Genomic DNA, 48542 nt, shown 5'->3' on the forward strand with positions numbered 1-48542 from the left:
AGCCCACCGCGACCCGACACCCCAACGGTCCGGCTGGTTGGGCCGACCCGAGCGACCTCAACCAGCCGGAAAACAACCTAAATCACCGGTATTGGCCCTAGCCGACCGCAGTAGCTGGACACCGGTGGCCGCCGGCTCGTGGTCGGACGCGCGGCCCTGGTGGTTCAGGTCGGTGAGCAGAGTCCGGCCGGGCCACTGTCGGGCAGCGTGCCGCCGCGAGGGCGTCCAGCTCGGCCGTCTGCGGTACTTCCGTGAGCGAACGTGTCCATGCCGGGAGTGCCGGGTCACCAATCGCCCTTCTCGGTCACACAATGTGACGGCCATGTCACGTGATCGAAAGGACCGACCTGTGGCACCCGCACACCGACGGAGACCGATCCCTCCCGGACACCCCCGCAGACGCTCCCTCAGGCGCCCGCTCGGCGCGGCCCTCGCGCTCTCGCTGGCCGCCGGACCGCTGCTGCTGTCCGTACAGGCCTGGGCCGGCGAGAGCGCCGCGCCGCCGCCGAACCCGACCACCACCGCGAGGTCCGGCGGCGCCACCGACCAGCCGCCCGACCGGACGGACCGTCCGGGACCGGAGACACCCCGGCTGGTCCGGCCGCTGCAGCGGGTGCCGGGGCTGAACATCATCGACGCGGACGCCTCCGCCGCCTCCACCCCGACCTTCGGCGAGCCGTCGATCGCGATCAACCCCGCCAACCCCCAGCAGATCGCCATCACCCGCTTCGGCCCCATGCCGGGATCGCGCTGGGACAACGCCGCCCAGCTGCTCTACTCCACCAACGGGGGCACCAGCTGGACCCCCGAGTCGGCCATCCCGGTGCCGCCGGGCGTCCCCGGCACCTCCGGCGGGCCGTGCGACCAGACGATCGACTACGGCCGCAACGGCACCCTCTACGGCACCTTCCTCAATTGCAACAACGGTGCCAACGTGGTCGTCACCGGCTCGACCACCGACCCCACCAAGGCCTCGTCGTGGGCGTGGAACAACCCCACGCCCACCACCACCCAGCTCACCACCGGCACGCACCCGTTCAACGACCAGCCCTGGCTGATCACCAACCCCGACACCGGCGCCCCGACCCAGGACAACGTCTACGTCGGCTACCAGGACTTCAGCGTCCCCGGCACCACGGCCAGTCCGCACGACCGGGTGAACGTCGCCCGCAACCACGCCAGCCCGGTCGACTTCCCCACCGCCAACGACGTGGGGGTCGGATCGGGGGCCCTGAACGACAGCATCAACGGCGGGCTCCGGCTGGCCGGCGACCCGCGCAACGGCGCCGTGTACGCCCTGTACCAGCAGGGCGGCAGCAACATGGTCAGCCAGCCCCAGCCCGTCACCATCAGGATCAACCGGTCCACCGACGGCGGCCGGACCTGGGACCTGGGCAACCCCCGGTCCCCGAGCACACCCCCGACCACGGCCACGGACGGCGTCACCGTCGCCTCGGTCAGCAGCGACCAGGGTGGCCAGGGCTTCAAGTTCGGCGGGGTCAACGCGCTGCTCGGCGGCATCCACCACGCCGCCGTCGACCCGACCAGCGGCGACGTGTTCGTCGCGTACGGCGTCGACGTGTCGGGCACCAACCAGATCCGGCTGCGCCGGCTCACCGACAACGGCGCGAACGACCTCACCATCGGCTCCGAGGTGAACGTCTCCACCTCGACGAACGCGGCGCTGCCGTCCGTCGCGGTGCTCAGCGACGGCACCGTCGGGGTCCTCTACCTGACCTCCGACGGCAACAACACCAACGGCTTCCCGATCTTCACCGCGCACCTCGCCCGGAGCTTCGACCACGGCGCCACCTTCACCGACTTCTCGCTGCGCACCTACACCACGCAGAAGGGCACCCCCGGCGCCCCCACCGAGCGGCTGTTCGGTGACTACGAGCAGCTCAAGGCGGTCGGCACCACCTTCTACGGCGCGTTCGTCGGCAACCTCAACGGCACCGGCCAGACCACCGCCCAGCCGACCGACACGATCTTCTTCAGCGTCCCGAAGACGGCGACCAGCTCGACGCTCACCTCCTCCGCGAACCCGTCCGTCTACGGGCAGCCGGTGACCTTCACCGCCACCGTCGTACCGACCCCGGACGGCGGAACGGTCACGTTCAAGGTGGACGGCACCCAGCTCGGCAGCCCGGTGCCCGTCGACACCACGACCGGGAAGGCCACCTCGGCCGCCATCTCCTCGCTGACCGTCGGTGACCACACCGTCGAGGCCACCTACAGCGGTGACCTCGACTTCCAGGGCAATACGGCCATGAGCCTGACCCAGACCGTGAACCAAGCCTCCGTCACCACCACGTTGGCCTCCTCGGACGGCGGCCAGGCGGCCTTCGGACAGCCCGTCACCTTCACCGACACCGTCTGCCCGGCACCCCCGAGCACCGACCCGGCCCTGCCGCCCTCCGGCACGGTGACGTTCCGGGACGGCTCCACCGTGCTGGGCACCGGCACCCTCGCCCCCGGTGGCGGCGCCCACTGCGGTCAGGCCCAGGTGACCTTCGGCAACCTGCTCCCCGGCAGCCACACGATCACCGCGCAGTACAGCGGCGACGGCAACTTCCTGGCGGGCGGGCCGGAGACCCTCACCGAGGTGGTGACCTGCGCCAATGTCATCACCGGTGACGTCCACGGCGGCGTGGACGCGACCGCGCCGAGCACCTGTGTCATCGGCGCCACCGTGCACGGGTCGGTCCGCGGCGCGGCCGGCGGGGCCCTGTTCATCGGCGACTCCACCGTCTTCGGCGGTGTGCACTCCGAGAACGGCACGCTCTTCGGCATGTGCGGCTCCAGCACCACCGGCACGGTGGAGGTCGGCCGCGCGAGCGGGTTCGTCCTCGTCGGCGACCCGGGTGACGACGGCTGCACCGGCAACCGGGTCAACGGCTCCGTCCACCTCGACGACAACCACGCAGGCGCCGAGCTGATCGCCAACCGGATCGGCGGCTCGGTCGAGGTCACCGGCACGACCGGCACCGGCCCGTTCCCCGAGGACTCCCGGGCCGAGATCGAGGGCAACACCATCGGCGGCTCGCTCCACTGCACCGGCAACAACCCGCCGCCGACCAACGGCGGCAACCCCAACACCGTCCACGGCGCGCGCACCGGGCAGTGCGCCAATCTGTGAACCGGTGAACCGGTAAGCGGATCCAGGTCGATCCGAGTCGATCCGAATCGATCCGAGGGGTCCGGCGCCGCGCGCCGGACCCCTCGGCAATCCCGCGGATCCCCAACGCGTGGATATGACCGTTGCACGGATAATGACCGGACCGTCGGCCGACCGGGCCGGCGGGCAGCGATCGATCGAGAGGCAGCGCACGGATGACCCTGGAGGCAGGACGACGCGTCAGGTTGACGGAGGACCTCGGGCTCGGTGAGGCCGTCGCCGGCGAGCCCGCTGCCGCCGTCGGCTTCCTGTCGCTGGGTGCCGGGGCGGAGGGCACCGTCGAGCGGGTGGACGGCGAACTCCCGGAGAGCGAAGGGGTCCGCGAGTACCAGCGGCTCAAGGCGCTGTTCGACGACTACGGGCACACCATGCCCGAGGCCAGCCGGGAGCGGCTGGTGGCGCAACTCGCCGCGCTGGAGCCGGAGTGGGCCGAGCACCGGGAGCGGGGGAGCCGGGTGACGGTCCGGGTCCGGCTGGACAACGGCTTCGTCCTCGACGGTGTGCACCAGGACGTGCTTGCCGCCCTGTGAGACGGCGTCCGCCCGGACCGGGCCGCCGCGCGCAGGTGCGTCAGCCCGTCCCCGGGTTGATCCGGGCCCGCTGGGCCAGCAGTTCGGTGAAGGCCACGGTGAGCGGGTCGGGGCGGGTGCGGGTGTAGGCGGCGAGGGCGCGGCGGACCGGCGGGTCGGGCCGCAGCAGCAGGCCGTCGAAGTGCGGCGGCACGATGTCGGCGGGCACCAGCGCCGGGCCGAGGCCGGCCGCGGCCAACAGCGGTGCGGCGGAGGTCTGTTCGGCGCGGACCGCCGCCCGGGGGTGGAAGCCCGCGCGGGCGCAGGCCTGGTCGAGCAGGTCGGCGAGGCCGTTGTCGGGGGCGTAGTGGACCCAGGCCCGGTCCGCGAGCTCGCCTAGGGCGATGGAGCGGGTGGGGCGGGCCGCGAGCGGGTCGTCGGAGGCCAGCACGACCGTGAACTCCTCGACGCCGAGCTCCCGGATCGGCCCCTCCCAGCCCTCCGGCACCGGGCCGATGGCGAGGTCGGCCCGGCCCGCGGCCATCGCCTCCTGGAGCCGCTCGGCGTGGGAGTACTCGCGCAGCCGGATCCGCACGCCGGGGTGCCGGCGGTGCCAGGCCCGCAGGACGGGCGGCAGGATGCCGAGGCTGATCGAGTAGACGGCGGCGACCTCCAGCTCCCCCTCCTCCAGGCCGCTGGCTCGCCGGGCCACCGCTTGCAGGCGCTCAGCCTCGGCCAGTGCCGCCCGGGCGTGCGGCAGTACGGCCCGGCCGGTCGGGGTGAGCCGGACCGCGCGCGGCAGCCGTTCGAGCAGCGGGCCGCCGAGCGCACCCTCCAGGGCCCGGATCTGGTGGGAGAGCGCGGGTTGGGTGACGTGCAGCTGCTCGGCCGCGCGGGTGAACGAGCCGGTGTCGACCACGGTGACCAGGTATTCGAGCTGTCGGAGCGTCGGCGTTGCCATGAGCGGATTTTATGGCAGCGGTAGAGAACAAGCCTTGGACTCATGGCGGGGCCCCGGGAGAGGGTCGTGGTGTGGCCGCCGCGCACAACGCAGCGGACGGCCGGATCCCCGATGCCCCCGAAGGAGCACCCCCATGTCCATCGGCACCCCGCCGCCGTCCGCCGTCACTCCGCCGCAGGGTACCTCGCTGCTGGGGCAGCGACTGATCGTGGTGGGCGCGGGTTCGCACACCGGCCGGGCCGTGGCCACCGCCGCCTCGGCGGCCGGCGCCACCGTCGTCCTGGCCGGCCCCGACCCGCGCAAGCTGGAGTGGACGGCCGGCGAACTGGCCGGACCGTCCGAGGTACTGCCCGTCGACCTCGCCGAGGAGCAGTCGATCGCCCGGTTCGCCGAGCGGGTCGGCACCTTCGACCACCTGGTCTCGACCGCCGCGATGCCGGCCAACGGCCCGCTGCGGGAGCTCGAACTCGCCGACGTCCAGCGGGCGTTCGCCGCCAAGGTGATCGGCCCGCTGCTGCTCGCCAAGCACCTGGCCGGGCAGGCCGCCGAGCGCGGCTCGTTCACCTTCTTCTCCGGGGTCGCCGCCTGGCGACCGGCGCCCGCCCGCACGGTGATGGCCACCACCAACGGCGCACTGGCCTTCCTGGTGCAGGCCCTGGCGGTGGAGATCGCCCCGGTGCGGGTCAACGCGGTCTCCCCCGGCATCGTCGACACCGGCTCCTGGGACGGCCTGGGCGCCGACAAGGACGCCTTCCTGCGCGGCGTCGCCGCCCGCAACCCGGCCCGCCGGGTCGGCACCCCGGAGGACCTGGTCAAGGCGGTGCTGTACGCGATCGACAACCCGTACGTCACCGGCACCGTGCTGCACGTGGACGGCGGCGGCCGACTCGCCTGACCGTCCGTCCCCCGATCGCCTACCCCACCCCGACCCGCCCCGAGGAGCAACTCCCCATGCCCTGGCCGTTCCTGAGCCGTGCCACCACCCGCACCGCCGCCGCCCTCGCCACCGTCGCCGCCCTGGCGGCCGGCACCGCCGCCGCCGCGCCCGCCCCCTCCCCCTCCCCCTCCCCCTCCCCCTCCCCCGACCGGGGCCACCACCGGCCCGCGCACAGCTGGCCGCAGAACCTGATCGACCGCTCGCCCGACCTGGTCCAGCCGAAGGCACTCACCGTGGACCGTTCGATCGGCACCCGGCGCGCGGCCCAGGAGGTGCGACTGGCCCAGCAGTTGTACACCTTCTGGAACACCGGGCAGCAGCGGTACCTGGACGCCGCGATCAGCCCGCAGTTCCGGGACAACACGCTCCCGTCCGGCCGCCCCCAGGGCCCGGCCGGCCCGCTGTTCGCCTCGAAGAACTTCCGCGCCGCCGTCCCCGACCTGACCTGCGAGCTGTCCGACGTGCTGGTCGCCGGTGACCGGATCACCGCCCGGCTGGTCTTCCGCGGCCACTTCACCGGCACCTTCGACGGCGTCCGGGGCCGGGGCCAGGCCGTCGAGTTCAACGCCATCGACATCCAGCACGTCGGCACCGACCGGATCGTCGAGGACTGGCACATCGAGGACAACCAGACGCTGCTGGCCCAACTGGGCGTCCACGGCTGAGGCCTGGTGACGCACTCGGCCCGGTTCCGGCAAGCCCTTGGCCGGAACCGGGCCGAGCTGGAACGATGGTCCGATGCGCATACTGATCATGGGCGGTACCCGGTTCGTCGGCCTCCACTTCGCCCGGGCCGCGCTGGCCGCCGGGCACGACGTCACCGTGCTGCACCGCGGCCGCTCCGGCGCCCACCTGCTCCCCGAGGCCACCCACCTGATCGCCGACCGCGACGCGGACCTCACCGCGCTGCGCGGCCTGAGCTGGGACGCCACCGTCGACGTCAGCGCCTACTTCCCGCGCCAGGTACGGCAGTTGGCCGCCGCCCTGGACCCCGGCGCGGCCGGGCGCTACCTCCTGGTCTCGTCCATGGCCGTCTACGACACCCCGGCCGCCCCCGGGTTCACCGAGGACTCCCCGCTGCTCCCGGCCGACGGCCCGGAGCCCGAGGAGATCACCCCGGCCACCTACGGCGTGCTCAAGGTCCAGTGCGAGCGGGCGGCCGTCGAGCGGTTCGGCCCGGACTCACTGCTGGTGCGGCCGACGTACGTGATCGGCCCCCAGGACTACACCCACCGCTTCGACCACTGGGTACAGCGGATCGCCCGTGGCGGCGAGGTGCTGGCCCCGGGCCGACCCGACGCCCCGCTCCAGGTCGTCGACGCCCGCGACCTCGCCGACTGGATGCTCGACCTGCTGACGAAGGGCGCCACCGGCGCCTACCACGCCGCGACTCCCCCGCCGTTCACGATGGGCGACCTGCTCGACGCCATCGCCTCCGCCGTCGCCCCGGCCGGGACCACGCTCACCTGGGTCGACGACGACTTCCTCCTGACCTCCGGCCTCCAGGACCGCGCGCTGCCACTGTGGAGCGCCGACCCGCTGCGCCGGGCCACCAACACCGCCGACCCGGCCGCCGCCCTCGCCACCGGCCTCCGGCTCCGCCCGGTGGCGGACACCGCCCGTGACATCGAACCGTTCGAACCACTGCCGCAGGCCCTGACCCCGACCACCGAGGCCGACCTCCTCACCGCCTGGCGCCGCCGCTGAACCGTACGGCCGTCCGGCACCGGCGCTGAACGTACAGCCGTCCGGCACCGGTGCCGGACCGACCGGACGGCCACCCGCGCCGCGCCGGCTGCCCGCGCCCGCGCGCCCGAGACTCAGTCGAGTTCGGCGTCGCTGAGCCCGAGCCGCAGGTGCTCGATGTGGTAGACGGCCTGGTCGAGCAGGGCCGCGACGTGGTTGTCGTAGAGCGCGTAGACCACCGAGCGGCCCTCGCGCCGCCCGACCACCAGGCCGAGATTGCGCAGCAGGCGGAGCTGGTGGGAGCAGGCGGACTGTTCCAGCCCGACCTCGGCGGCGAGTTCGGTGGCGGCACAGGGCCCTTCGCGCAGCCGGGAGAGGATCAGCAGCCGGGAGGGGGTGGCCAGGGCCTGCAGGGTGGTGGCCACCCGGGCGGCGCTGGCTGCGTCCAGGCGGGTGTGCGGGACGGCGGTTGCGGGGGCGGCTCCATGACCCATGCGGGCAATAGTACAACTCATACATGAAGACGCGTTCATATGTTCATGTATGGTGAGTGAGTCACCGGCTCCGCGCTGCCCCGAGCCACCAGCTCCGCCCTGCCCCGAAGGGTCCCGTCCGCATGCCCACCACCCTGATCGAGCGCCCTGCGCCGCCCGCCGCACCGCGCCCCGGCACCGCCCCGCGCCGCCGCACCCGGGTGTTCGCCCTCCCCGAGGCCCGCTGGGCCGCCGCCGCGACCGTGCTCTTCCTGATCGCGCTCCCGCTCCAGCTCACCGGCGCCCCGGCCTGGTCCTGGGGCCCGCTGTACGCCCTCGCCTACGCCACCGGCGGCTGGGAACCCGGCTGGGCCGGGCTGCGGGCCCTGCGCGAGAAGACCCTCGACGTCGACCTGCTGATGATCGTCGCCGCGCTCGGCGCCGCCGCCGTCGGCCAGGTCATGGACGGCGCGCTGCTGATCGTCATCTTCGCCACCTCCGGCGCCCTGGAGGCCCTGGCCACCGCCCGCACCGCCGACTCCGTGCGCGGACTGCTCGACCTCGCCCCGCCCACCGCCACCCGGCTGCTGCCCGGCGGCGCCGAGGAGAGCGTGCCGACCGAACGGCTCGCCGTCGGCGACACCGTCCTGGTGCGCCCCGGCGAGCGAATCGGCGCCGACGGCCGGGTCCTGGACGGCGCGAGCGAGGTCGACCAGGCCACCATCACCGGCGAGCCGCTGCCCGTACCCAAGCAGCGCGGTGACGAGGTGTTCGCCGGCACCCTCAACGGCACCGGCGCCCTGCGGATCCGGGTCGAACGGGACGCCGCCGACTCGGTGATCGCCCGGATCGTCCAGCTGGTCGAGGAGGCCTCGGAGACCAAGGCGCCGACCCAGCTGTTCATTGAGAAGGTCGAGCAGCGCTACTCGATCGGCATGGTGATCGCCACCCTGGCCGTCTTCGCCGTGCCGCTCGCCCTCGGCGCCGCCTTCACCGGCTCGCTGCTGCGGGCGATGACCTTCATGATCGTTGCCTCGCCGTGCGCCGTGGTCCTCGCCACCATGCCGCCGCTGCTCTCCGCGATCGCCAACGCCGGTCGCCACGGTGTCCTGGTGAAGTCCGCGGTCGTGATGGAACGCCTCGGCCAGGCCGACGCCGTCGCCCTGGACAAGACCGGCACCCTCACCGAGGGCACCCCTCGGGTCACCGACCTCCGCCCACTGGCCGGCTCCGGCCTGTCGGAGGACGAGCTGCTCGCACTGGCCGCGGCCGCCGAGCACCCCAGCGAGCACCCGCTCGCCCGCGCCGTCGTCGACGCCGCCCGCACCCGCGGCCTGGCCCTCGCCACGGCCGAGGACTTCACCTCCGCCCCGGGCATCGGCGTCACCGCCACCGTCGACGGCCGTGCCGTCGCGGTCGGCGCCCCCGCCCGGATGCCGACCGGCGCCGAGGGCGAAGTCCTGACCGAAGCCACCGCCCTGGCAGGCGAGTTGGAGGACGGCGGCCGCACCGCCGTGCTGGTCGAGCGGGACGGCGTGCCGGTCGGCCTGCTCGGCATCGCCGACCGGCTGCGCCCCGACGCCGCCGGCACCGTCCGCGCGCTCACCGCCCTGACCGGCACCGCGCCGATGCTGCTCACCGGGGACAACCCGCGCGCCGCGGCCCGGCTGGCCGCCGAGCTCGGCATCACCGACGTACGGGCCGGCCTGCTGCCGCAGGACAAGGTCGCCGCCGTCCGCGAACAGGAGCGGGCCGGACGCAAGGTCCTGGTGGTCGGCGACGGCGTCAACGACGCGCCCGCGCTGGCCGCCGCCCACACCGGCCTCGCGATGGGCCGGGCCGGCTCCGACCTCGCCCTGGAGACCGCCGACGCCGTCGTCGTGCGCGACGAACTCGCCACCGTCCCGGCCGTGTTGGCACTCTCCCGGCGGGCCCGCTCGCTCGTGGTGCAGAACCTGGTGATCGCCTCGGTGTTCATCTCCGTGCTGGCCGTCTGGGACCTGGTCGCCACCCTGCCGCTGCCGCTGGGCGTCCTCGGCCACGAGGGCTCGACCGTCCTGGTCGGCCTCAACGGCCTGCGGCTGCTCCGCGAGTCCGCCTGGACCAGGGCCCGGGCCGGGACCGGCCGCTGAACCACCCGCTGAGCGACCCAGGCCGCCGCCCCCGTCACCGAAGGGGGGCGGCGGCCTTCCGCACGCTCGGGGTCAGCTGTGCTTCGAGGTCACCGAGAAGGCGCTGCCGCCGCTCAGCCCGGAGGTGGTGGCCTTGGTGACGCCGCCGGAGGCCATCGTGATGGCGTCCGGGTTGAAGCCGCCCAGGCTCTGGCCGTTGACGGTGGCGCTGCTGAACGAGACCGAATGGAAGTTCGACAGCGGGAGCACCCCGGTGGAGCTGGAGGGGGCTTCGGCGATCACCTCGGCGGAGGCCAGCGCGGCACTCTTGAGGGACTTGTTGACGGTGCGGCTCCAGCCCGCCGTGGTGTCGGCGAGGGTGAGGGTGAAGGAGCCGCTGCCGTTGGTGGTGACGCTCGCGGTGAAGTGGTCGCCGGGGCGCACGGTGTTGCTGTAGTTGACCGGGTAGGCCGGGTACATCTCGTACCAGGAGGAGTACACCGGCGAGCCGCCGGAGCAGTCGGCCTCGGTGCCGGTCTGCTCGACGCTGTTGCTGCCGTCGCCGTCCAGTCCGACCCAGAAGCTGGACCAGGTGTCGGTGCCGGCGCAGGAGACGGCGGGCTGGACCCAGCTGGCCTTGACGCTGGTGAACCGGCCGCCGGTGGCGGCGTAGCCGGACCAGTTGCCGCTGGTGCTGTGCAGCGTGCCGCCGCCGTGACGGGCGGCGAGCGGAGCCTGGACGAGGGCGGGGGCGGTGGCGGCGACGGCCGGTGCGGCGGCGCCCAGGACGGTCAGCAGGGCGGTGGCCAGGGCGAGGGTGCGCCGACGGGCTTCGGGCATGGCTACTCCCTTGTGAGGGGGTGGAGTTGGCCGAGCGTCGACAAAGGTAGACCCGCCGGGTCGGCCCAGTAGGTCACGCGGACATAACGAACCGTCACGCCGTCCGAGGGTCAACACCACCCCGTCCGCACCACCGCGCGCCGGGGTACCGACTCCCCCACCCGCTCCCCCGCCCGGAGGCCTACCTCACGTGCCGTCCCCGACGGCCGGAGCGGGCGCGCCGGGCGCGCCGGCCGGGGCGGGCGACGGGGCGGGCACGTCGTACTCGGCGAGCATCGCGCGGGTGAAGCCGAAGAAGTAGGTGGCCAGGAAGCCGACGAGATAGCCGGTCAGCAGGCCGCCGCCGTAGACGGCCGCGCTCGCCGCCAGGCCGTGCGGGCCGGCCAGCAGCGGGAACAGGGCCCAGCCGGACGGGCCGACGGCGGTGGAGCCGACCGCGCTGCCGAGCTGGCCGGCCACGCCGACGAAGGCGCCACCGGCGGCGCCGCCCACGCAGGCCGTGACGAACGGGCGGCCGAGCGGCAGGGTCACCCCGTAGACCAGGGGTTCGCCGATGCCGAGCAGCCCGGCCGGGAGGGCGGAGCGGATGGTCGCCCGGATCGAGGCGTTGCGGCGCAGCCGGAGGTAGACGGCCGCGGCGCAGCCGACCTGCCCGGCGCCGGCCATGGCGAGGATCGGCAGCAGCACGGTGGAGCCCTGCTGCTGGATCAGGGTGGTGTGGATCGGGATCAGCGCCTGGTGCAGGCCGAGCATCACCAGCGGCAGGAAGAGGCCGCCGAGCACCAGTCCGGCGAGCAGTCCGCCGTGGGCGAGCAGCCAGGTGGCGGCGTGGCCGATGCCGGTGGAGACCTCCCCGGCGACGAACATCAGGCCGTACAGGGCGGCCAGTCCGCCGAACAGGACGGTGACGGTGGGGGTGACCAGGACGTCCAGCGCGGGGGGCACGACCCGCCGCGTCCAGCGCTCCAGTTGGACGGCCAGCAGGGCGGCGAGCAGTGCCCCGACCACGCCGCCCTGACCGGGGGTGAGGTGGTGGCCGAAGGCCTCCACCTTGGCGACCCCGGCGTAGACGATCACCCCGGCCACGGCCCCGCCCAGCACGGGCGTGCCGCCGAACTCCTTCGCCGTGTTGTAGCCGACGAAGACCGCGAGCAGCGACATGAACCCCGAGGAGACCGCCGTCAGCGCGGCGACCAGGGCCGGCGCCCAGCCGAGGTTGGCCAGCGCCCCGGACAGTGCGGCGACGATGCCGCAGCCGATCAGGGCGGGGATCAGCGGGACGAAGACGTTCGCGATCCGGCGCAGCGCCTGCTTGACCGGGGTCGCGTTGCGCACCCGGGCCTCCGCCCGGATCCGCTCCCCGCGCCCGGCGAGCTCCTCGGCGGTGGGGGCCGAGGCGGTGGGGGCGGAGGCAGTGGGGGCCGCTGCGGTGGGGGCGTCGGCGCGGGGGGCGTCGAGCAACAGCCGCAGCTGCGCCGTGACCCCCGCGACGGCCCCCGGGCCGAGCACGATCTGGTACGTGTCGTCGTCGACCGTGCCCAGGACGGCCGGCAGCGCCGCGAGCGCCGCGCGGTCGACCAGGGAGCGGTCCGCCAGCCCCAGCCGCAGCCGGGTCATGCAGTGGGCCACCGAGCGGATGTTGGCGGCACCGCCGACCAGCGGGAGGATCGCCTCGGCCACGGCGCGGTTCTTCTCGTCCGACATGCCAGAGGAGGTACCCGGATCGTCCCGGCGCCCAACCGGGGCCCGGCCGGTGGACCCCGTACGCCCCGCCCGCCCCGTACGCGCCCTACCGCCCGATCCGCCGTCGGGACTACCGTTAGTTGGCGGCAGCTATCGAATTCCCACTCCGATCCGACGCCCGGCCGCGCCCCCGGCCGGGCCGGCCCGGGCAGCAGGAGGCAGCGGTGGCGACACGACTCTCCGGCAGCGGCAGTAGCAGCGGCGACCGAACGGGCGGCGGCAGATCCGGCAGCGCTCGCACCGGACGAACCGCCCGTACCGGAGTCGAACCGGACCATCCCCGGTACAAGTGGGTGGCCCTCTCCAACACCACGCTCGGCACCCTGATCGCCACCATCAACGCCTCGATCGTGCTGATCTCCCTGCCCGCGATCTTCAACGGCATCGGTCTGGACCCGCTGCAGCCCGGCAACGTCAGCTACCTGCTGTGGATGCTGATGGGCTACATGCTGGTCACCGCCGTGCTGGTGGTGACCCTGGGCCGGCTGGGCGACATCCACGGCCGGGTGCGGATCTACAACGCCGGTTTCCTGATCTTCACCCTCACCTCGGTCGCACTCTCCCTCGACCCGCTGCACGGCGGGCCGGGCGCGCTGTGGCTGATCGGCTGGCGGGTGGTGCAGGCGGTCGGCGGCTCGATGCTGATGGCCAACTCGGCCGCGATCATCACCGACGCCTTCCCCGCCCACCGGCGCGGCACCGCGCTGGGCGTCAACATCGTCGCGGGCATCGCCGGGTCGTTCATCGGCCTGGTCCTGGGCGGGCTGCTGGCGGAGTGGAACTGGCGGTCGATCTTCTGGGTGAACGTGCCGATCGGGGTGCTCGGCACCGTCTGGGCGTACCGCTCGCTGCGCGACACCGGGGTGCGCCGGCCCGCCCGGATCGACTGGTGGGGCAACGTCACCTTCGCCGTCGGCCTGACCGCGCTGCTCGCCGGGATCACCTACGGCATTCAGCCGTACGGCGGCCACACCATGGGCTGGACCAACCCGTGGGTGCTCGCCGGGCTGTGCGGCGGGGTGGCGCTGCTCGCCGTCTTCTGCCTGGTCGAGGCCCGGACCGCCGAGCCGATGTTCCCGCTCTCGCTGTTCCGCGACCCGGTGTTCACCGGCGGGAACGCGGCCACCCTGCTGGGCTCGATCGCCCGTGGCGGGCTCCAGTTCATGCTGATCATCTGGCTCCAGGGCATCTGGCTGCCGTTGCACGGCTACGACTACGCCGACACCCCGCTGTGGGCGGGCATCTACCTCGTCCCGCTGACCGTCGGCTTCCTGGCTGCCGGGCCGATCGCGGGCTACCTGTCGGACCGCGCCGGGGCCCGGCTGTTCGCCGCGGGCGGGCTGGTGGTGATGGCGCTCTCCTTCGCCGGGCTGCTCCTGCTGCCCACCGACTTCGGGTACCCGTGGTTCGCCGTCCTGGTGTTCCTCAACGGGCTGGGCGGCGGCCTGTTCGCGGCCCCCAACACCTCGCTGATCATGTCGAGCGTGCCGGCCGAGGCCCGCGGCGCCGCCTCCGGGATGCGGGCCACCTTCCAGAACGCCGGCATGGTGCTGTCGATCGGGGTGTTCTTCTCCCTGATGGTGGCGGGCCTGGCCGGCTCGCTGCCGCACACCCTCACCGCCGGGCTGACCGCGCAGGGCGTGCCGGCCGCCGACGCCCAGGCGATCGGCGCGCTACCGCCGGTGGGCACGCTGTTCGCCGCGTTCCTCGGCTACAACCCGGTCCAGCAGTTGCTCGGTCCGCATGTGCTGGGCCAACTTCCGGCGGGCAACGCCCGGACGCTGACGGGCCGGGAGTTCTTCCCCCAGCTGATCTCGGGGCCGTTCCACGACGGGCTGGTCGTGGTGTTCTGGCTGGCGATCGCGATGTCCCTGGTCGCCGCGGCCGCCTCGCTGGTGCGCGAGCGGCAGCGGCCGCAGCAGCGGCCCGCCGCCGGGTCGGTCCGTCAGGAGGCGGGCCGGTGAGCACGGCGGGCGACGGACTCCCCGACGAGGCGGTGGTGCGGCTCCGGGTGGCCATCGGCCGGCTCAACCGCCAACTGGTCCGGGCCTCCGGCGACCAGGACCTCACGGCCGCCCAGCTCTCCGCCCTCGTCCGGGTCGAACAGCACGGCCCGCTGCGGCTCGGCGAACTCGCCGCGCTCGAAGGGGTGGCCGTCCCGTCGATGGTCCGTACGGTCGGCCCGCTGGTCGCCGAGGGCCTGATCGCCAAGACCCCCGACCCGCAGGACGGACGCTCCCAGCTCCTCGCCCCCACCCGGCTCGGGCGCGACACCCTCGCCCGGATCCGCCGAGAGCGCACTGCCCTGCTGGCCCGCCGCAGCGCCCGGCTGACGGCCGAGCAGTGCCGCGCGCTGGAGGCGGCCCTGCCGGTGCTGGAGCTCCTGCTCGACGAACCCGACGCGCCCTGACGCGTCCTGACGCGTCCTGACGCGCTCCACCCCGCTTTCGCCCCCACCGGGCCACCCGCCTTCGCCCCCCACCGATCGACGGTGAACCAACCACGCCCGGTGGGGTGTTGACGAACCGAAGCCGTCCCGGCCGCTGCCACGCCGACACGGCCGTACGGCGCGAGGCCCGGCCCGGCCTCGGCCGTTCCGTGTGCGAGGTGAACCGCCGCTCAGCGGCGGTGACGGCGCAACGGCGCCAGTGGCGGGATCCCGCCCGGTCAAGCCTCGGTCATGGGGTGGACTTCGGCCTTGTTCGCCGCCACCGGGCTTGGCTACCTTCCTACCGCTGACGCCGTGCAGGCTCAGCACCACTCCCTTGGCATGCCCCGATCAACCATCGTCCGGCGGCGCTCCCCGTCCCCCACGGGCCGACGTGCCGTGCCCCGCCGACCCTCCAGGGCTGCCGTCTGCTCGTGCGCGTCTCCCCCTCACACCCCGGGCCCGCTCGCCGGCCGGCCGCCTCACAACGGCCTGGTCGGCGCCCCCGGGGTCCGACCCCCCACCTGGGAGGGCTCCGTTGCGCAACTTCCTCCGTTCCCCACTGCGGCAGGGCCGGCTCCGGGCCGGCACCGCGACCTTCGCGGTCGGCGCCGTGGTCGCCGCCGGCCTCGCGCTGGCCGCCCCGGCCGACGCCTCCACCGCCTGGTCCGGCACCACCGGCACCTCCGGCAGCGGCGTCAAGCACGTGTGCGCCAAGCCGACCGGCCCGCACCAGATGGCCTGTGACGCGTTGGTGCGCACCGACGTCGTCCAGCCGCACGCCTTCGCCCTGAACGCGGTCTCGCCGAACGCGACGCCGTCCGGCCTCGGCCCCGGCGACCTGCAGAGCGCCTACGCACTGCCGGCCAACGGGGGCGCCGGGCAGACCGTCGCCATCATCGACGCGCAGGACGACCCCAACGCCGAGTCCGACCTGGCGACCTACCGCACGCAGTACGGGCTGCCTGCGTGCACCACCGCCAACGGCTGCTTCAAGAAGATCGACCAGAACGGCGGCACCAGCTACCCGACCTCCGACACCGGCTGGGCGGGCGAGATCTCCCTCGACCTCGACATGGTCTCCGCGGTCGCGCCGAACGCCCACATCCTGCTGGTCGAGGCCAACTCGGCGACCATGGCCGACCTCGGCGCCTCGGTCAACCAGGCCGTCGCCCAGGGCGCCAAGTTCGTCTCCAACAGCTACGGCGGCTCCGAGGACTCCAGCGACACCAGCTCGGACAACCAGTACTTCAACCACCCCGGCGTGGCCATCACCGCCTCCTCCGGCGACTCCGGCTACGGCGCCCAGTACCCGGCCGGCTCCCAGTACGTCACCTCCGTCGGCGGCACCTCGCTGACCCGCGCCTCCAACGCCCGCGGCTGGAGCGAGTCCGTCTGGGGCTCCACCTCCGGCGGCAACGGCGCCGGCTCCGGCTGCTCCGCCTACGACCCCAAGCCCAGCTGGCAGACCGACAGCGGCTGCGCCAAGCGCACCATCTCGGACGTCTCCGCCGTCGCCGACCCGGCCACCGGCGTCGCCGTCTACCAGACCTACGGCGGCAGCGGCTGGGCCGTGTACGGCGGCACCAGCGCCTCCGCGCCGATCATCGCCGCCGTCTACGCCGACGCGGGAACCCCGGGCGCGGGCGACGTCCCGGCCAAGTACCCCTACCAGCACGCCGGTTCGCTGAACGACGTGACCAGCGGCGCCAACGGCAGCTGCTCGCCGAGCTACCTGTGCACCGCCGGCGCCGGCTACGACGGCCCGACCGGGCTCGGCACCCCCAACGGCCTGGCCGCCTTCACGGCCGGCGGCAGCACCGGCGGCAACACCGTCACGGTCACCGGCCCCGGCAACCAGAGCGGCACCGTCGGCACCGCCGCCAGCCTGCAGATCCACGCCAGTGACTCGGCCTCCGGCCAGACCCTGAGCTACTCGGCCGCCGGCCTGCCGGCCGGACTGTCGATCAACTCCTCGTCCGGCCTGATCTCCGGCACCCCGACCACCGCGGGCAGCAACAACGTCACGGTCACCGCCAAGGACACCACCGGCGCCACCGGCTCCGCCTCCTTCACCTGGACCATCGCCGGCTCCGGCGGCGGCACCTGCACCGGCGGCGGCCAGCTGCTCGGCAACCCCGGCTTCGAGACCGGCGCCGCCTCCCCGTGGACCGCGTCCAGCGGCGTGATCGACAACTCCAGCAGCGAGCCGAGCCACTCCGGCTCCTGGAAGGCCTGGCTCGACGGCTACGGCACCACCCACACCGACACCCTGAGCCAGACCGTCACCATCCCGGCCGGCTGCAAGGCGACGCTCAGCTTCTGGCTGCACATCGACACCGCCGAGACCGGCAGCACGGCCTACGACAAGCTCGCCGTCCAGGCCAACTCCACCACCCTGCACACCTACTCCAACGTCGACGCCGGCACCGGCTACGTGCAGCGGACCTTCGACCTGTCGAGCTTCGCGGGCCAGAGCGTGACCCTCAAGTTCACCGGCACCGAGGACTCCTCCCTGCAGACCAGCTTCGTCATCGACGACGCCGCCGTCAACGCTTCCTGACCGACTGCCTGAGCGACTGCCTGACCGCTCCAACCCGTGTGGGCCGCAAGCTCGTTGCGGCCCACACGGCCTTGTCCGGGCCCGACCAGTTCAGGCCCGGCCTGTTCAGGCCCGACCTGTTCAGGCCCGCCCCTGGCTGCACCCCGGCCCGGCGGGCTCCGTGCTTCCACTCCGCCTCGGCGGCCCGGCCCCCGCCGTCCTGCCGGGCGGCCACCCGGCCGACGTCTACCGCGCGCCCTGCCCGTCCAGGGCCGCCCGGCCCGCCCGGCCCCCGTGTCACCCGGGTGCCGGGCCGTACTGGCGGTGCCGGCGGGCGGTGCGCACCGTGGTGGGAGGAGTGACGGCGACGACCCCCCAGGACGGTACCGATGGACCCGAACGACTCCCCTCCCCGCCTCGTGGTCGGCGTCGACGGTTCCCCGCCGTCGCACGCCGCGCTGCGCTGGGCGGTCCGGCAGGCCGGGCTGACCGGTGCGGTGGTGGACGCCGTGGGCGCCTGGGAGCCGCCGAGCCACATCGGCTGGTCGGCGCCGGTGGTCGACACCACCTTCGACCACGAGCTGGCCGAGCGGAAGTTCTCGGAGGAGCTGGACGCGGTGCTCGGCGCGGAGTGCCCGGTCACGGTGCGCCGGACCATGGTCCTGGGCGACGCCTCCGACGTCCTGCTCGACGCGGCGAAGGGCGCCGAACTGCTGGTGGTGGGCAGCCGCGGACGCGGGAGCTTCACCCGGGCGCTGCTCGGTTCGGTGAGCGCCCACTGCGCCCAGCACGCGACCTGCCCGGTGGTCATCGTCCGCGCACAGTGACCCCGGCGCGTCCTCCGGCACGTCCTCCGGCGCGCCCTACCGGGCGTCCAGGTCCCGGGCCCGGCGCATCCGGGCCGCCAGGGTGTCGGGGGCGATGATCGGGTCCGGGTACTCGGGGGCGAGCAGCCAGGGGCGGTGCACGGCCGGTCCGGGCAGGTGCGCCAACTCCGGTACCCAGCGCCGTACGTAGACCCCGTCGGGGTCGTAGCGGTCGGCCTGGCGCAGCGGGTTGAGCACCCGGTTGGGCCGGGTGTCGGTGCCGGTGCCGGCCACCCACTGCCAGTTGAGCTGGTTGTTCGCGACATCGCCGTCGACCAGCAGGGAGAGGAAGTGGGCGGCGCCGATCCGCCAGTCCAGGTAGAGGGACTTGGCGAGGAAGCTCGCCGTCAGCAGCCGGGCCCGGTTGTGCATCCAGCCCTCCTCGGCGAGCTGGCGCATCCCGGCGTCGACGATCGGGTAGCCGGTGCGGCCCTCCCGCCAGGCCTCGGTCTCGCGCTCGTCGCGGTGCCAGCGGTCGTCCCGGGTGCGGTAGTCGCGGTGCGCGGCGTCCGGGCGGGCGGCGAGCACCTGGTGGTGGAAGTCGCGCCAGGCCAGCTGCCGGACGAAGGCCTCCGCCCCGGGACCGCCCCGCTGGAGGGCGCGGGCGGTCAGCTCGGTGGCCGAGAGGCAGCCGAAGTGCAGGTACGGGGAGAGCCGGGAGGTGTCGTCGGCCGCCAGGTCGTCGTGGACGTCGGCGTAGGCGTCGACGTCCCAGCGCCGCCACCGTTCCCGGGCCGCGGTCTCGCCGCCGCGCGGGAGCGAGGGTGAGAACGGGCCGCTGACCACGAGGTTCTCGCTGCCGATGCCGTCCGGCGTGCGGATCACCCGGGGCGCGCCCAGCACGCTGCGGTGCGGGGCCTGCTGCCAGGCGCGGTGGTACGGGGTGAAGACGGCGTAGTGGTCGCGGCCGGCCGGGGCGATCCGCCCGGGCGGCACGACCGTGATCGAGGCGTCGTGGACGTGCAGTCGCTCGCCGAACAGGGCGAGCAGCGCGGCCTCGCGCCGCCGGGCGTAGCCGCTGGCCCCGGCGGCGACGTGCACCGTCCCGGCCCCGGTCTCGGCAGCGAGCCTGGCCGTCTGCTCGGCGGTCGGGCCCCGGCGGACGATCAGCCGGGAGCCGGCGCGGCGCAGCGAGGAGTCCAGGTCGGCGAGGCAGTCGGCCAGGAAGGCCATCCGGTTGGGGGCGGCGAAGCCGGCCGCCTCGACGGCCGGGTCGAGGACGAACAGCGGCACCACCTGCTCGGCTGCGGCTCGGGCGGCGTGCAGCACGGGGTTGTCGTGCAGGCGCAGGTCCTGGGTGAACAGGGCGATCGAGACGGTCATCGGCGGGACCTCGGGACGGGTGCGGTCGGGGTTCTGAGGGTGGGAGTTCTGGGCGTGGGGGTTCTGAGGGTGGGAGTTCTGGGCGTGGGGGTTCTAGGCGTGGGGTTGCGGCGCGGCGGCCGTCGGCCGGCCGGTCAGGCGGCATGCCGGGCCCGTTCGGTGATGTTGCGCGCCATGGCCGAGAACACCAGGGAGTGGAACGGCGCCACCGACCACCAGTAGGCGTGGCCGGCCAGTCCGTGCGGGTGGAACAGGGCGCGCTGGCGGTAGCGGGTGCCGCCGTCCCCGTCCGGGGAGACCCGCAGTTCGAGCCAGGCCAGGCCTGGCAGTCGCATCTCGGCCCGCAGTCGCAGCAGGCGGCCGGGTTCGATCTCCTCGACCCGCCAGAAGTCGAGGGCGTCGCCGACCCGCAGGTGGTCCGGGTCGCGTCGGCCGCGCCGCAGCCCGACCCCGCCGGCCAGCCGGTCGAGGGTGCCGCGCAGCGCCCAGGCGAACGGGAGGGAGTACCAGCCGTTCTCGCCGCCGACGCCCTCGACGACCCGCCACACGGCTGCCGGGTCGGCGTCCACCCGCCGTTCCCGCAGGTCCTGGTAGAGGCTGCCGCCGGCCCAGTCGGGGTCGGTGGGCAGCGGGTCGCTGGGGGCGCCGGGCAGCGAGGCGGAGGACCACCGGGTGGTGACCCGGGCCTCGCGGATGCGGCGCAGGGCGAGTTCGAGGGCACGGTCGAAGCCGGTCAGCCCCTGCGGCGGGTCGGGGATCCAACGGGCGATGTCGTGCTCGTGGCAGACGACTTCGTGCCGCAGCGACTCCACCAGCGGGCGGGCGAGCGGGCCGGGCACGGGGGTGACCAGGCCGACCCAGTGGCTGGACAGCGCCGGGGTGAGCACCGGCACCGGAAGGATCAGCCGGGGCGGCAGGCCGGCCGCGCGGGCGTAGCGCTGCATCATCAGCCGGTAGGTCAGCACGTCCGGTCCGCCAATGTCGAAGACCCGGTCGGCCTCGGGCGGCAGCGCGGCGGCGCCGACCAGGTAATGGAGCACGTCACGGACGGCGATGGGCTGGATCCGGGTGTCGACCCAGCGCGGGGTGACCATGGCGGGCAGGCGCTCGGTCAGGTAGCGGAGCATCTCGAAGGAGGCCGAGCCGGAGCCGATGATGACGGCGGCCCGCAGTTCGGCGGTGGGCACCCCGGCCTCCCGCAGCACCCGGCCGACCTCGGCGCGCGAGCGCAGGTGCGGGGACAGCTCGGCCTCCGGCACCCCGGCGGGCACCAGCCCGCTGAGGTAGACGATCCTGCCGACCCCGGCGCGGGCGGCCGAGCGGGCGAAGGCCCGGGCGGCGCGGCGGTCGGTGGACTCGAAGTCCGGCCCGGTGCCGAGCGAGTGGACCAGGTAGTAGGCGACCTCGATGCCGTCGAAGGCGCCGTCCAGCGTCTCCGGCCGGGTGACGTCACCCGCGGCCGTCTCCACCTCGGCACGCCACGGCTGGTCGCGCAGCCGGCCCGGGTCGCGGGCCAGGCAGCGGACGCGGTGCCCGGCGGCGAGCAGTTCGGGGACCAGGCGGCCGCCGATGTAGCCGGTGGCGCCGGTGACCAGGCAGTGCTTGCCGGTCGGGGTCGGCTCGTCCATGGTCTGCTCCTTCCGTACGGCGTGGTGTTCCTGAGGAATGGGTGCCGGACTCCGGTCAGCGGAGCAGCCCCGCCAGGTGGTCGAGGGCGGTGGCGAGGTCGCGCGGCCGCAGGGTGCCCGGCGGGCGGCGGGGGCCGGCCCAGCCCGGTCCGGCGACCAGCACCACCGGCTGGGTGCGCGCGCCATGCGGGCCCCAGGCCGTACGGACCACCCGTTCGACCAGGGCCCGGTCGGCGGTGCGGGTGACCTGCGACCAGAGCAGCACGGCGGGCGGTCCGGTCCGGCGCACCGCTTCGAGCAGCGCCTCGGGCGGCAGGGCGGGCCCGAACATCCGGAACGGCAGGCCGCGTTCGGCCAGCGCTGCGGCGAGCGCCTCCAGCGGGAGGGCGTGCAGTTCGGACGGCATCCCGGCGAGCAGCGCGGCCGGGCCGGGCAGCGGCTCGGTCCGGTCGGCGACCCGGCGCAGCGCGGCCGCCACGTGCCAGGACAGCAGGTGCTCCACCTCGACGTAGCGCTCGCCCTCGGCGACCCACTTGCGCCCGGCCGCCCGCAGCGCCGGGGTCATCACCTCCGTCCAGGCGACGACTGCGCCCAGCTCGTCGACGCTGCGGCGCAGGATGCGGGCCACCTCGGGGGCGTCCAGCCGAACGGCGGCCCGGGCCAGGCCCCGGCACTCGGGGCGCACGGTGCCCACCGGCAGGGTGTTGCCGCCGGAGGCCGTACCGGTGCGGACCGCCGGCTGCCCGGTCCCGGGTCCGGACTCGGAGCGGGAGGCGGCCCCGGCCGCCAGGGCCGTCCGGGCGGCCTCGGCGGGGTTGACGCCCCGGGCGGTGAGCCGGCACATCTCCTCCAGGACGGCCACGTCCTCCGGCTCCCAGCGGCGGTGCCGCCCGGGAGCACGGTGGGCCGGGCCGATGCCGTAGCGGCGTTCCCAGGACCGGATGGTGGTGGGCGAGACGCCGAGCCGGCGGGCGAGGGCTCCGGTGGTCAGTCCGGCCGGGGCTGGTGCGGTCGGGGCGGTCACGGCCGCGAGCCTACGACGGGGCGCCGGGGCCCGGTCGACCGACGCGCGCGTGGCCGGGGCGGGGGCCCGGCGGCGGCGCCGAGCTCCTCGCGCAGCCGGGCCCGCCCGTCGGCGGTCCGGTCGGGTAGGGCGGGTCCGGCGGGTCCGGCGGGTCCGGTGGGCCGCGCGGAGGACGGCCGGTCGGTGATTGCCTGCACGTTCCGACCGTCGCGCACTCACCCGCTGCACTGGTAGTCGCACCGTTTTCGCACCGTTTTCCAGCCGTGCCGGCAGGCCCGGCGAGGGTTCCGCCGAGCTCCGGAGCGACCCGTGGTCGGTCAGCCCTGTGCTACCTGGGCAGCGCCTGGTGGAGGTAGATCGTCAGTGGTGTTTATCCGTAGGCTGACGGCATGTCCAACGAGTGGTCCTTCCCCGACGACCTCATTCGGCTCCGACGGGAGTACAACGCTGCCAGGCGGGCGATGTGGGCAGACGCGATGGAGTCGGCCGAGCCTCGCCACGCACAACTGGAGCTCCAGGAGCGCATCTCGGCGCATCCCTTCTGGGAGTCCGTTCCCGACGAACAGCGGCACATCGCCCACCGGGCGCTCAAACAGGCCAGCCTCTACCCGAAGCCCTGAGCCGCCCGGCAACCGGAAGTCGCCGAGAAGTGCTGCACGAAGCGGAACCACGAGGGCACTGACAGCGAGCGAAGCCGTGACCCGGCTCGACCGCCGGCTCTCCCCGAGCAGCGAGCCGCCGCAGCACAGCTGTGGCGGCTCGCCCACCCCACGGCGGCCTGACGTAGGGTCCCAAGGTGCCAATTCTGATGATCGACGCAGGACCGACCACGGCGGACGCCCTGGTGACCCGTACCGGCGGAGTGCCCCTGGCCCCGCCGGGAATCGAGTGGCCCACCTGTGCCTCGTGCGACGGGCCGATGCAGTTCCTCGCCCAGGTCCTCCTGAACGATCCCGACAACGGCACCGGCGACGTCACCGGGCTGCTCGCGCTGTTCGCGTGCCAGAACGACCCAGGGATGTGCGACGACTGGGACCCCACCGCCGGCGGGAACCGCGCCCTGCTGTTCCCTGCCACGGGCCTGCGGCCGCTCCCCCGGCCCGAGCTCGCCGACGACGACAGCGACGACCAGGCGGTGCTCGTGCTCGACGCCGTCGGAGCGGTGGCCATCGCACACGAGGACGGCCCCGACTACGACGCGGCCCGCGAGGCCTGGACGGCCAGGAGCGGGCGCCCGCCGTCTGCCGTCCTCGGCCAGCTCGGCGGAAGCCCGGCCTGGATCCAGGGCGACGAGACGCCCTCCTGCCCCGGGTGCGACCACCCCATGGGGCTGGCCGTCCAGCTGGAGGAGGGGCCCGACCGCGCCACCGCCATGAACTTCGGTGGTGGCGGCTGCGCCTACGCCTTCACCTGCGGGCCCTGCGCCCGGGCGGTCCTGCTCTGGCAGTGCTGAGCCACCGGCCTTGACGGATCGGTGCCCCAGGTTCAGTTCGTCAACTGGGCTTGGAAGACCGCGCTGTTGAAGTACGCCCTGGCCTCCCGGATGAGGCCGGTGTCGTCCAGTTCGTAGATGTTGATGCCGGACCAGTTGACCGGCTTGCCGTCCAGTGCGACGGCGGCGCCGCGCCAGGAGACGGCGACGTGCTGGCCGACGGTGTGGGCCTCCAGGGGCGTGAGGCCGAGGAAGGGCCGGAAGTTGGGCAGCACGGACGCGATGAACTCGTGGATCGCGGCGCGTCCGGTGATCGGCGGGGTGCCGACGGGGTCGTGGAAGACGCCGTCCTCGGCGAAGGCCGCCGCCCAGGTGTCGGCGTCGCCGTCCTGGGAGGCGCGGAAGAACTGGAGGACGGCGGCGGGCATGGCGGGGAATGTCATGGCAGGTCCCTTCGGAGGCTGGAGCGGGAAGGTCGAGGGCGTGGAAGCGGCGGCGGCGCCCTGGCCAAGGCGCGACGGCCCGTTCACCCGGCCGCGGCCGGGGGCGCTGACGGCGTGTCCGTACGGCCGGGTCCGCGCAGTCGGGCGGCGAGCGCGACGGCCGCGGCGAGGGCGATGAGGGCGCACACCCCCGGCCAGCCGTAACGGGCGTGGACCCGGATGCCCAGCCACGATCCGGCGCTGCCACCGAGGAACGAGCAGGTCATGTAGGCGGTGTTCAATCGGCTGCGGGCCGCCGGGTTCATGGCGAAGATCCGGGCCTGGTTGGCGACCTGGCTGCACTGCACCGCCACGTCCAGCAGCAGGAGCCCGACGACGAGCCCGGCCAGGCCGGTCGCTCCGCCCGCCGCGCCCACGGTGAGCACGGCGGCCGCGGTGAGGGTGGCCGCGATGCACCAGCCGTTCACCCGGTCCGGGCCGTGCCGGTCGACCCAGCGGCCGGCGGCCGGGGCGCAGAACATGCTGGCCGCGCCGATCAGGGCCAGCACGCCGACCGCCTGGGCGCCCATCCGGTAGGGCGGCCCGGTGAGCAGCAGGGCGAGCGCCGTCCAGGCGGCGCTGAACCCGGCGAAGAGGGTGGCCTGGTAGACCGCGGAGCGGCGCAGGCCGGGCTCGGTGCGGAGCATCCGTACGGTGTCGGCGAGCAGGGCGGGGTACCGCTCGCGGGTGGCCGGCGCGGTGCTGGGCAGGGCGAGGGCGAGGACCAGCGCGAGCAGGCCGGTGAGTCCGGCGGCGACGAGGTAGGGAGCGCGCCAGCCGAGGTGGTCGCCGAGCACGCCGCCGAAGGTGCGGGCCAGCAGGATCCCGCCGATCAGGCCGCCCTGGAGGGTGCCGATCACGGCGCCGCGCCGCTCGGGTGCGACCAGGCCCGCCGCCAGGGGCAGCAGCAGTTGCGGGACGACCGTGGCCAGGCCGACCACGGCACCGGCGGCGACTAGCAGGCCGGCGGCCGGGGCGAGCCCGGCGGCCAGCAGGGCGCAGCCCGTCACGGCCAGCAGCACGCTGATCAAGGGGCGGCGGGGCAGCCGGTCGCCGAGCGGGACGAGCAGGAAGATCCCGGCGGCGTAGCCGAGTTGGGTGACGGTGGCCACGCCCGCCGCCGTGCCCGGCGCGATGCCGAACCCGTCGGCGACGAGCGGGGTGAGGGCCTGGGGGAAGTAGACGTTCGCCACGCTGACGCCGCAGGCCAGCGCCATCACCAGCGGCAGCCGCCGGCCCGGCTCGGCGGGCGGCGACGGAGCCGGCGCTGGCGGAGGCGGAACGGACGGCAACGGAACTGGCGCGGGCGAGGCGGGCACTGGTGAGGCGGGCGCGGGCGGATCGATCCTGGGCATCACCACTCCATTCGAACGAACTAGTTGGTTCGGACGCTCGAGGAGAGCGTCGCAGACCGTCGCGGGAACGTCAAACGAACCGGTTCGTTACCATCGCTCCATGGCCTACGACTCGACGGCAACCAAAGAGCGGATCCTCACGGCGGCGGCCGCCGAATTCGCCGCCCACGGCGTCGCCGGCGCCCGGGTGGACCGCATCGCCGCCCAGGCCCGGGCCAACAAGCGGGCGATCTACGACTACTTCGGCGACAAGGACAAGCTCTTCGCCGCCGTCCTCGAACGCCTGATGGCCGACCTCGCCGAGGCCGTCCCGCCCGGCGACGACGACCTGCCCGCCTACGCCGGGCGCCTCTTCGACTACCACCGCGCCCACCCCGAGGCACTGCGGCTGCTCATGTGGGAGGCCCTCGAACTCGGCGACGGGCCCGTCCCCGGCGAGGCGGCCCGCACCCGCCACTACCAGGACAAGCTCCAGGCCGCCCAGGGCACCGGCGACCCCCGTACCCGCCTGTTCTTCGCCCTCGGCCTGGTCGGCTGGAGCCTGGCCATGCCCCAGCTCCGCCGCATGATCTTCGGCCCCGACCACAGCCTGGACGAGCTCCGCACCGACATCGCCCAGGCCGTCCGGGCCCTCCCCACCACCGCCGCACCGGCCGACACGCCCTAACCCCGTCCCACCGTCGGCTCTACGCCCGCCGGGTGACCTTCGCGCCGGACGGCGGGGTGGCCGCCGAGGTCCGGACCGAGGACGGCGGGGCGCCGCAGCGGTGCGGGGCGCGGGGCGCTGGAGCGGTCTGCCCGCACCCCCTGAGGCGGTCGGAGTCGTGTGCTCCGACCGCACGGTGGAAGCCGATGCCGGCCACCGCGAGAAGCAGCCCGGCGGTGACGCCCAGCAGGATGCGGGCACGCACGGACAGCCCGGCGGCCGGCACGGACATGGCCACTCCCGGTCTCGACTTCACTGGAATGGTCTCAACCAATCACCGAACTCCGCAGCGATTCGGGCAAGTTGCCCGTCAGGTCCAGCTCGGAGAAGGACAGGAAGGGGCCCGCCCGGGCTTCCCCGGGCGGGCCCCTTCGGCCTCCGGCCCGCCGTCAGCCGACGGTGACGGTGAACGGACCGGCCAGCACCGAGTAGCCGTCGTTGGCCAGGAGGTACGCGTCGTACCGGCCCGCGCCGCCGAGCTTGCCGCTGGCGAAGGTGAGGGCGCCGCTCTGGTTCGGGGCGTAGGACCAGGTGAGCGAGGAGCGCGAGCCCGGGGTGACGCCCGCCGGGTAGAAGCCGATCCAGTTCTTGGCCCCGGCCTGGGCGGCGGTCGGCAGGGCGTAGCGCAGGGTGAGGTTGCCGCCGGCGGCGACCGCGTTGAGGTCGCCGGTCAGGGTCGGGCCGGTCGCGGTGGACGGCGCGAACGCGGCGTTCAGCGGCGTCGCGTAGGTGTCGTTGGCGGTCAGGCCGGGCAGCCCGAGGGCCGACTCGAAGGTCCGGCCGATGCCGTAGTGGTCGTAGTGCAGCGGGCTGCTGGTGCCGGCCGGGACGGTGCCCTGCGAGCCGACGACGACGGTGGCCACGTGGTCGTAGCCCTCGTTCTGGCTCTCGTCCCAGGTCAGCACGAGCAGCGAGCGCTGCTGGGTCCAGGCCGGGGAGGACAGCACCGGGGCGAGGGTCTGCTGCAGCCAGCCGTCCTGGGCCTTGAGGCTGGTGGCGCTGCCGTTGCCGGAGGCCTCGCCGTCGTAGTAGTCGTCGGCGGCGATCCAGGAGAAGTTCGGCGTGGTGGCCGCCGACTTGAGGTCGGTGGTCAGCTGCGAGGTGTCGAACAGGTGGGCCGCGCAGCGGGCCGGATTGCCGCTGATGTCGGTGTAGTTGATGAACGGCGCGTCGTCGGGCATGTAGTAGCTGTCGTAGGTCTTGGTGGTGTTGCAGGGCGTGCCCATGCCCTGCTCGTAGGCCTTCCAGGTCTTGCCGGCGTCCTCGATGGTGTCGCCGAGGTTGCGCTGCGGGGAGTTGATGTTGGGCCAGTAGGTGGCGCCCTTGGTGTAGGTGTCGCCGCCTGCGATCGCCAGGTAGTTCTCGTCGCTGGGGTGGTAGACGCCGTGCGAGTCGGTGAGGGTGGCGCCCTGGGACATCAGGCTGTGGATGAACGGGGTGTCCGCCGGGTCGTTCATGATCTGGGTGTAGTCGGTGTTCTCCATCATGACGGTGAACACGTGGTCGTAGCCCGGGACCTTGGAGACCGGCGGGGCGATCGGCGCGGGCGCGGCGACCGGGGTGTCGAGGGTGAGCGAGAGGTTGTCCAGGTAGCCGGTCTCGTTCGTGGTGGAGAGGAACTGAACCTCGACCTGGATCGAGCGGGTCCCGGCGGGGACGGCGCCGGTGGCGCTGCGGGCGAGGAACTTGGTACCCAGGCCGCGATCGGTCGCCGAGACGGTCGGCAGCTTGGCGGTGGCGCCGAGCGGGTTGCCGCCGGCGTCCTGGAAGTGCAGGCTGACCGCGGCGTAGCCGCCGTACGTGGTCCAACCGCCCAGCCAGCCCGCCAGGTTGTAGTGCACGCCGCCGCCGTCGATCGCGCCGGCCGCCGAGGAGACGTCGACGGTCTGGCTCATCGAGCCGTCCCCGAAGTTGCCCGGTGCGAAGAAGGCCTTGCCGGCGGTCTGCCCGTCGTTCGGCAGGCCGAAGGAGCCGACCGTGGAGCACATCACGTCGATGCCGCCGGCCTGGACGGTCCAGCCCGGGACGGTGGTGGCGGCGCTCCAGTCGTTGGTGCAGTAGCCGCCGGCCTCGGCGTCGCCGTTGACGATCAGGTTGCCGCTGCCGCTCGCGGCCCGGGCGTCGGCGGGGGCGCCGACGACCAGCGCGCCGACGAGCGGGAGGGTGGCGAGCAGTCCGCCGAAGGGGCTCCAGCGCAGTCGCATGGGGGTACCTCGTCCCGTTCCGTTGGTTGCGTGAGGGTGGGTGCCGGTGGCGGTGCACCACGGGCGGGACACAGAAGTACCGGTTCCGCGCCGCCCGGGGAAGGGCGCGCGGGCGAACACGGGCCGAACTTGGTCAGACAACTTCGCGCAGCGGGCCCCGCGCACGGGGCGTCAGGCAGGAACGGGCCTCAGGAACAGGCTTCACGAACGCGTGAAGGTCCCGAGGCCGTCCACGTCCAGCTGCTCGACCACCAGCTTGGCGGCCCGCCCGTCGCCGCCGACCGTGAAGGTCACCCCGGACAGGCCGACCGCGTTCTCCCCCTTGCTGGCGAAGCTGAACACGTCGCCGTCGAAGTGCGTCAGCGGGTACCGCAGCCCGGCGGGCCCCACCGTCATCACCAGCCCGCCGTCCTGCTCGCTGACGGCCAGCGGCCCGTAGTAGCCGCTGCCGTACGTCCCGACGTAGGCGGAGTTCGGCTTGGCCGGGGCGGCGCCGGCCGGGGGCTTGGTGTAGTCGGTCTTCGAGACGGGGCTCGCCGCGGCGGCGGGCACCACCTTGCCGAGGAAGGACAGCCAGTCGACCGTCTCGTGACCGTTCTGGGCCAGGTCGAAGAACTCCTCGGCGATCGCCTCCGGCACGCCGGTCGGCTGGCCGTTGGTCAGCACCACGATCCCCAGCTGTTCGGAGGGCAGCAGGGTCACCGTGGTCGCCGCGCCCAGCTCGAAGCCGCCGGAGTGGTTCAGCCGCAGCCGTCCGTCGGCGTCGGTGTTCACGTTCCAGCCGAGGCCGTAGAAGCCCGCGGGGGCGGCCGGCGCCCTCGGCGGGCTGTTGACGTAGTGCGGGGTGCGGGTCTCGTTCAGGGCGGCCGGGTCGATCACCGCCCGGCCCTCGAACTTGCCGTCGGCGAGCTGCAACCGCATCCACCGGGCGAGGTCCTGCACGGTGGAACTCACCCCGCCGGCCGGGGACTGCGAGTCGGCGTCCTCGGTGGTGCTGACCTGCCAGCCGCCGTCCGTCTTCACGTGCGGCGCCGCCTTGTTGCCCGCGGCGTCGTAGTCGGAGCGCCGCGAGCTGGTGGAGTTCATCCCCAGCGGCTTGTAGAGGACGTCCGCCGCGAGGTCCTCCCAGGCCACCCCCTTGGCCTTGGCGACGGCCACCGCCGCCTCGGTCAGGCCGTAGTTGGTGTAGGCGTAGCTCGCCCGGAACGGGCTGAGCGGCTGGTCGCGCAGGTGCTGGACGATGTAGTCGCGCTGGTAGCCGAGGTCCTGCAGCAGGTCACCGGCGTGGTCCGGCAGGCCGCTGCGGTGCGAGAACAGGTCGGCGATCGTCACGTGCTCCGTCACGTACGGGTCGGCCAGCGCGAAGCCCGGGTCGTGGGCGGTGACCGGGTCGTCCCAGGTGGCGACCTTCTGGCCGACCGCCCCGGCGACCACCGTCGAGGAGATCGGCTTGGAGACCGAGGCCAGCTGGAACACGGTGTCCGGGTCCACCGGGTCGGGCTTGCCGAGCTGCCGGACGCCGAAGCCCTTCGCGTGGATCACCTTGTCCTGGTACACCACGGCGATCGCCACCCCGGGGACGCCGGTCTTCGCCATGGCGTCCTGTACGTAGCCGTCGATCCGGCCGACGGCGGCGTTCACCTGCTGGTCCGTCAGCTGCGGCGCCGGCTGGGCGGGCGGCGCGGTGGCCGGGGCGGAGGAGGGGGACGAGGCGGAGGAGGCGGACGGCGTGGGCGCGGCCTCCGGGTCGGTGGCGGCCGCCGAGGTGCACCCGGCGAGCAGCGGGCCGCTCAGCAGCAGGGCCGCCAGCGCCGGTCCGCCCACCGCCCGGCCGGAGCCGTGGGCGGTACGGCCGGCGGTACGGCCGGCGGTGCGGCCGGCGGTGCGGCCGGCTGCGCGGTGGGCTGCGCGGTGGGCTGCGCCGTGACGGTCCATCGGGGGTCCTCCCTCGTCCGGGCGGCGCGGCACCAGGCCCGTCGGTGCCGCCGTCCGCCGTACGGCGGGAGTGTGGACGGCCGCACGCGCCCCCGGCCGCCGCCGCGCGCTGTCCCCCACGCAATCCACCCGTCCGGCGGCAGGCCGTGGCGCAGCGCGGGGGGGGGCTCCGGGCCGCCGGGGGTCTGGTCACGCGTGCCCGGGCCTGCCAAGCTCTCAGGCGCCAACTGTCCCGAACGATCAGGAGGACGACTGATGCGACTGTTCGGACCGAGACGGTCCCTGTCCCGCTGGCTCACGGCGGCGGCACTGTTACTGGGCGCCCTGACCCTCGCGGGCGCCCCGGCCGCGCAGGCGGCCCAACCCGCCCAGCTGACCCAGCCCGCCCGGCCCGCCCAGGCCGTCCAGGCCGCACCGCAGGCCGACGGCACGACGACGATCTGCGGCTACACCCCGGTGCCCACCGGCTGGGTGATCGTCAGTGAGCAGTGGTCCGGGTGCAGCGGCTACGGGTTGTTCACCATCGCCGACGCCTCGGCCCTGACCTCCGTCCAGGCCTGCTCGAACGGCCCGGTGCCCAGCGGCTGGGTGATCACCGCGATGCAGAGCGGCGCCGGCACCTGCGGGAGCTACCCGCTGTACTCGCTGCTCAAGGTCACCACCCAGACCGTCCTCCAGGACTGCGGGCAGTCCCCGATCCCGCCGGGCTGGGTGATCACCGCCATCCAGACCGTCTCCCCGGCCTGCGGCACCTACAGCACGTACACCCTCGTCCCGCTGGGCGACCGGACCAGCGTCCAGGCCTGCGGCAACTGGCCCGTTCCCAGCGGGTGGGTGATCACCGCGACCCAGAACGGCGCCGGGTGCGGCAGCTACCCGCTGTACTCCCTGTTGAAGGTCACCACCCAGACCACCCTCCAGGACTGCGGACAGTCCGCCCTCCCCAGCGGCTGGGTGATCACGGCCATCCAGACCAACTCCGCGGCCTGCGGCACCTACGGGACGTACACCATCGTCCAGTTGTCGAACCAGAGCAGCATCCAGGCCTGCGGCAACTCGCCCGTTCCCACCGGGTGGGTGATCACCGCGATGCAGAACGGCGCCGGCTGCGGCAACTACCCGCTGTACTCCCTGTTGAAGGTCACCACCCAGACCACCCTCCAGGACTGCGCGCAGTCCGCCGTCCCGGCGGGCTGGGTGATCACCGCGATCCAGAGCAACTCCTCGCTCTGCGGCACCTACGGGACGTACACCATCGTCAAGGTCACCGACCAGACCAGCATGCAGGTCTGCGGGCCGTCCACGATCCCGGCCGGCTGGGTCGTCAGCAGGCAGGGCTCCGGCGCCCAGTGCGGCGTCTACGTCGTCTACACCATCACCAAATCGGCCTGATCCGGCCGTAGTTCGGCCTCCCACCCACCCCGGACCGCCCTCGTCCGCCCCGTCCGCCCCCCGGCCGGATGGGGCCGGCCCGGGGCGGTCACCTGAGCGCGGCCACCCGGTCGTCCGTGCCGAAGGTGCGGCGGTAGGAGGCGGGTGAGATGCCGAAGGCCGCCCGCATGTGGGCGCGCAGGGAGTTCGCGGTGCCGAAGCCCGCCCGGTGGGCGACCAGGTCGATGGACAGGTCCGTGGTCTCCAGGAGCTGTTTGGCCAGTTCGAGCCGCTGGGCGGTGAGCCACTGGACCGGGGTCATGCCGACCTCGTCGCGGAAGCGCCGGGTGAAGGAGCGCAGGCTCATCCGGGCGTGCTCGGCGAGCCTGGTGAGGGGCAGCGGTTCGTGGAGGTGGGCGAGCGCCCAGGCCCGGGTGGCGGTGGTGCCCGCGATGGTGGGGTCGGGGACGGGACGGTCGATGTACTGGGCCTGCCCGCCGTCCCGCCACGGCGGCACGACGCACATCCGGGCGACCCGGTTGGCGGTGGCCGCGCCGTGGTCGCGGCGGATCAGGTGCAGGCAGAGGTCGACGCCCGCGGCCACCCCGGCGGAGGTGAGCACGTCGCCGTCGTCGACGAAGAGCACCTCCTCGTCGACCTTGACCGCGGGGTAGGCCCGGCGGAACTCGGGGGCGAGGTTCCAGTGGGTGGTGGCCGGCCGGCCGTCGAGCAGTCCGGCCGCGGCGAGCACGTAGGAGCCCGAGCAGATCGACACCAACCGGGTGCCGGGGCGGATGCGGGCGACGGCCGCGGTGACCTCGGGCGGCAGCGGGCCGCCGCCGGCCAGCTCGGGCATGGCATGGGTGGGCGGGATGACCACGGTGTCCGCCGCGGCCAGGGCTTCGGGGCCGGCGGCCGGCTGCACGGTGAAACCCGCGTCGCTGAGGACGGCGGCCCCGTCGGCGGTGCAGACCGTGACCTCGTAGAGCCGGCGGCCCTCGGCGTCCTCCGCACTGCCGAACACCCGGGACGGGATGCCCAGCTCGAACGGCGGGACCCCGGGCAGGGCCAGCACCGCGACCCGGTGCGGATCGGGCGCCATCGGCGCCGGGTTCGAGCAGTTCCGTGGTGCCTCCGGCCGGATCGTTGCCATGGCCAGATCCTGTCACATAGTGGCCGGACGGCCAACCCCGCGCCGGCTCCGGACACGGAATGGTTGACCTCGTTGCGCCGGGCAGACCCGGCGGTGGAACGGATCGACCGGATCCGACGAGAGCAAGGCGTACGGACATGCGTGCAGTCGTGGTGGAGCAGTGGGGCGGCCCGGAGCAGCTGGTGGAGCGGGAGCTGGCGCGGCCCGAGCCCGGGATGAACGAGGTCCTGGTGAAGGTGCACGCGGCCGGGGTGAACCCGGTGGACTGGAAGACCAGGGCGAGCGGGGCGCTCATCGAGTGGGGCGAGGTGCCGGTGGTCGGCTGGGACGTCTCCGGCACGGTGGAGGCCGTCGGCCCCGGGGTGAGCAACCACCGCCCCGGCGACGAGGTCTACGGGATGCCGCTGTTCCCGCGCCAGGCGGGCGGGTACGCCGAGTACGTCGTCGCCCCGGCCCGGCACCTCGCTCCGAAGCCGGCCGGTCTGACGCACGTGGAGGCGGCGGCGCTGCCGCTGGCCGGGCTGACCGCCTGGCAGGCCCTGGTCGACGCCGCCGACGTGCGCCCCGGCGAGCGGGTGCTGGTGCACGCGGCGGCCGGTGGCGTCGGCCACCTGGCGGTCCAGATCGCGAAGGCGCGCGGCGCGTACGTCATCGGCACGGCCAGTGCGGGCAAGCACGACCTGCTGCGCGAGCTGGGTGCGGACGAGGTGGTCGACTACCGCGCGGTCCGCTTCGAGGAGGCCGTGTCCGAGGTGGACGTGGTGCTCGACGGGCTCGGCGGCGAGACCGCCGAGCGCTCCCTGCAGGTGCTGCGTCCCGGCGGCCGGCTGATCACCCTGCCCGGCCCGGGCGACGTCCCGGCGGCGCGGGACGGCATCAGTGCGAGCTGGGTCCTGGTCGAGCCCGACCACCTGGGCCTGCGCGAGCTCACCGCCCTGGCCGAGCGGGGCGCGCTGCGGCCCGTGGTCGAGGCCGTCCTCCCGCTCGACCAGGCGGCGAAGGCCCATGAGCTCGGCGAGCAGGGCCGCACCACCGGCAAGATCGTCCTGACCGTCGTCTGACGGCCCTCGGCCTCGGCGGCTTCGTGGCGGACGGCCTCCAGGCCGGTCTCGGCGCCAGGCAGGCCGGTTTCGGCGCCAGGCAGGCCGGTCGAGCGCTACGCCTCCGGCCCGTACGCGCCGAGGCCCTGGCAGACCAGGCCGTCGCGGAAGGTGAGCACCTCCGCGACGGCCCGGCCGCGCTCGTTGCGGTAGTTGATGACGAGGGTGTCCACGGAGGCCCGGACGTCCTCGACGGTGAAGTGCAGGTCGGGCAGGTGCTGGAGGCCCTTCGACCAGTAGACGCGCAGGGCCTCCTTGCCGCGCACCTCGCCGGACGGGTCGCCGATCAGCTCGACGATCCGGGGCGAGGCGAAGACGACGTCCTCGGTGAAGTGGGCGAGGATGCGCTCCAGGTCGTGGGAGTTCCAGGCGGCGGCCCAGTCCTGGGCGAAGCGGGTGGCGAAGTCGTGGTCCATGGCCCGGAGGCTACGACAACCGGCCCTCCCCCGCCCGCCGTTCCGGGATCCGGTCACGCCTCCCGCGCCAGCAGCGGCACCCGTACCTGGTTGAACCCGTAGTAGACGGCCAGCAGTCCGTGGACGGCGAGGGCCGCCGGGGCGGAGAGGAAGGCCAGCGCGACGGTGAGCGGGTAGACCACCAGCCCCAGTTCGAACCGCCACCGGGCCGCCCGGGCGGCCGGCACGTCCACCCGCTCGTCGAAGCACCGGCCGGTGCGCGTGACGTGGTTCCAGAAGGCGGAGAACAGCGCCGACTGGCCGACCATCACCGCGCCGTACACGGCCGCCGCGACGTTCGCCGCCGAGCCGTTGCGCAGGTTCTGCGCGACCACGGCGGTCGGGAACGGCAGCACCGAGATCAGCATGAGCAGCAGCAGGTTGAGGAACATCAGCGTCCGGTCGACCCGCGCGAGGTGGGCGAACAGGGTGTGGTGGTTCACCCAGACCACGCCGATCACCAGGAAGCTCACCACGTACGCGAAGTACGACGGCCACTGCGCCCCGAGCGCCCGCCACAGCTCCGCCGCCCCGTGCGCCTGCGGGATCTTGATCTCCAGCACCAGCAGGGTGATCGCGATCGCGAACACCCCGTCGCTGAACGCCTCGATCCGGCCCGTGTCCCTGGTCTCCACCGGCAGAGCATCTCAGCCGGGCGGCCGCACCCCGCCGCACAACGCGCCAGGAGACCGATCCGCCCCGGTGCATGGAAGGGCGATTACGGGGCAAACGCAGACGAACAGGCGGTGGCACCACGCCACCGACGGACGACGGACGACGGACGACGGACCACAGGAGGACCGCATGGGCAGCCTGTCGAACAAGGCGCAGGAACTGGCCGGGAAGGTCAAGGAGAAGGCCGGGGACGCGACCGGCGACCAGAAGCTCAAGGGCGAGGGTCAGGCCGATCAGGTCGAGTCGAAGGTCAAGCAGGCCGCGGACGACGTCAAGGACGCCGCGCGCGGCGCCGCCGACCGGGTCGAGGGCGCCCTCAGGCGCGACCGCTGACGGCGGCACCCGATGCCGGGCACGAGCCCGACGGCGGACACGAAGAGACGAAGGGGAAGGGGAACGACATGGCACTGCTCCTGTTCATCCTGCTCATCGCGGTGGTGTTCGGCTTCGTGGGTGTCCTGGTGAAGGGGCTGCTGTGGCTGCTCCTGATCGGGATCGTCCTCTTCGTGGGCGGCCTGGTGTTCGGCGGCCTGCGACTCGGCAGCCGCCGGGCCGGGAGGTAGCACGGACCAACCGGGGCGAGGCCGGAGCCGGGACCGGGGCCGGGGTCGACCGGTCGGCCCCGGCCCCCCGCCGCCGCCCCCGCCGGAAGTCCTGCCCCTGAATCACCGACCCCAGGCGCGACACCGCCCCCGCGCGGGGGCGGGCCCGGCAGTCGTGCGCCGGGCCCGCCCCCGAACTCTCGTGCTCAGCCCGTGAGTTCGGCCCGCAGGCGGCGGGCGGCGCCGACCAGGCTCTCCAGCGAGGCGCGGGTCTCGGGCCAGCCGCGGGTCTTGAGGCCGCAGTCGGGGTTGACCCAGAGCCGCTCGGCGGGGATCGCCGCGAGACCGGCCCGGAGCAGCTCGACGGCCTCCTCGGTGCTCGGCACGCGCGGGGAGTGGATGTCCCAGACGCCCGGGCCGACCTCGCGCGGGTACCCGGCGGCGGCCAGCTCTCCGGCGACCTCCATGTGCGAGCGGGCGGCCTCCAGGGAGATGACGTCGGCGTCGAGGTCGTCGATCGCGGTCATGATCGCGCCGAACTCGGCGTAGCACATATGGGTGTGCACCTGGGTGTCGGCGCGCACGCCCGAGGTGGCCAGCCGGAAGGCCTCGGTGGCCCAGCCCAGATAGGCCGGGCGGCCGGCGGCGCGCAGCGGCAGGGTCTCGCGCAGGGCCGGTTCGTCGACCTGGACGACGGCGGCACCGGCGGCCTCCAGGTCGGTGACCTCGTCGCGCAGGGCGAGGGCGACCTGCCGGGCGGTCTCGGCGAGCGGCTGGTCGTCGCGGACGAAGGACCAGGCGAGCATGGTGACCGGGCCGGTCAGCATGCCCTTGACCGGACGGTCGGTCAGGTCCTGGGCGTAGCGGAACCAGTCGACGGTCATCGGGTGCGGGCGGGAGATGTCCCCGGCCAGCACCGGCGGCCGGACGTAGCGGGTGCCGTAGGACTGCACCCAGCCGTGCCGGGTGGCCAGGTAGCCGGTGAGCTGCTCGGCGAAGTACTGGACCATGTCGTTGCGCTCGGGCTCGCCGTGCACCAGGACGTCCAGCCCGGCCTTCTCCTGGTAGGCGATGACCTCGCGGACCTCCGCCGCCATCCGCTCCCGGTACGCGGCGGCGTCGATCCGCCCGGCGGTCAGGTCGGCGCGGGCGACGCGCAGTTCGGTGGTCTGCGGGAAGGAGCCGATGGTGGTGGTCGGCAGCAGCGGCAGTGCGAGCCGGGCGCGCTGGGCCTCGGCCCGTACGGGGTAGGGCTGGGCACGCCGGGTGTCGCCCGGGGTGACGGCCGCGGTGCGGGCGCGGACGGCCGGGTCCCGGGTGATCGGCGAGGTGGCGCGGGAGGCCAGGTCGGCGCGGTTGGCGGCGAGTTCGGCGGTGATCGCGCCGGTGCCCTCGCGCAGGGCGCGGGCCAGCAGGGCGGCCTCGGTGGCCTTCTGCTTGGCGAAGGCCAGCCAGCGGGCGATCTGCGGGTCGATGTCGCGTTCGAGGGTGGCGTCGATCGGCACGTGCAGCAGCGAGCAGGACGGCGCGACGTCGACCCGGTCGGCGAGCCCGAGCAGGGTGGCCAGGGTGGCCAGCGAAGCGCCCAGGTCGTTGATCCAGATGTTGCGCCCGTCGATCACCCCGGCGACCAGGCGCTTGCCGGGCAGCCCGCCGACGGCGGCGAGGTCCTCCAGGTTGGCGGCGGCCGGCCCGGTGAAGTCCAGCGCCAGGCCCTCCACCGGGGCCTTGGCCAGCACCGCCAGGGCGTCGCCGAGGCGGTCGAAGTAGCTGGCCACCAGCAGCTTCGGCCGCTCGGTCCGCGCGCCCAGCTCACGGTAGGCCCGGGCGGCGGCGTTCAGCTCGGCCGGGGTCCGGTCCTGGACGAGCGCGGGCTCGTCCAGCTGCACCCACTGCGCGCCCGCGGCCCGGAGTGCCGCGAGCAGCTCCGCGTAGACGGGCAGCAGCCGGTCCAGCAGGGTGATCGGCTGGAAGTCGGGGGCCACCCCGGGCGCCGGCTTGGCGAGCAGCAGGTAAGTGACCGGTCCGACCAGCACCGGACGGGCGTCATGGCCGAGCGCGAGGGCCTCCTCGAACTCGGCGACGGCCTTGGCCGGGTCCGCGGCGAAGGCGGTGTCCGGCCCCAACTCCGGGACGAGGTAGTGGTAGTTGGTGTCGAACCACTTGGTCATCTCCAGCGGAGCGACGTCCTGGTTGCCGCGCGCCATGGCGAAGTAGCCGTCCAGCGGGTCGGCGTCGACCGCCTCCCGGTGCCGCGGCGGGATCGCACCGACCGCCACGGTGGTGTCCAGCACGTGGTCGTAGAGCGAGAAGTCGCCGGTCGGGACCTCCTCGATGCCGGAGTCGGCGAGCTGCTGCCAGTTCCCCCGGCGCAGGTCGGCGGCGGTGGCCAGCAGTGCCTCGGCGGTGACGGCGCCCTTCCAGTAGCCCTCGATCGCCTTCTTCAACTCCCGGCCCCGGCCCTGCCGGGGGTAGCCGTGGGCGGTGGCGAGGGTCGCCGCGGCTGCGGACTTCGTGGTCAAGGGACTCTCCTTCGCGAGTCTGATTCCTCAAGTGCCCGGCGACGGGGGCGAGGACGCGAAGGGACGACGGACCGGGCGACCGCCCGCACACATGTGCGGCTCCGCCTGGTGTGGTCGCCGACCCGCCCTCGAGGTCACCGGATGGCCGCGCGCGAACGGTCGCGCCCGGGCAGTGGCAGGTCTTCGGACTCGCGGGCCCGCCCGTCCTCGTCGAGGACCGGCACCTACTGGCCGTCGCTTCCCAGACCCGACCCGGGCCCAGTGCGTATGACGGCGGTCGTTCCCGCTCACCGCTGCGGGGCAGTCCCGGACTGGCCTGTTGAAAGGCGTCACCGGGTTCCCTCTTACGACGCCCCGCCTGGCGGACGGGGCGAACCAGCTGCACCTGCCACCCTACGTCCGGCCCGCCGGTTTCCGGCCGGAGAACCGCGCAATCGTCCGCATGGTGAGACCGCGCCGGCCGCCGAGCGGGGCGCGCGGATCTTCCCGCACTCCGGGTGCGACGTTCACGAATCGATGACGATGGGTAGTCGAAGGAGTGCCGAGAGCAGCCGAGTTGGGGGGTGGTCCAGGGAGCGACGATGCGGGAACACGAGGAGAGCGGTGCGCGGGCCGGGACGGACGGGCCGGACGGTTCGCGGGTGCCGTCGCAGGGCGGACCGGGCGCGGCCGAGGAGGCCGATCCCGGCTCCGGAAGACCGCCCCGGGCGGTGGGTGGCGCGGTCCGCTGGCCGGAGCAGATGCTGCCGCTGCTGCGTTCCCCGAACTCCGCCCACCCGGCGGCCGGGCACGGCGAGGAGGAGGACGAGGGTGCGGCCGAGCCGGGGCCCGCCGCGGTCGCCGCCGTGCTCGGACTCGCGCTGCTGGTGGGCGAGTTGATGCTGACCTGTGGCGAGGGCGCCGAGGACGTCGAGGCGGCGATGCTCGCCGTGGCGCGCACCTACCGGGTCCGTCCCTGCGACCCCCAGGTCGCCTTCACCCGGGTCGCGATCTCCTACCGGCCCGGCCACGGCGACCCGCCGGTGACGGCCGAACGCTTCGTCCGCCGCCCCACCGGGGACTACTCCGGGCTGGCCGCGCTGTTCCGGCTGGTCACCGAGATCACCGCGGGCGGGCTCGCCGTGGACGACGCCCACCGGCGGCTGCGCGCCGTGCGCCGGCACTGCCGCCACTACCCGGCCTGGGTCCTGGTCCTCTCCTCCGGCCTGCTGGCCGGCGCCGCCACCCTGCTGGTCGGCGGCCGGGCCGACGCCCGGGCCTGGCTGGTGTTCGTGAGCGCCGTGGTCACCACGGTGGTGGGCGGCGTGCTGGCCGACCGGGTCGAACGGCACGACCTGCCGGAGTTCTACCGGATCGCGGCGGCCGCGACCCCGGCCGCGGTGGTCGGCATCCTGATGTCCTTCAACCAGCTGCAGCTGCGCGGCTCGGTGGTGATCACCGGCGGGCTGTACGCGCTGCTGCCCGGCTGGCCGATGGTCGCGGCCGTGCAGGACGGCCTCGCGGGCTTCTACCTCACCGCCGCCGCACGGCTGTTGGAGGTGCTGTACCTGCTGGCGGGCGTGGTCGTCGGGGTGATGACCGTGCTCTACATCGGGGTCAACAACGGCGCGGACCTGGCCGCCGAGAGCGGCCCGGCCGCCACCTCCAACCCGCCGCTGCAACTCGCGGCCGCCGTCCTGCTCGCGCTGACCTTCGCGGTGCTGCTCAACACCGAGCCGACCACCCTGCCGGCCGTCCTGGTCAACAGCGCGGCGGGCTGGACCACGTACTCCGTGCTGGCCGACGCGGGCACGGAGCCGATCGTGGCCACCGGCCTGGCCGCCGTCCTGGTCGGCCTGTCCGGCCAGCTGATGGCCCGCTACCGGGGCGGCTCGGTGCTGCCGTACGTCACCGCGGCCCTCGGGTCGCTGCTGCCCGGGTCGCTGCTGTACTTCGGGCTGCTCGCCTTCGTCCGCGGCGAACCGGAGGCCGGCCTCGGCCGCCTCGGGCACGCCACCGCCACCGCGTTGTCCCTGGCCATCGGCGTCAACCTGGGCCGGGAGGCGGCCCGGCTGTTCCTCCCGGCGCGGCCGTCCGCCCCGGCCGTCCGGCACCGGGGCCGCCACCGGCGCTGAGGTATCTCGCCCGGGCCGACACCAGCCGCTTCGCGGGCCGCTGCGCAGGCCGCTGCGCAGGCCGCATAGAGTGCGCTGATCATTCCGACTGAAAGGCCACGGCGTCACGGTGACCGAGTCCCACCCCCACCTCCTGTTCTCCTTCGGCACGCTGCTGGACCAGCAGGTCCAGACCGCGCTCTTCGGACGCACCGTCACGACCACCCCGGCCTCCCTCGCCGGGTACGCGACCAGGCCCCTCACCATCACCGACGAGGCCGTGATCGCCACCAGCGGCCAGGACGTGCACCTGACCCTGGAACGCAGGCTCGGCAGCACGGTCGAGGGCGCCGTCCTGCGGCTGAACGACGAGGAACTGGCCGCGGCCGACGCGTACGAGGTCTCCGACTACGCCCGGCGACAGGTCCTGCTCACCTCGGGCGAGACCGCCTGGGCCTACCTGGACGCGAACCCGCTGCGCTCGGCGGCACGCATCGTCATCGTCGGCGACAGCATCGCCTACGGGCGCTGCGACCCCCAGGGCGGCTGGACCGGGCACCTGGCGGCGGCCCACATCGCGGCGGACGAGACCCGGAACCGGGTCTTCAACCTCGCAATCCCCGGCAGCACCCTGGCGGACGTCAGCGCGCAGACCCCCGCACTCCTGCCTCCCCGTCACCCGGACACGCTGATCGTGGCGGCGGGGATCAACGACTCCGCCCTGCCGCTCGCCGCGCCGGGCGACGACCACGACGGGCTCACCCACCTCACCGGCCACCTCGACTCGCTGGCCGCGACGGCCCGGCGGCACAACGCCCGTCTGGTCGTCGTCGGACCGGTCTGGCTCGACGAGACGCGCACCGGCGACTACGAGGGCCTCCGCTTCACCACGGACCGGGCGCTCGCACTGCGCACGCTCCTCCGGACCTGGTGCGCGGACCACCACATCGACTTCCTCGACCTGTGGGAGCCACTCCGCGACCTGCCCCACCTGCTCGTCGACGGCCTGCACCCCGACGCGGAGGGGCACAAGGAGCTCCACCGGCACCTGGACACCCTCGGCTGATCGCGGAGGGACCGGACCTGTCCGGCTGGCCCGGCGCGACGCACCGGGCCAGGCGGGCACGCAGGCTCCCGCGCCCTGTGAAGGCGACCTGGCCGTACCGGGCGAGCGATTCGTTCAAGACCTCGCGGCGACCGCCACCGAGACTGGCCCGCATGACCGATCGCGCCTTCACCCCCGCCGCCGGCCGCCTCGCCCCGCTGCGCCTCTACGACCCCATCGTCTCCCTCACCCGCGAACGCCTCTGGCGCAGCCTGCTCGCCATGCACGCGGCTCCGCGTCCCGACGACGTGATCGTCGATGTCGGCTGCGGCACCGGCTCGCTGGCGCTGCTCCTCAAACGCGTCGAACCGCGCACCCGCATCATCGGCATCGATCCCGACCCGGGCACGCTCGAACTGGCCCGCCGCAAGGCCGCCGCCACCGGCACCACCAACGGCACCGGCCCCGCCACCGGCACCACCAACGGCCCCACCAACGGCCCCGAGTGGCTGACCGGCATGGGCGACGCCGTCGCCGATCTGGTCGGCACCGAGGCCGCCGACACCGTCGTCTCCAGCCTCGTCCTGCACCAGTGCCCCGTCCCCGTGAAGCAGGCCGTCCTCGCGTCCATGCACGCGGCGCTGCGCCCCGGCGGCAAGCTGGTGATCGCCGACTACGGGCGCCAGCGCACACCGGCCATGCGCCTGGCCTTCCGCATCGTGCAGTTCGCGGACGGCAAGGAGGACACCCAGCCCAATGCGGACGGCATCCTGCCGCGGCTGACCACCGAGGCCGGGTTCCGCGGCGTACGCGAGGCCGAGACGGTCGCGACGGTCACCGGCTCGATGTCGATCTACGTAGCCCACCGCGAGTAGGCCGAACGCGAGCCGGTCGGGCCCGGTCCAACGGCGCCCGGGCCCGAGGCCCGCAGCGCCGGCAGCACCCGCGACGGGGTCAGCCCGGTCATCTCCCGCGTCTGCCGGGTGAAGTGCGCCTGGTCCGCGAAACCACCCGCCACCGCCGCCTCGGCGAGCGTGCACCCCTCGCCCAGCGCGTCGGCCGCGCGGGCCAGCCGTAACCAGATCCGCCAGCGCGACAGTGGCACCCCCAACTGCCGCCGGGCCAGCGCCCGCAGCCGCTGCGGCGAGAGCCCGACCTGCGCGGCCAGCCCCGGCAGCGCGACCCGGTCGTCCGCGAGCGCCGCCATCGCCGCCCGCAGCCGCGCGTCCAGCTCGGCCGACGGCCGCACACCGGACGAACGGACGTCCGCCTCCGTCAACTCCCGCCACCGGGGCGCCACGCAGACGCCGTCGACGTGCTCCGCCCGTAGGCGGTCCGCGAACGCACAGCGCGGGTCGACGTAGAACACCAGCACGCGGCGGGTCGGCGCCATCCGGTGCCGCACCATCGGCGGCACCACCACCGCCTCGCCCCGGTGCCGGACCCCGGCCCCGTCCGCGATCGTCACCTCGCCGCCCGGCACCGCGACCGCGACCTGGAACGCGGCGTGCCGGTGCGGCGCGCTGTCCGCGAGCGGCCCCTGGTACAGCGCGTAGCCCGTCCCCACGACGAAGCGCGGCTCCGTCCCCACTGTCCCCTCCGGCTCCCACCGCTCCACCCGGAGCCCGATCGGCCGGAAATCACCGCCGCCACCGGGGCACCGTCAACCGCGCGCGCCGGGACCGGCGCCGAGGCGGCCGAGCATCGCCATCACCATGATCCGCATCTGCTTGTCGTTCGTCACCGCGCAGTGGGCGTCGACACCCCGCTCGTCCGGTTCCTCCTTCGGGTCGACCAGGCCCAGCCGGATCAGGTCGACGGCGTACTCCCGGCACTGGGCGTAGCTCTCGGTGGCACTCACCGCCTCGACGTGGTCGATGCGGGTCGGATCCCCGGCGCGCAGCAGCGCCGGGGTCGGTACCGGCCCCAGCACCTCCTCGAGCCACTCCGAGACCGTCTCCCGGGAACTGCCCCGCTCCAGCTCCGAAGCGGACGCGGCGGTGAGTGCCAGGTGGACGAGGAGCAACCCGAACCATCTGGCGACCTCGGCCGGAGGAGTGTCCCCACCATCCGGCGGCATCACGGCCCGGTACAGCCCGGCCAGATCATCGGTACTCGCGGCGGCGATGACGGCCTTCACGGCGCTGCCGAGCGCAGCCTCGTCGGTGCTCACGTCAGTGGTCCTCCCCACAATCGGCAGGCGCCAACTTACCGCCTCCACCGGGGAATCGGCACGACTCGACGATCGTTCACCCCCGGGCCGGACACACGTGCGAGGAGGGGCGGGAACGAGGCCGGGCGCCGCAGTCACATCCCCGACGTCCTGGCGCTGACCCGGTCGGGTTGATGACTGACGGCTGGGTCACCTACTGCAGCCACTCGGTGTACCACGTGCGAAAGCAGGGGCTCACTGGGACGAAGCCGCCCCAGTCCGGGTCGATCTGCCAGACCTCGCCCTCTCGTGGGCCGTTCAGGATCAGCCTGAGGTAGCTGCCGCAGCCCTCTTCGGCCAGCATGAGCGTGCCCCCGGTCAGTTCACCGGTCGATGCGCCGATCCGGCCAGGCAGCGGTTCGGTGAGAAGGAACGGCTGGGCGAGTCGGCCCGGCAGCCGGTCTTCCTCCCACTCATCGTCCACCGCCCAGTCCTCGCCGGCCTCCGGGCGAGGGACGGTCAACGGCATCAACCCGTGGCCGGGCCCAGCAGGCCCGTTGCCCACCTCCGCGACGAAGGACCGGTACTCCGCTGACAAATTGATGCCGTGGACTTCCTCGAACGCCCTGATCTCCGCCTCCGGCAGAGCCGGCGCCAGCTCGTACCGGTGTGTACCCGCCCCGAAACGCGACCGCTCCGGGTCCCGTGCCGCCATCTCCCGTATCCGAGCGCGTACACCGCTCTCGTCCCAGCCCTTCATCCACCGACCGTAGCAATGACGTCCGGGCCCGTCCGCCGCACACCTTCTCGCTCCCGCGCCACGAGGAAGATCCGGAGAAACTCATGGACCGGGACCGTAGCTCCCGGCGCTGACATCCCCAGAAGCTCCTGGCCGGTGGCGGATCGGCGGCGCCCGGCCAGGCACACGGCTCCGCACCCGAACGGTACGATCTTCACCGAACGCACACCTGTGCGAAGAAGTTCGTGGAGAAGCAGGTTCATGTCCCACCCCTTCGTCATCGTCCCCCTCCTCATCCTCCTCATCAGACTGGGCCTCTGGCTGAACAAGCGCCGCAAGGCCGCCAGGGGGCTCGACGCGGCCGCAGCGGGTCTGGTGCCGCGCGCCGAACTGGTCGAAGTGGGCGACGCACCCGCTGACCCTGCCGCGCGGGCGGCGCTGGACGCGGCCAAGGCCGGGGACTGGCGCCCGGCCGCCGCCTACCTCTCGGACGGCGACGTCGACTGGAGCACCCGCTACTCCCGGATGAACCCGTTCGGCGCCCTCGCGGCCACCGACGACGGCTGGCTCCGGAAGTGGCGCGAGGAGCAGCCGGACAGCCCCCAGGCCGCCCAGGTGCTCACCGAGGCGCTGGTCAAGCGGGCGTGGCAGATCCGCACCGCGAAGTACGCCTCGCAGGTGACCCGCGAGCAGGCCATGGGCTTCCACCAGGTGCTGCAGGAGGCCGAGGAGGTGTCGTACGAGGCGGTCCGGCTCGCCCAGCCCGGGGACCCGAACGCCTGGGTGGTGCAGCAGTCGATCGCGATGGGCCAGGGCTGGTCGCACGAGCGCTACCGCGCACTGTGGGCGGAGATCGTGGCCCGCGAGCCCCACCACCTTGGCGCGCACGTCTCCGCACTGCAGTACTGGTGCGAGAAGTGGCTCGGCAGCAACGAGTTGATGCACGAGTTCGCCGACAAGGCGATCGCCGGCGCGCCGGCCGGCAGCCTGCTGACGGCGCTCAAGCTGCGGGCGTACTGGGAGCAGATCCTGCGCGACAAGTCCGCCTCCTCGCTCTACCGTTCCCCCGCCTACACGGCCGCCGTGGACGCGGCCCTGCTCGACCTGGCGGCCGCCGATCCCGCCCACCCCGGCATCGTCGCGGCACGCGGCTGGACCGCCCACGCCCTGATCGAGAACGGCCGCCCGGCGCAGGCCCTGGACCTCTTCCGCGGGATGGGCCGGGAGATCGCCGGCCCGTGGCTGTACTACGGGAACCCGGCCGCCGTCTTCGACTCCGCCCGCACCAAGGCCGCCCGCGCTGCGGCCTGACCCCTCCTGACCTGACCTGACCTGCCCCGTCCTGACATGACCTGACCTGACCTGACCTGACCTGACCGCCGCAGGCTTCCACACGACGGCCCTCCGCCCGACAGGCGGAGGGCCGTCGCCGCGTTTCCGGCAGCTGCTCCCGGATCGGGCCGGGCGGCCACCCGCTCGGCCCGCCCGGCCCGCCCGGCCCGGCAGCCTCGGCCCGGCAGTCAGTCCTCGGCGCCCCGCCGCTCCAGCCGGGTCCCGGCCCGCAGGGTGATCGACATCAGGTCGCTGGGACCGTCGAGTTCGAGCCGGTGCCAGCGGCCGCGCGGGACGATCACGGCGCTCCCGGCCGCCAGCCGCACCGACTCCTCTGCCGCACCGGGCTCGACCGGACGGAAGAAGACCCGGGCACCGCCGGCCAGACAGCACACCGCCTCCTCCGCCTCCGGGTGCATCTCCCAGTGGTCGGCGTGCACGTCGGCGTCGGTCTCCACGTGGAAGGCCGCGGCCTGCCAGGCGCCCTCGGCACCGGCACCGCCGCCGGTCATCCGCCGTTCGGTGGCCCGCAGTTCGCCGTCGGGGCGGAAGTGCAGCGCCGAGGCGAACAGGTCGACGACGGCGATCGGAGTGGTGGTCATGAGGAGGTTCCTTCCAGTTGGAGATCTTCTCGGCGTGCTTCGGCGGCGAGCGGACGCCCCTCGGGCGTGCCGGGCCGCCGCCGGGGCAGGACGGTGACGGCGACGACCGCCGCCAGCGCGAACAGCACGGCACCGGCGGCCAGCCCGAGCGCGTACCCGGCGTCCAGGGCGTTCAGGGCGGCCGGCCCGGTGGCCGAGGCGGTGCCCGGCCCGGTGCGGTGGGCGGCGAGGGTGGCCAGGGCCGCCAGCCCGACGCAGCCGCCGAGTTGGCGCGAGCTGTTGAGCAACCCGGAGGCGGCCCCGGCCTCGCGGGGTGCGACACCGGTGGTCGCGGCGGCGGCGACGGGGGCCAGCACCAGCCCGGTGCCGACGCTGGTGACCAGGGACGGGCCCAGGACGTCGCCGAGGAACCCGCCGTCCGGACTGATCAGCGCGAACCAGCCCAGCCCGACGGCGGCCAGTACGGCCCCGGGCACCAGGGCCACCCGCGGGCCGCGGTGCGCGGTGATCCTCGTCGCGACCAGCGAGCCCACCACCAGCCCCGCCGAGAACGGCAGGAACGCGGCCCCGGTGGCGGCAGCGCCCAGCCCGAGCACCTGCTGGAGGTGGAGCGAGACGAAGTAGAAGGCCGCGAACTGCCCGGCGGCAGCCAGGAAGACCAGCACGTTCGCCCCGGCGACCCACCGGCTGCGCAGCAACCCGATCCGCAACAGCGGTGCCGGAGAACGGAGTTCGGCCACCACGAAGGCGACCAGCAGCGCAGCCGCAGCGCCCAGCGTCGCCAGGGTGGCCGGGGAGCCCCACCCCCGGCTCTCGGTCCGGACGACGCCGAACACCAGCAACCCGACGCCCCCGGTGGCCAGCACCGCGCCGAGCACGTCCAACCGTTCCCGCCGTACGGGCTGCGCCCCGGCCCCGATCCCCTCGGGGAGCAGCGCGAGCGCCGTCGCCACGATCGGCAGGTTGACCAGCATGACCCAGCGCCAGCCGGCGTACTCGGTCAGCACCCCGCCGGCCAGCACGCCCAGCGCGCCCCCGGCGGCGTTGGCGGCGCTCCACACCCCGAGGGCGCGGATCCGCCGGGGGCCCTCGGGGAAGGCGGTGGTGAGCATCGCCAGCACGGCCGGGGCGGCCGCCGCGGCGCCCACGCCCTGCCCGGCGCGGGCGGCGAGCAGCTGCCAGGGGTACTGGGCCAGCCCGCCCGCGAGCGAGCAGAGCCCGAAGACGGCCAGGCCCAGCACCAGCAACCGCCGCCGCCCGTACAGGTCGCAGGCGCGGCCGCCGAGCAGCAGCAGCCCGCCGAAGGTGAGCGCGTAGACGTGGATGACCCAGGAGAGGTCGAGCGGGGCGAAGCCCAGGGCGTCGCGGATCGCGGGCAGCGCGACGTTGACCACCGACAGGTCGAGGGCGAGGACGAACTGGGCGACGGTGACCGCCGCGAGCACCAGGCCGGGGCGGCCTCGCACGTTTTTATACATGTAAGGAAAGTACCCTCGGAAGCTCACCGCTGTCGAGCCGCCCAGAACCGGCGAGGCACGACGGGCCCCCGGACGAGGCATGACGAGACGAGGCATGATGAGGGGATGCAGCAGCCCTCCCCCACCCCCCGCAAGGCCACCGGCCGCCCTCCCCGCATCTCCCAGGAGGAGGTCGTCGAGGCGGCCCGCCGGATCGTGGCCGAGGAGGGCGTCGAGCGACTGACCATGCGCCGGCTGGCCACCGACATCGGCAGCACCCCGATGGCGCTCTACCACCACGTGCGCAACAAGGAGGAGTTGCTCGTCCTGCTGCTCGACGACTACGCCGCCCGCACCCTCCACCCGGTCGAGCTCCCGGCGGACCCGCGCGAACGCGTCCTCACGGCGGCCACCGCGATCCACGACGCGCTCGCCGCCTGCCCCTGGATCGTCGAAGTCCTGGCCGCCGACGACCTGTTCTCCACCCACGCCCTCTGGTTCGTCGAGCAGATCGTCGACGGACTGGTCGACTGCGGCCTGACCCCGGAACGCGCCGTCCAGGGCTACCGTGCGATCTGGTACTACACCGCCGGGGAGATCGTGGTCCGTACCACCGCCGCCAGGCGCCGCACCGACGACGACCGCCCCACCTACCGGGAGCAGGTCTTCGCCGGCCTCGACCCGGCCGTCCACCCCCGGCTGGCCCAGGTCGCCGACCGCTGGGAGAGCCTCACCGCCCAGGACAGCTACCGCGACGGACTGCGCGCCCTGGTCTCCGGCCTCCTCGCCACCGGCTGAAACCTCGCCACCCGCTGAAACGCAGGACCGGGGGGGGGGGGGGGGGGGGGGGAAGGGGGGGGGGCGGGGGGGGGGGGGGGGGCGGGGGGGGGGGGGGGGGGGGAGGGGGAAGGGGGGGGGGGCGGGGGGGGGGGAGGGGGGGA

The 48542-nt window shown here is 74.1% G+C and carries 43 protein-coding genes and 1 riboswitch; of the genes, 22 read left to right on the plus strand and 21 right to left on the minus strand.

Annotation, left to right across the window (positions count from 1 at the left end; all coding sequences use genetic code 11):
* The first annotated feature begins 349 nt into the window (after positions 1-349).
* Complete coding sequence (locus ACZ4W5_RS30695) at positions 350-3139, plus strand: Ig-like domain-containing protein (protein ID WP_465658206.1); 2790 nt, start codon at positions 350-352, stop codon at positions 3137-3139.
* A 224-nt stretch (positions 3140-3363) separates the two neighbouring features.
* The gene (locus tag ACZ4W5_RS30700) at positions 3364-3708 is read left to right on the plus strand and encodes a hypothetical protein (protein ID WP_402476203.1); all 345 of its coding nucleotides are present in this window, start codon (positions 3364-3366) and stop codon (positions 3706-3708) included.
* 40 nt (positions 3709-3748) lie between these two features.
* Here ACZ4W5_RS30700 and ACZ4W5_RS30705 read toward each other — a convergent pair whose 3' ends face one another.
* Positions 3749-4648: a LysR family transcriptional regulator gene (locus ACZ4W5_RS30705; protein ID WP_465658208.1), complete on the minus strand. Its 900-nt coding sequence runs from the start codon at positions 4646-4648 to the stop codon at positions 3749-3751.
* A 133-nt stretch (positions 4649-4781) separates the two neighbouring features.
* On the opposite strand from ACZ4W5_RS30705, the gene ACZ4W5_RS30710 reads away from it, so the two are divergent.
* From ACZ4W5_RS30710 to ACZ4W5_RS30720, 3 genes are all read left to right on the plus strand, one after another.
* Positions 4782-5543: an SDR family oxidoreductase gene (locus ACZ4W5_RS30710; protein ID WP_402476208.1), complete on the plus strand. Its 762-nt coding sequence runs from the start codon at positions 4782-4784 to the stop codon at positions 5541-5543.
* A gap of 56 nt (positions 5544-5599) precedes the next feature.
* Entirely contained in the window at positions 5600-6250 is a 651-nt protein-coding gene (locus tag ACZ4W5_RS30715; protein ID WP_465658209.1) for an ester cyclase, read from the plus strand.
* 73 nt (positions 6251-6323) lie between these two features.
* Entirely contained in the window at positions 6324-7292 is a 969-nt protein-coding gene (locus tag ACZ4W5_RS30720; RefSeq protein ID WP_465658211.1) for an NAD-dependent epimerase/dehydratase family protein, read from the plus strand.
* Positions 7293-7405: 113 nt separating this feature from the next.
* Here the strand turns inward: ACZ4W5_RS30720 and ACZ4W5_RS30725 are convergent, their stop codons facing one another.
* A complete protein-coding gene (locus ACZ4W5_RS30725; protein ID WP_402476215.1) occupies positions 7406-7765 on the minus strand; it encodes an ArsR/SmtB family transcription factor in 360 nt (119 codons plus the stop codon).
* 122 nt (positions 7766-7887) lie between these two features.
* On the opposite strand from ACZ4W5_RS30725, the gene ACZ4W5_RS30730 reads away from it, so the two are divergent.
* Complete coding sequence (locus tag ACZ4W5_RS30730; RefSeq protein WP_465658213.1) at positions 7888-9876, plus strand: heavy metal translocating P-type ATPase; 1989 nt, start codon at positions 7888-7890, stop codon at positions 9874-9876.
* 72 nt (positions 9877-9948) lie between these two features.
* Here the strand turns inward: ACZ4W5_RS30730 and ACZ4W5_RS30735 are convergent, their stop codons facing one another.
* Positions 9949-10695 carry a G1 family glutamic endopeptidase gene (locus tag ACZ4W5_RS30735; protein WP_465658215.1) on the minus strand — a complete coding sequence of 249 codons (747 nt, stop codon included), beginning with the start codon at positions 10693-10695 and terminating at the stop codon, positions 9949-9951.
* Between the two features lie 186 nt (positions 10696-10881).
* Entirely contained in the window at positions 10882-12399 is a 1518-nt protein-coding gene (locus ACZ4W5_RS30740) for a PTS transporter subunit EIIC (protein WP_465658217.1), read from the minus strand.
* Positions 12400-12602: 203 nt separating this feature from the next.
* On the opposite strand from ACZ4W5_RS30740, the gene ACZ4W5_RS30745 reads away from it, so the two are divergent.
* From ACZ4W5_RS30745 to ACZ4W5_RS30760, 4 genes are all read left to right on the plus strand, one after another.
* Positions 12603-14402: an MFS transporter gene (locus tag ACZ4W5_RS30745; protein ID WP_465658219.1), complete on the plus strand. Its 1800-nt coding sequence runs from the start codon at positions 12603-12605 to the stop codon at positions 14400-14402.
* On the plus strand, positions 14399-14848 hold the full coding sequence (locus ACZ4W5_RS30750; RefSeq protein ID WP_360235973.1) for a MarR family winged helix-turn-helix transcriptional regulator: 450 nt from the start codon (positions 14399-14401) through the stop codon (positions 14846-14848). Before ACZ4W5_RS30745 ends, ACZ4W5_RS30750 begins: the two co-directional genes overlap by 4 nt.
* Before the next feature lie 631 nt (positions 14849-15479).
* The gene (locus tag ACZ4W5_RS30755; RefSeq protein WP_465658256.1) at positions 15480-17429 is read left to right on the plus strand and encodes a putative Ig domain-containing protein; all 1950 of its coding nucleotides are present in this window, start codon (positions 15480-15482) and stop codon (positions 17427-17429) included.
* A gap of 368 nt (positions 17430-17797) precedes the next feature.
* Complete coding sequence (locus tag ACZ4W5_RS30760; RefSeq protein ID WP_360235970.1) at positions 17798-18235, plus strand: universal stress protein; 438 nt, start codon at positions 17798-17800, stop codon at positions 18233-18235.
* A 36-nt stretch (positions 18236-18271) separates the two neighbouring features.
* Here the strand turns inward: ACZ4W5_RS30760 and ACZ4W5_RS30765 are convergent, their stop codons facing one another.
* From ACZ4W5_RS30765 to ACZ4W5_RS30775, 3 genes are all read right to left on the minus strand, one after another.
* Entirely contained in the window at positions 18272-19597 is a 1326-nt protein-coding gene (locus ACZ4W5_RS30765; protein ID WP_360235967.1) for a cryptochrome/photolyase family protein, read from the minus strand.
* Between the two features lie 134 nt (positions 19598-19731).
* Positions 19732-21225, minus strand: a complete 1494-nt coding sequence (locus ACZ4W5_RS30770; RefSeq protein ID WP_360235964.1) for an SDR family oxidoreductase — start codon at positions 21223-21225, stop codon at positions 19732-19734.
* Positions 21226-21280: 55 nt separating this feature from the next.
* Positions 21281-22249 (minus strand): MerR family transcriptional regulator, encoded by a 969-nt coding sequence (locus tag ACZ4W5_RS30775; protein ID WP_465658222.1) that lies wholly within the window; start codon positions 22247-22249, stop codon positions 21281-21283.
* A 389-nt stretch (positions 22250-22638) separates the two neighbouring features.
* Between ACZ4W5_RS30775 and ACZ4W5_RS30780 the strand changes: the two genes are divergently transcribed.
* A complete protein-coding gene (locus ACZ4W5_RS30780; protein WP_360235958.1) occupies positions 22639-22869 on the plus strand; it encodes a hypothetical protein in 231 nt (76 codons plus the stop codon).
* Positions 22870-23057: 188 nt separating this feature from the next.
* Entirely contained in the window at positions 23058-23702 is a 645-nt protein-coding gene (locus tag ACZ4W5_RS30785) for a DUF1963 domain-containing protein (protein WP_465658224.1), read from the plus strand.
* A 32-nt stretch (positions 23703-23734) separates the two neighbouring features.
* On the opposite strand, the gene ACZ4W5_RS30790 is transcribed toward ACZ4W5_RS30785, so the two are convergent.
* Both ACZ4W5_RS30790 and ACZ4W5_RS30795 read right to left on the minus strand, forming a co-directional pair.
* Positions 23735-24124 carry a nuclear transport factor 2 family protein gene (locus ACZ4W5_RS30790; protein WP_465658226.1) on the minus strand — a complete coding sequence of 130 codons (390 nt, stop codon included), beginning with the start codon at positions 24122-24124 and terminating at the stop codon, positions 23735-23737.
* 83 nt (positions 24125-24207) lie between these two features.
* Positions 24208-25380 carry an MFS transporter gene (locus ACZ4W5_RS30795; protein WP_465658258.1) on the minus strand — a complete coding sequence of 391 codons (1173 nt, stop codon included), beginning with the start codon at positions 25378-25380 and terminating at the stop codon, positions 24208-24210.
* A gap of 238 nt (positions 25381-25618) precedes the next feature.
* On the opposite strand from ACZ4W5_RS30795, the gene ACZ4W5_RS30800 reads away from it, so the two are divergent.
* Positions 25619-26185 carry a TetR/AcrR family transcriptional regulator gene (locus tag ACZ4W5_RS30800; RefSeq protein ID WP_465658228.1) on the plus strand — a complete coding sequence of 189 codons (567 nt, stop codon included), beginning with the start codon at positions 25619-25621 and terminating at the stop codon, positions 26183-26185.
* A 19-nt stretch (positions 26186-26204) separates the two neighbouring features.
* Here the strand turns inward: ACZ4W5_RS30800 and ACZ4W5_RS30805 are convergent, their stop codons facing one another.
* The 3 genes from ACZ4W5_RS30805 to ACZ4W5_RS30815 all read right to left on the minus strand — a co-directional run bounded on the left by ACZ4W5_RS30805 (position 26205) and on the right by ACZ4W5_RS30815 (position 30363).
* On the minus strand, positions 26205-26456 hold the full coding sequence (locus ACZ4W5_RS30805) for a hypothetical protein (protein ID WP_360235946.1): 252 nt from the start codon (positions 26454-26456) through the stop codon (positions 26205-26207).
* A gap of 157 nt (positions 26457-26613) precedes the next feature.
* The gene (locus tag ACZ4W5_RS30810; RefSeq protein ID WP_465658231.1) at positions 26614-28428 is read right to left on the minus strand and encodes an alkaline phosphatase family protein; all 1815 of its coding nucleotides are present in this window, start codon (positions 28426-28428) and stop codon (positions 26614-26616) included.
* Between the two features lie 201 nt (positions 28429-28629).
* Positions 28630-30363 carry a serine hydrolase gene (locus ACZ4W5_RS30815; RefSeq protein WP_465658233.1) on the minus strand — a complete coding sequence of 578 codons (1734 nt, stop codon included), beginning with the start codon at positions 30361-30363 and terminating at the stop codon, positions 28630-28632.
* A 255-nt stretch (positions 30364-30618) separates the two neighbouring features.
* Between ACZ4W5_RS30815 and ACZ4W5_RS30820 the strand changes: the two genes are divergently transcribed.
* Positions 30619-31755 carry a hypothetical protein gene (locus tag ACZ4W5_RS30820; protein ID WP_465658235.1) on the plus strand — a complete coding sequence of 379 codons (1137 nt, stop codon included), beginning with the start codon at positions 30619-30621 and terminating at the stop codon, positions 31753-31755.
* Positions 31756-31843: 88 nt separating this feature from the next.
* Here ACZ4W5_RS30820 and ACZ4W5_RS30825 read toward each other — a convergent pair whose 3' ends face one another.
* Positions 31844-32887, minus strand: coding sequence for a GlxA family transcriptional regulator (locus ACZ4W5_RS30825; protein WP_465658237.1), 1044 nt, complete (start codon positions 32885-32887; stop codon positions 31844-31846).
* A 137-nt stretch (positions 32888-33024) separates the two neighbouring features.
* On the opposite strand from ACZ4W5_RS30825, the gene ACZ4W5_RS30830 reads away from it, so the two are divergent.
* Complete coding sequence (locus ACZ4W5_RS30830; RefSeq protein ID WP_465658239.1) at positions 33025-33948, plus strand: NADP-dependent oxidoreductase; 924 nt, start codon at positions 33025-33027, stop codon at positions 33946-33948.
* Between the two features lie 95 nt (positions 33949-34043).
* On the opposite strand, the gene ACZ4W5_RS30835 is transcribed toward ACZ4W5_RS30830, so the two are convergent.
* Both ACZ4W5_RS30835 and ACZ4W5_RS30840 read right to left on the minus strand, forming a co-directional pair.
* The gene (locus tag ACZ4W5_RS30835) at positions 34044-34403 is read right to left on the minus strand and encodes a nuclear transport factor 2 family protein (protein WP_360235931.1); all 360 of its coding nucleotides are present in this window, start codon (positions 34401-34403) and stop codon (positions 34044-34046) included.
* Between the two features lie 53 nt (positions 34404-34456).
* Positions 34457-35077, minus strand: a complete 621-nt coding sequence (locus tag ACZ4W5_RS30840) for a TMEM175 family protein (RefSeq protein WP_360235928.1) — start codon at positions 35075-35077, stop codon at positions 34457-34459.
* A 169-nt stretch (positions 35078-35246) separates the two neighbouring features.
* Between ACZ4W5_RS30840 and ACZ4W5_RS30845 the strand changes: the two genes are divergently transcribed.
* The gene (locus ACZ4W5_RS30845; protein WP_465658241.1) at positions 35247-35450 is read left to right on the plus strand and encodes a CsbD family protein; all 204 of its coding nucleotides are present in this window, start codon (positions 35247-35249) and stop codon (positions 35448-35450) included.
* A 68-nt stretch (positions 35451-35518) separates the two neighbouring features.
* On the plus strand, positions 35519-35680 hold the full coding sequence (locus tag ACZ4W5_RS30850; protein ID WP_360235922.1) for a hypothetical protein: 162 nt from the start codon (positions 35519-35521) through the stop codon (positions 35678-35680).
* 185 nt (positions 35681-35865) lie between these two features.
* Here the strand turns inward: ACZ4W5_RS30850 and metE are convergent, their stop codons facing one another.
* Entirely contained in the window at positions 35866-38181 is a 2316-nt protein-coding gene (metE, locus tag ACZ4W5_RS30855) for a 5-methyltetrahydropteroyltriglutamate--homocysteine S-methyltransferase (protein ID WP_465658243.1), read from the minus strand.
* A 173-nt stretch (positions 38182-38354) separates the two neighbouring features.
* Positions 38355-38559, minus strand: a riboswitch (cobalamin riboswitch).
* Between the two features lie 203 nt (positions 38560-38762).
* Here metE and ACZ4W5_RS30860 point away from each other — a divergent pair.
* The 3 genes from ACZ4W5_RS30860 (at position 38763) to ACZ4W5_RS30870 (ending at position 42194) form a co-directional block, all read left to right on the plus strand.
* A complete protein-coding gene (locus tag ACZ4W5_RS30860; RefSeq protein ID WP_360235916.1) occupies positions 38763-40295 on the plus strand; it encodes a threonine/serine exporter family protein in 1533 nt (510 codons plus the stop codon).
* A 109-nt stretch (positions 40296-40404) separates the two neighbouring features.
* On the plus strand, positions 40405-41340 hold the full coding sequence (locus ACZ4W5_RS30865; protein ID WP_465658245.1) for a GDSL-type esterase/lipase family protein: 936 nt from the start codon (positions 40405-40407) through the stop codon (positions 41338-41340).
* Positions 41341-41492: 152 nt separating this feature from the next.
* Positions 41493-42194, plus strand: coding sequence for a class I SAM-dependent methyltransferase (locus ACZ4W5_RS30870; protein WP_465658246.1), 702 nt, complete (start codon positions 41493-41495; stop codon positions 42192-42194).
* Here the strand turns inward: ACZ4W5_RS30870 and ACZ4W5_RS30875 are convergent.
* From ACZ4W5_RS30875 to ACZ4W5_RS30885, 3 genes are all read right to left on the minus strand, one after another.
* Positions 42173-42910 carry a helix-turn-helix domain-containing protein gene (locus ACZ4W5_RS30875; RefSeq protein ID WP_465658248.1) on the minus strand — a complete coding sequence of 246 codons (738 nt, stop codon included), beginning with the start codon at positions 42908-42910 and terminating at the stop codon, positions 42173-42175. The genes ACZ4W5_RS30870 and ACZ4W5_RS30875 overlap by 22 nt on opposite strands.
* A 72-nt stretch (positions 42911-42982) precedes the next feature.
* Positions 42983-43492, minus strand: coding sequence for a hypothetical protein (locus ACZ4W5_RS30880; RefSeq protein WP_465658249.1), 510 nt, complete (start codon positions 43490-43492; stop codon positions 42983-42985).
* Between the two features lie 193 nt (positions 43493-43685).
* A complete protein-coding gene (locus ACZ4W5_RS30885; RefSeq protein WP_465658250.1) occupies positions 43686-44231 on the minus strand; it encodes an SMI1/KNR4 family protein in 546 nt (181 codons plus the stop codon).
* A gap of 240 nt (positions 44232-44471) precedes the next feature.
* Here ACZ4W5_RS30885 and ACZ4W5_RS30890 point away from each other — a divergent pair, with 240 nt between their 5' ends.
* On the plus strand, positions 44472-45521 hold the full coding sequence (locus tag ACZ4W5_RS30890) for a hypothetical protein (RefSeq protein ID WP_465658251.1): 1050 nt from the start codon (positions 44472-44474) through the stop codon (positions 45519-45521).
* A gap of 209 nt (positions 45522-45730) precedes the next feature.
* Here ACZ4W5_RS30890 and ACZ4W5_RS30895 read toward each other — a convergent pair whose 3' ends face one another.
* Together ACZ4W5_RS30895 and ACZ4W5_RS30900 are read right to left on the minus strand one after the other, a co-directional pair.
* Positions 45731-46144 carry a cupin domain-containing protein gene (locus ACZ4W5_RS30895; protein WP_465658252.1) on the minus strand — a complete coding sequence of 138 codons (414 nt, stop codon included), beginning with the start codon at positions 46142-46144 and terminating at the stop codon, positions 45731-45733.
* Positions 46141-47622, minus strand: a complete 1482-nt coding sequence (locus ACZ4W5_RS30900; protein ID WP_465658253.1) for an MFS transporter — start codon at positions 47620-47622, stop codon at positions 46141-46143. The genes ACZ4W5_RS30895 and ACZ4W5_RS30900 overlap by 4 nt, the downstream gene beginning before the upstream one ends.
* Positions 47623-47727: 105 nt before the next feature.
* Between ACZ4W5_RS30900 and ACZ4W5_RS30905 the strand changes: the two genes are divergently transcribed.
* Positions 47728-48399 carry a TetR/AcrR family transcriptional regulator gene (locus ACZ4W5_RS30905; RefSeq protein WP_465658254.1) on the plus strand — a complete coding sequence of 224 codons (672 nt, stop codon included), beginning with the start codon at positions 47728-47730 and terminating at the stop codon, positions 48397-48399.
* Positions 48400-48542 lie beyond the last annotated feature (143 nt).

The organism is Kitasatospora sp. NPDC029367, assembly GCF_055569135.1.

Coding starts and splice junctions, on each gene's coding strand:
- ACZ4W5_RS30780 (WP_360235958.1), top strand. CDS start 22,639: ATGTCCAACGAGTGGTCCTTCCCCGACGACCTCATTCGGCTCCGACGG.
- ACZ4W5_RS30845 (WP_465658241.1), top strand. CDS start 35,247: ATGGGCAGCCTGTCGAACAAGGCGCAGGAACTGGCCGGGAAGGTCAAG.
- ACZ4W5_RS30860 (WP_360235916.1), top strand. CDS start 38,763: ATGCGGGAACACGAGGAGAGCGGTGCGCGGGCCGGGACGGACGGGCCG.
- ACZ4W5_RS30795 (WP_465658258.1), bottom strand. CDS start 25,380: ATGGCGCTGGCCTGCGGCGTCAGCGTGGCGAACGTCTACTTCCCCCAG.
- ACZ4W5_RS30895 (WP_465658252.1), bottom strand. CDS start 46,144: ATGACCACCACTCCGATCGCCGTCGTCGACCTGTTCGCCTCGGCGCTG.
- ACZ4W5_RS30785 (WP_465658224.1), top strand. CDS start 23,058: ATGATCGACGCAGGACCGACCACGGCGGACGCCCTGGTGACCCGTACC.
- ACZ4W5_RS30830 (WP_465658239.1), top strand. CDS start 33,025: ATGCGTGCAGTCGTGGTGGAGCAGTGGGGCGGCCCGGAGCAGCTGGTG.
- ACZ4W5_RS30720 (WP_465658211.1), top strand. CDS start 6,324: ATGCGCATACTGATCATGGGCGGTACCCGGTTCGTCGGCCTCCACTTC.
- ACZ4W5_RS30870 (WP_465658246.1), top strand. CDS start 41,493: ATGACCGATCGCGCCTTCACCCCCGCCGCCGGCCGCCTCGCCCCGCTG.
- ACZ4W5_RS30710 (WP_402476208.1), top strand. CDS start 4,782: ATGTCCATCGGCACCCCGCCGCCGTCCGCCGTCACTCCGCCGCAGGGT.
- ACZ4W5_RS30835 (WP_360235931.1), bottom strand. CDS start 34,403: ATGGACCACGACTTCGCCACCCGCTTCGCCCAGGACTGGGCCGCCGCC.
- ACZ4W5_RS30810 (WP_465658231.1), bottom strand. CDS start 28,428: ATGCGACTGCGCTGGAGCCCCTTCGGCGGACTGCTCGCCACCCTCCCG.
- ACZ4W5_RS30790 (WP_465658226.1), bottom strand. CDS start 24,124: ATGACATTCCCCGCCATGCCCGCCGCCGTCCTCCAGTTCTTCCGCGCC.
- ACZ4W5_RS30735 (WP_465658215.1), bottom strand. CDS start 10,695: ATGCCCGAAGCCCGTCGGCGCACCCTCGCCCTGGCCACCGCCCTGCTG.
- ACZ4W5_RS30725 (WP_402476215.1), bottom strand. CDS start 7,765: ATGGGTCATGGAGCCGCCCCCGCAACCGCCGTCCCGCACACCCGCCTG.
- ACZ4W5_RS30800 (WP_465658228.1), top strand. CDS start 25,619: ATGGCCTACGACTCGACGGCAACCAAAGAGCGGATCCTCACGGCGGCG.
- ACZ4W5_RS30890 (WP_465658251.1), top strand. CDS start 44,472: ATGTCCCACCCCTTCGTCATCGTCCCCCTCCTCATCCTCCTCATCAGA.
- ACZ4W5_RS30885 (WP_465658250.1), bottom strand. CDS start 44,231: ATGAAGGGCTGGGACGAGAGCGGTGTACGCGCTCGGATACGGGAGATG.
- ACZ4W5_RS30770 (WP_360235964.1), bottom strand. CDS start 21,225: ATGGACGAGCCGACCCCGACCGGCAAGCACTGCCTGGTCACCGGCGCC.
- ACZ4W5_RS30820 (WP_465658235.1), top strand. CDS start 30,619: ATGCGACTGTTCGGACCGAGACGGTCCCTGTCCCGCTGGCTCACGGCG.
- ACZ4W5_RS30905 (WP_465658254.1), top strand. CDS start 47,728: ATGCAGCAGCCCTCCCCCACCCCCCGCAAGGCCACCGGCCGCCCTCCC.
- ACZ4W5_RS30740 (WP_465658217.1), bottom strand. CDS start 12,399: ATGTCGGACGAGAAGAACCGCGCCGTGGCCGAGGCGATCCTCCCGCTG.
- ACZ4W5_RS30705 (WP_465658208.1), bottom strand. CDS start 4,648: ATGGCAACGCCGACGCTCCGACAGCTCGAATACCTGGTCACCGTGGTC.
- ACZ4W5_RS30730 (WP_465658213.1), top strand. CDS start 7,888: ATGCCCACCACCCTGATCGAGCGCCCTGCGCCGCCCGCCGCACCGCGC.
- ACZ4W5_RS30765 (WP_360235967.1), bottom strand. CDS start 19,597: ATGACCGTCTCGATCGCCCTGTTCACCCAGGACCTGCGCCTGCACGAC.
- ACZ4W5_RS30760 (WP_360235970.1), top strand. CDS start 17,798: ATGGACCCGAACGACTCCCCTCCCCGCCTCGTGGTCGGCGTCGACGGT.
- ACZ4W5_RS30825 (WP_465658237.1), bottom strand. CDS start 32,887: ATGGCAACGATCCGGCCGGAGGCACCACGGAACTGCTCGAACCCGGCG.
- ACZ4W5_RS30715 (WP_465658209.1), top strand. CDS start 5,600: ATGCCCTGGCCGTTCCTGAGCCGTGCCACCACCCGCACCGCCGCCGCC.
- ACZ4W5_RS30815 (WP_465658233.1), bottom strand. CDS start 30,363: ATGGACCGTCACGGCGCAGCCCACCGCGCAGCCCACCGCGCAGCCGGC.
- ACZ4W5_RS30805 (WP_360235946.1), bottom strand. CDS start 26,456: ATGTCCGTGCCGGCCGCCGGGCTGTCCGTGCGTGCCCGCATCCTGCTG.
- ACZ4W5_RS30850 (WP_360235922.1), top strand. CDS start 35,519: ATGGCACTGCTCCTGTTCATCCTGCTCATCGCGGTGGTGTTCGGCTTC.
- ACZ4W5_RS30900 (WP_465658253.1), bottom strand. CDS start 47,622: ATGTATAAAAACGTGCGAGGCCGCCCCGGCCTGGTGCTCGCGGCGGTC.